General features: G+C 50.6%; 55 protein-coding genes and 15 tRNA genes (1 of these 70 running past the window's edge). 18 read left to right on the top strand and 52 right to left on the bottom strand.

Going from position 1 to position 56333, the window contains the following annotated elements; all coding sequences use genetic code 11:
• Nucleotides 1–780, bottom strand: partial view of an ABC transporter ATP-binding protein gene (locus EIZ37_RS19520; protein WP_134686452.1) — the 5' portion only. It extends 162 nt beyond the left edge of the window; only the first 780 of its 942 coding nucleotides appear in the window; the start codon lies at nt 778–780; its stop codon lies off the left edge, out of view.
• 166 nt (nt 781–946) lie between these two features.
• Here EIZ37_RS19520 and EIZ37_RS19515 point away from each other — a divergent pair, with 166 nt between their 5' ends.
• The gene (locus EIZ37_RS19515; RefSeq protein WP_134686451.1) at nt 947–1747 is read left to right on the top strand and encodes a GDSL-type esterase/lipase family protein; all 801 of its coding nucleotides are present in this window, start codon (nt 947–949) and stop codon (nt 1745–1747) included.
• A 1-nt stretch (nt 1748) separates the two neighbouring features.
• Here the strand turns inward: EIZ37_RS19515 and EIZ37_RS19510 are convergent, their stop codons facing one another.
• The gene (locus EIZ37_RS19510) at nt 1749–2978 is read right to left on the bottom strand and encodes an MDR family MFS transporter (protein WP_134686450.1); all 1230 of its coding nucleotides are present in this window, start codon (nt 2976–2978) and stop codon (nt 1749–1751) included.
• 190 nt (nt 2979–3168) lie between these two features.
• On the opposite strand from EIZ37_RS19510, the gene EIZ37_RS19505 reads away from it, so the two are divergent.
• Nucleotides 3169–4158, top strand: coding sequence for a beta-ketoacyl-ACP synthase III (locus tag EIZ37_RS19505; RefSeq protein ID WP_134686449.1), 990 nt, complete (start codon nt 3169–3171; stop codon nt 4156–4158).
• Between the two features lie 28 nt (nt 4159–4186).
• On the opposite strand, the gene EIZ37_RS19500 is transcribed toward EIZ37_RS19505, so the two are convergent.
• Both EIZ37_RS19500 and EIZ37_RS19495 read right to left on the bottom strand, forming a co-directional pair.
• Nucleotides 4187–5038: a YtnP family quorum-quenching lactonase gene (locus EIZ37_RS19500; RefSeq protein WP_134686448.1), complete on the bottom strand. Its 852-nt coding sequence runs from the start codon at nt 5036–5038 to the stop codon at nt 4187–4189.
• 49 nt (nt 5039–5087) lie between these two features.
• Nucleotides 5088–5384 carry a hypothetical protein gene (locus EIZ37_RS19495; protein ID WP_134686447.1) on the bottom strand — a complete coding sequence of 99 codons (297 nt, stop codon included), beginning with the start codon at nt 5382–5384 and terminating at the stop codon, nt 5088–5090.
• 258 nt (nt 5385–5642) lie between these two features.
• Here EIZ37_RS19495 and EIZ37_RS19490 point away from each other — a divergent pair, with 258 nt between their 5' ends.
• Genes EIZ37_RS19490 through EIZ37_RS19485 form a run of 3 tightly spaced genes read left to right on the top strand, consistent with a single transcriptional unit; the run spans nt 5643 to nt 10302 of the window.
• The gene (locus tag EIZ37_RS19490) at nt 5643–9935 is read left to right on the top strand and encodes a GGDEF domain-containing protein (RefSeq protein WP_134686446.1); all 4293 of its coding nucleotides are present in this window, start codon (nt 5643–5645) and stop codon (nt 9933–9935) included.
• A complete protein-coding gene (locus EIZ37_RS26085) occupies nt 9932–10105 on the top strand; it encodes a GNAT family protein (RefSeq protein WP_167569028.1) in 174 nt (57 codons plus the stop codon). The genes EIZ37_RS19490 and EIZ37_RS26085 overlap by 4 nt, the downstream gene beginning before the upstream one ends.
• A complete protein-coding gene (locus EIZ37_RS19485) occupies nt 10102–10302 on the top strand; it encodes a GNAT family protein (RefSeq protein WP_167569026.1) in 201 nt (66 codons plus the stop codon). Before EIZ37_RS26085 ends, EIZ37_RS19485 begins: the two co-directional genes overlap by 4 nt.
• A 63-nt stretch (nt 10303–10365) precedes the next feature.
• On the opposite strand, the gene EIZ37_RS19480 is transcribed toward EIZ37_RS19485, so the two are convergent.
• Nucleotides 10366–12366: an oxidoreductase gene (locus tag EIZ37_RS19480; protein ID WP_134686444.1), complete on the bottom strand. Its 2001-nt coding sequence runs from the start codon at nt 12364–12366 to the stop codon at nt 10366–10368.
• A gap of 198 nt (nt 12367–12564) precedes the next feature.
• Between EIZ37_RS19480 and EIZ37_RS19475 the strand changes: the two genes are divergently transcribed.
• Nucleotides 12565–13461, top strand: coding sequence for an NAD(P)-dependent oxidoreductase (locus EIZ37_RS19475; RefSeq protein ID WP_134686443.1), 897 nt, complete (start codon nt 12565–12567; stop codon nt 13459–13461).
• On the opposite strand, the gene EIZ37_RS19470 is transcribed toward EIZ37_RS19475, so the two are convergent.
• The 4 genes from EIZ37_RS19470 to EIZ37_RS26080 all read right to left on the bottom strand — a co-directional run bounded on the left by EIZ37_RS19470 (nt 13458) and on the right by EIZ37_RS26080 (nt 16491).
• A complete protein-coding gene (locus tag EIZ37_RS19470; RefSeq protein WP_134686442.1) occupies nt 13458–13922 on the bottom strand; it encodes a hypothetical protein in 465 nt (154 codons plus the stop codon). The genes EIZ37_RS19475 and EIZ37_RS19470 overlap by 4 nt on opposite strands.
• Before the next feature lie 80 nt (nt 13923–14002).
• A complete protein-coding gene (locus EIZ37_RS19465) occupies nt 14003–14311 on the bottom strand; it encodes a hypothetical protein (protein ID WP_134686441.1) in 309 nt (102 codons plus the stop codon).
• Nucleotides 14312–14578: 267 nt separating this feature from the next.
• Nucleotides 14579–16075: an LCP family protein gene (locus EIZ37_RS19460; protein WP_134686440.1), complete on the bottom strand. Its 1497-nt coding sequence runs from the start codon at nt 16073–16075 to the stop codon at nt 14579–14581.
• A 278-nt stretch (nt 16076–16353) separates the two neighbouring features.
• Nucleotides 16354–16491 (bottom strand): hypothetical protein, encoded by a 138-nt coding sequence (locus EIZ37_RS26080; protein ID WP_167569024.1) that lies wholly within the window; start codon nt 16489–16491, stop codon nt 16354–16356.
• 169 nt (nt 16492–16660) lie between these two features.
• Between EIZ37_RS26080 and EIZ37_RS19455 the strand changes: the two genes are divergently transcribed.
• A complete protein-coding gene (locus tag EIZ37_RS19455; RefSeq protein ID WP_134686439.1) occupies nt 16661–17878 on the top strand; it encodes an MFS transporter in 1218 nt (405 codons plus the stop codon).
• A gap of 19 nt (nt 17879–17897) precedes the next feature.
• Here the strand turns inward: EIZ37_RS19455 and EIZ37_RS19450 are convergent, their stop codons facing one another.
• The 8 genes from EIZ37_RS19450 to EIZ37_RS19415 all read right to left on the bottom strand — a co-directional run bounded on the left by EIZ37_RS19450 (nt 17898) and on the right by EIZ37_RS19415 (nt 25764).
• Nucleotides 17898–19937, bottom strand: a complete 2040-nt coding sequence (locus EIZ37_RS19450; RefSeq protein WP_134686438.1) for an SEC-C metal-binding domain-containing protein — start codon at nt 19935–19937, stop codon at nt 17898–17900.
• Nucleotides 19938–20043: 106 nt separating this feature from the next.
• Complete coding sequence (locus EIZ37_RS19445) at nt 20044–20304, bottom strand: hypothetical protein (protein WP_134686437.1); 261 nt, start codon at nt 20302–20304, stop codon at nt 20044–20046.
• Complete coding sequence (locus EIZ37_RS19440; protein ID WP_134686436.1) at nt 20301–21356, bottom strand: hypothetical protein; 1056 nt, start codon at nt 21354–21356, stop codon at nt 20301–20303. The genes EIZ37_RS19445 and EIZ37_RS19440 overlap by 4 nt, the downstream gene beginning before the upstream one ends.
• Before the next feature lie 215 nt (nt 21357–21571).
• Entirely contained in the window at nt 21572–22774 is a 1203-nt protein-coding gene (locus EIZ37_RS19435) for an S-layer homology domain-containing protein (protein WP_167569022.1), read from the bottom strand.
• Nucleotides 22775–23063: 289 nt separating this feature from the next.
• Nucleotides 23064–23402 carry a hypothetical protein gene (locus EIZ37_RS19430; RefSeq protein WP_134686434.1) on the bottom strand — a complete coding sequence of 113 codons (339 nt, stop codon included), beginning with the start codon at nt 23400–23402 and terminating at the stop codon, nt 23064–23066.
• A 157-nt stretch (nt 23403–23559) separates the two neighbouring features.
• A complete protein-coding gene (locus EIZ37_RS19425) occupies nt 23560–24510 on the bottom strand; it encodes a 3'-5' exoribonuclease YhaM family protein (RefSeq protein ID WP_134686433.1) in 951 nt (316 codons plus the stop codon).
• Nucleotides 24511–24604: 94 nt separating this feature from the next.
• Entirely contained in the window at nt 24605–25141 is a 537-nt protein-coding gene (locus EIZ37_RS19420; RefSeq protein WP_134686432.1) for a YkvA family protein, read from the bottom strand.
• A complete protein-coding gene (locus EIZ37_RS19415; RefSeq protein WP_134686431.1) occupies nt 25138–25764 on the bottom strand; it encodes a DedA family protein in 627 nt (208 codons plus the stop codon). Before EIZ37_RS19415 ends, EIZ37_RS19420 begins: the two co-directional genes overlap by 4 nt.
• 234 nt (nt 25765–25998) lie before the next feature.
• Between EIZ37_RS19415 and EIZ37_RS19410 the strand changes: the two genes are divergently transcribed.
• Nucleotides 25999–26496 carry a DUF2062 domain-containing protein gene (locus tag EIZ37_RS19410; protein ID WP_134686430.1) on the top strand — a complete coding sequence of 166 codons (498 nt, stop codon included), beginning with the start codon at nt 25999–26001 and terminating at the stop codon, nt 26494–26496.
• Between the two features lie 181 nt (nt 26497–26677).
• On the opposite strand, the gene EIZ37_RS19405 is transcribed toward EIZ37_RS19410, so the two are convergent.
• On the bottom strand, nt 26678–26908 hold the full coding sequence (locus EIZ37_RS19405) for a hypothetical protein (RefSeq protein ID WP_134686429.1): 231 nt from the start codon (nt 26906–26908) through the stop codon (nt 26678–26680).
• A gap of 171 nt (nt 26909–27079) precedes the next feature.
• Between EIZ37_RS19405 and map the strand changes: the two genes are divergently transcribed.
• A complete protein-coding gene (gene map / locus EIZ37_RS19400) occupies nt 27080–27826 on the top strand; it encodes a type I methionyl aminopeptidase (RefSeq protein WP_134686428.1) in 747 nt (248 codons plus the stop codon).
• Nucleotides 27827–28413: 587 nt separating this feature from the next.
• Here the strand turns inward: map and EIZ37_RS26075 are convergent.
• Both EIZ37_RS26075 and EIZ37_RS19395 read right to left on the bottom strand, forming a co-directional pair.
• The gene (locus EIZ37_RS26075) at nt 28414–28584 is read right to left on the bottom strand and encodes a hypothetical protein (protein WP_167569020.1); all 171 of its coding nucleotides are present in this window, start codon (nt 28582–28584) and stop codon (nt 28414–28416) included.
• Between the two features lie 78 nt (nt 28585–28662).
• On the bottom strand, nt 28663–28989 hold the full coding sequence (locus EIZ37_RS19395; protein ID WP_134686427.1) for a PspC domain-containing protein: 327 nt from the start codon (nt 28987–28989) through the stop codon (nt 28663–28665).
• A gap of 177 nt (nt 28990–29166) precedes the next feature.
• On the opposite strand from EIZ37_RS19395, the gene EIZ37_RS19390 reads away from it, so the two are divergent.
• Entirely contained in the window at nt 29167–29412 is a 246-nt protein-coding gene (locus EIZ37_RS19390; protein ID WP_134686426.1) for a hypothetical protein, read from the top strand.
• A 56-nt stretch (nt 29413–29468) separates the two neighbouring features.
• Here the strand turns inward: EIZ37_RS19390 and EIZ37_RS19385 are convergent, their stop codons facing one another.
• From EIZ37_RS19385 to EIZ37_RS19350, 8 genes are all read right to left on the bottom strand, one after another.
• Complete coding sequence (locus EIZ37_RS19385; protein ID WP_134686425.1) at nt 29469–30086, bottom strand: flavin reductase family protein; 618 nt, start codon at nt 30084–30086, stop codon at nt 29469–29471.
• A gap of 9 nt (nt 30087–30095) precedes the next feature.
• Complete coding sequence (locus EIZ37_RS19380; protein ID WP_134686424.1) at nt 30096–31262, bottom strand: homogentisate 1,2-dioxygenase; 1167 nt, start codon at nt 31260–31262, stop codon at nt 30096–30098.
• A 28-nt stretch (nt 31263–31290) separates the two neighbouring features.
• Nucleotides 31291–32244 carry a fumarylacetoacetate hydrolase family protein gene (locus EIZ37_RS19375; RefSeq protein ID WP_134686423.1) on the bottom strand — a complete coding sequence of 318 codons (954 nt, stop codon included), beginning with the start codon at nt 32242–32244 and terminating at the stop codon, nt 31291–31293.
• A gap of 355 nt (nt 32245–32599) precedes the next feature.
• A complete protein-coding gene (locus tag EIZ37_RS19370; protein WP_134686422.1) occupies nt 32600–33493 on the bottom strand; it encodes an RluA family pseudouridine synthase in 894 nt (297 codons plus the stop codon).
• 20 nt (nt 33494–33513) lie between these two features.
• A complete protein-coding gene (locus EIZ37_RS19365; RefSeq protein WP_134686421.1) occupies nt 33514–34491 on the bottom strand; it encodes a S66 family peptidase in 978 nt (325 codons plus the stop codon).
• 134 nt (nt 34492–34625) lie between these two features.
• Nucleotides 34626–35144 (bottom strand): thiol peroxidase, encoded by a 519-nt coding sequence (tpx, locus tag EIZ37_RS19360; protein ID WP_134686420.1) that lies wholly within the window; start codon nt 35142–35144, stop codon nt 34626–34628.
• 97 nt (nt 35145–35241) lie between these two features.
• Nucleotides 35242–35775 (bottom strand): hypothetical protein, encoded by a 534-nt coding sequence (locus EIZ37_RS19355; protein WP_134686419.1) that lies wholly within the window; start codon nt 35773–35775, stop codon nt 35242–35244.
• 108 nt (nt 35776–35883) lie between these two features.
• On the bottom strand, nt 35884–36324 hold the full coding sequence (locus EIZ37_RS19350; protein WP_134686418.1) for a gamma-glutamylcyclotransferase family protein: 441 nt from the start codon (nt 36322–36324) through the stop codon (nt 35884–35886).
• A 159-nt stretch (nt 36325–36483) separates the two neighbouring features.
• On the opposite strand from EIZ37_RS19350, the gene pyc reads away from it, so the two are divergent.
• The 7 genes from pyc to cysC all read left to right on the top strand — a co-directional run bounded on the left by pyc (nt 36484) and on the right by cysC (nt 44839).
• Entirely contained in the window at nt 36484–39930 is a 3447-nt protein-coding gene (gene pyc / locus EIZ37_RS19345) for a pyruvate carboxylase (protein ID WP_134686417.1), read from the top strand.
• 18 nt (nt 39931–39948) lie between these two features.
• Entirely contained in the window at nt 39949–40623 is a 675-nt protein-coding gene (locus EIZ37_RS19340; RefSeq protein ID WP_134686416.1) for a hypothetical protein, read from the top strand.
• Nucleotides 40624–41030: 407 nt separating this feature from the next.
• Complete coding sequence (locus EIZ37_RS19335) at nt 41031–41234, top strand: DUF3906 family protein (RefSeq protein ID WP_134686415.1); 204 nt, start codon at nt 41031–41033, stop codon at nt 41232–41234.
• A complete protein-coding gene (locus EIZ37_RS19330) occupies nt 41231–42313 on the top strand; it encodes an inorganic phosphate transporter (protein ID WP_134686414.1) in 1083 nt (360 codons plus the stop codon). The genes EIZ37_RS19335 and EIZ37_RS19330 overlap by 4 nt, the downstream gene beginning before the upstream one ends.
• A complete protein-coding gene (locus EIZ37_RS19325) occupies nt 42313–43035 on the top strand; it encodes a phosphoadenylyl-sulfate reductase (protein ID WP_328591370.1) in 723 nt (240 codons plus the stop codon). The genes EIZ37_RS19330 and EIZ37_RS19325 overlap by 1 nt, the downstream gene beginning before the upstream one ends.
• 32 nt (nt 43036–43067) lie before the next feature.
• Entirely contained in the window at nt 43068–44210 is a 1143-nt protein-coding gene (gene sat / locus EIZ37_RS19320; RefSeq protein WP_134686412.1) for a sulfate adenylyltransferase, read from the top strand.
• 23 nt (nt 44211–44233) lie between these two features.
• The gene (cysC, locus tag EIZ37_RS19315) at nt 44234–44839 is read left to right on the top strand and encodes an adenylyl-sulfate kinase (protein WP_134686411.1); all 606 of its coding nucleotides are present in this window, start codon (nt 44234–44236) and stop codon (nt 44837–44839) included.
• Between the two features lie 140 nt (nt 44840–44979).
• Here cysC and ytfJ read toward each other — a convergent pair whose 3' ends face one another.
• The 9 genes from ytfJ to EIZ37_RS19270 all read right to left on the bottom strand — a co-directional run bounded on the left by ytfJ (nt 44980) and on the right by EIZ37_RS19270 (nt 52926).
• On the bottom strand, nt 44980–45441 hold the full coding sequence (gene ytfJ / locus EIZ37_RS19310; RefSeq protein WP_134686410.1) for a GerW family sporulation protein: 462 nt from the start codon (nt 45439–45441) through the stop codon (nt 44980–44982).
• An 88-nt stretch (nt 45442–45529) separates the two neighbouring features.
• Nucleotides 45530–46054: a hypothetical protein gene (locus EIZ37_RS19305; protein WP_134686409.1), complete on the bottom strand. Its 525-nt coding sequence runs from the start codon at nt 46052–46054 to the stop codon at nt 45530–45532.
• Between the two features lie 389 nt (nt 46055–46443).
• Nucleotides 46444–47106, bottom strand: coding sequence for a DUF2953 domain-containing protein (locus EIZ37_RS19300; protein WP_134686408.1), 663 nt, complete (start codon nt 47104–47106; stop codon nt 46444–46446).
• Between the two features lie 54 nt (nt 47107–47160).
• A complete protein-coding gene (locus EIZ37_RS19295; RefSeq protein ID WP_134686407.1) occupies nt 47161–48165 on the bottom strand; it encodes an S-layer homology domain-containing protein in 1005 nt (334 codons plus the stop codon).
• 283 nt (nt 48166–48448) lie between these two features.
• Nucleotides 48449–48649, bottom strand: coding sequence for an alpha/beta-type small acid-soluble spore protein (locus EIZ37_RS19290; RefSeq protein ID WP_134686406.1), 201 nt, complete (start codon nt 48647–48649; stop codon nt 48449–48451).
• An 88-nt stretch (nt 48650–48737) separates the two neighbouring features.
• Nucleotides 48738–49805, bottom strand: coding sequence for an MGDG synthase family glycosyltransferase (locus tag EIZ37_RS19285; protein WP_167569019.1), 1068 nt, complete (start codon nt 49803–49805; stop codon nt 48738–48740).
• A 53-nt stretch (nt 49806–49858) separates the two neighbouring features.
• Nucleotides 49859–50443 (bottom strand): YkoP family protein, encoded by a 585-nt coding sequence (locus tag EIZ37_RS19280; protein WP_134686404.1) that lies wholly within the window; start codon nt 50441–50443, stop codon nt 49859–49861.
• Between the two features lie 104 nt (nt 50444–50547).
• Nucleotides 50548–51201: a TerC family protein gene (locus EIZ37_RS19275; protein ID WP_134686403.1), complete on the bottom strand. Its 654-nt coding sequence runs from the start codon at nt 51199–51201 to the stop codon at nt 50548–50550.
• 69 nt (nt 51202–51270) lie between these two features.
• Nucleotides 51271–52926, bottom strand: a complete 1656-nt coding sequence (locus tag EIZ37_RS19270) for a M20/M25/M40 family metallo-hydrolase (RefSeq protein WP_134686402.1) — start codon at nt 52924–52926, stop codon at nt 51271–51273.
• Nucleotides 52927–53136: 210 nt separating this feature from the next.
• Here EIZ37_RS19270 and EIZ37_RS19265 point away from each other — a divergent pair, with 210 nt between their 5' ends.
• Complete coding sequence (locus EIZ37_RS19265; protein WP_134686401.1) at nt 53137–54270, top strand: sensor histidine kinase; 1134 nt, start codon at nt 53137–53139, stop codon at nt 54268–54270.
• Between the two features lie 237 nt (nt 54271–54507).
• Here the strand turns inward: EIZ37_RS19265 and EIZ37_RS19260 are convergent.
• The 15 genes from EIZ37_RS19260 to EIZ37_RS19190 form a co-directional block, all read right to left on the bottom strand.
• A tRNA-Gly gene (locus EIZ37_RS19260) sits at nt 54508–54581 on the bottom strand.
• A 4-nt stretch (nt 54582–54585) separates the two neighbouring features.
• Nucleotides 54586–54673, bottom strand: a tRNA-Leu gene (locus tag EIZ37_RS19255).
• Between the two features lie 15 nt (nt 54674–54688).
• Nucleotides 54689–54765, bottom strand: a tRNA-Pro gene (locus EIZ37_RS19250).
• Between the two features lie 68 nt (nt 54766–54833).
• Nucleotides 54834–54910, bottom strand: a tRNA-Arg gene (locus EIZ37_RS19245).
• A 39-nt stretch (nt 54911–54949) separates the two neighbouring features.
• Nucleotides 54950–55025, bottom strand: a tRNA-Gly gene (locus EIZ37_RS19240).
• 70 nt (nt 55026–55095) lie between these two features.
• Nucleotides 55096–55182: transfer RNA gene (locus tag EIZ37_RS19235), tRNA-Leu, on the bottom strand.
• 59 nt (nt 55183–55241) lie between these two features.
• Nucleotides 55242–55317 (bottom strand) — tRNA-Lys (locus tag EIZ37_RS19230).
• Between the two features lie 36 nt (nt 55318–55353).
• A tRNA-Tyr gene (locus EIZ37_RS19225) sits at nt 55354–55438 on the bottom strand.
• Nucleotides 55439–55451: 13 nt separating this feature from the next.
• Nucleotides 55452–55527 (bottom strand) — tRNA-Thr (locus tag EIZ37_RS19220).
• A gap of 65 nt (nt 55528–55592) precedes the next feature.
• A tRNA-Asp gene (locus EIZ37_RS19215) sits at nt 55593–55669 on the bottom strand.
• Between the two features lie 5 nt (nt 55670–55674).
• Nucleotides 55675–55751, bottom strand: a tRNA-Met gene (locus EIZ37_RS19210).
• Nucleotides 55752–55834: 83 nt separating this feature from the next.
• Nucleotides 55835–55910 (bottom strand) — tRNA-Val (locus tag EIZ37_RS19205).
• A 78-nt stretch (nt 55911–55988) separates the two neighbouring features.
• Nucleotides 55989–56062: transfer RNA gene (locus EIZ37_RS19200), tRNA-Glu, on the bottom strand.
• A 6-nt stretch (nt 56063–56068) separates the two neighbouring features.
• A tRNA-Thr gene (locus EIZ37_RS19195) sits at nt 56069–56144 on the bottom strand.
• A 3-nt stretch (nt 56145–56147) separates the two neighbouring features.
• Nucleotides 56148–56223, bottom strand: a tRNA-Asn gene (locus EIZ37_RS19190).
• Nucleotides 56224–56333: the final 110 nt, after the last annotated feature.

The following is a 56333-nucleotide window of genomic DNA, read 5'->3' as shown; positions in this document are numbered from 1 at the left end:
TTTTTCCGCTTCCGTCCATACTTCCGAGACATACGACAGGCTTCTCAGCAGCACGACCGCTCGCTCCATGTCTGCTGAAGAAAACGTCCATTCCACACGGTCGGCGAACTGCTCCATCAAGGCATCCACAGCCCCGACCGAGATGACCCTGCCTTTATTGATAATCGCGACACGATCGCACATCATTTCAATCTCATTCAGCAAATGGCTGGAGATAAAGACCGCCAGCCCCTCTTCTTCTGCAAGCTTGCGGATAAACTGACGCAGCTCGCGAATGCCCGCCGGATCAAGGCCATTGGTCGGCTCGTCCAAAATCAGCAGGCGCGGTCGGTGCAGCAATGCCTGCGCGATCCCCAGCCGCTGCCGCATACCCAGGGAATACGTCTTCACCTTATCATCAATGGCTTCTGTAAGCTCGACAAAGTCGACGACCTCCTGAATCCGTTCCGGTGAGACATCCCCGCTCATCCGGGCAAAATGCTCCAGATTTTCACGACCAGTCATGAATTTATACAGCTCCGGATTCTCTACGATACAGCCGATCTGACGAATGGCATCCGGGAAACGATCCTGGAGCGAGATTCCGCCTACCTTGATTTCGCCCCCATCCACGGAGGCGAGTCCGACAAGCATGCGGATGGTTGTCGTTTTGCCTGCGCCATTCGGTCCCAGAAAGCCGAACACTTCGCCGCTGTATACTTCAAATGTGATATCATGAATGATTGGCCGCCGCCCGATCGCTTTTTTCAGACCGGTGACGGAGAGCACCACTTCCGCCAAAACGCCCTCACCTTTCCTTCTCGCACTTCAATCCTGCGAAATCTCGTCCAGATGTGATACACTACCATCGTATGGAAAACAATTTCATTATATCATTGCCTGAACAAAAACCCACCCACTTGAACAATCACGGTGCATTTCAGACAGAGAAAAGGAGGCTTTGACCATGCGGCTTTTTGCTGGCCAGCCGCTCTGGCGATTCACATTTGCCCTATCGCTCTTCTCCTTGCTTTTGTTTGCCGTCGGATTCGTTTTCGCACTTGATCCGTCGCCCTTGCGTACGGCCCCATTGGGCACCCCCGTCACCGAACAACCGAACGATCAAGCCTCTACTCCGCTGCCTGCGAAAGGACAGCTAAAAGTCGTCACGCTCGGCGATTCGCTCACACGCGGCGCCGGGGATGCCAATGGCACAGGCTATGTCGGTCTGATAAAGGATGCCTTGGAAAAACGGCGCGGAGCCTCTCCCATCTTGACCAATCTGGCCATTAACGGGTTGGAATCATCCGGTCTGCTGGAACAATTGCAGCAGTCACAGGTGAAGGAATTGCTGAGCGAAGCGGACCTGATTCTCTTTACAATCGGCGGTAACGACCTGTTTCGCCAGAGCGGCGATATCGCGGAATTAGACGAAAAAAAATTGGCCGCAGCGATGGACAGCTTGGCGACCAATTATGAACAAATTTTGGACCAGATCCGGAGCTTGAACCAAAAAGCCCCGATCATTTATACCTCTTTGTACAATCCATTCGGCGATACGGAAGCGAGCGCGGACACGACTCCATACGTGCTGGCCTGGAACAGCAAGGCAGCTGATCTCGCCGCCCGCCGTCCGAATGTCATCGTGGTTCCGACCTATGATCTCTTTTTCCGTAAAGAAAAGGCGTATCTGTACTCCGACCACTTCCATCCCAATCACGCGGGGTACGAACGGATGGCCCAGAGAATCATGCAAGCATTGGAATAGGTTACTGGACCGGCTGGCGACTGATCGTCTCTCCGGTCTTTTTGGTATACACACGGCCACCTGCCCAATAAAACACACTGCCGAGCATCGAGATGGCTGCCACTGTGGCAAACAACGTCTGCCCACCATACTGTGACAGGAGAAAGCCCCCCATCCACGGACCGATAAACTGCCCCAGGTTGCTGAAGCTTTTTGCTCCGTAGTACGCTCCACGCATCTCCTCGGGAGCCAGACGATCGATCATCACATCCGATGCCGTAAAGGTCAAAATCTCCCCAAACGTGAAGACCGTCATGGCGATGATAAACATCGTCCAGCTATTCGCAAAGGCATAGCCTAAATCTCCAAGCGCATAACAGGCATTTCCGACCAGGATGCTGGTCATCGCAGTCCGCTTTTCCGCCCAGCGTGCAAACGGGATCTGCATGACGACGACTACGATGGCATTGACACTCATCAAGATCGCAAACAGCTTGATCCCATCCGGCATCGTCATCTCGGTGAATTTGGACAGCGTGCTGGACATTTGCGAATAGCCGATTGCACCCAGAATAGCGCCTGTCACATAAAAACGGAAAGCCGCATCGTGGATGACCACGTCCCATGCTTTGCGGAGAGTGACATGCTCTTTCTTTTGTCCTTCGATCTGCTTGATGCCAAACCGGTTCAGCAGATATTGCAAGCTGATCACATAAAGCAAATAAATACAGCCTGTCAGGATAAAGGGCATCGGGGAGCCCTGCACCGCAAAGAGAGCACCGATGATCGGCCCCACCGCCACGCCTATATTGATCGCGGTATACCGCAGCGCAAATACGCGATATCGTTTTTCCGGCGGAGTCAGATCAGCCATCAAGGCTTGCGATACGGGTTCATAGAACGATCGGCACAGTCCGCTGAGCAGATTCAGCAGCAAGAAAAACCACGGACTCTCCCCATAGGCAAAGCCCCAAAAGACAAAGATCCATACATAGAGGGCAAACAGCATGATGCGCCTGCGCCCGATCATATCTGATAGAGCCCCCCCGACGAATCCTCCCAAGGTACCCGCCAGCGCCCCCGCTCCAATCGTCAAACCGATGGTAGCTGCGTCCATATCCGTATGCTTGGACAAGTATAAAAATAAAAACGGCATGCTCATGGATCCGGCAGCACGCACAAAGATTGTCCCCACGACGAGCGAGTGTACGATGGGATGGTACTCCTGCAAAAAAGCACGCAGCCTGTTCATGTCAGATTTCCCCCACTCCATATGCGTAGTGATTCGGCGCATTTTTTCTACTATTTTAATTAGTTTCCTCATTTTACATAATTCTGATGGATTCGTCTTGCCTTTTCAAAAAAATTTTTTTCATATTTTAGTACCAGGTGCTAATAGTTAGTGTTATAATCAGATCACAAATACAAAAGAGGTGATGATGATGTTTAAAGCAGTGATTCGGGGAATCGGATCGTATGTACCCGATCAAGTTCTTACCAATGCCGATCTGGAGCAAATGGTGGATACTTCGGATGAATGGATCGTGTCACGCACAGGCATCCGCGAGCGGCGTATCGCCCCTCCTGACATGGCAACATCCGATCTGGGTTATTTTGCAGCAAAAGAAGCGATCGCAAACGCTGGACTTACCCCAGCGGATATCGACATGCTGATCGTGGCGACGTCCACACCGGATCACCAGTTTCCCCCGGTAGCGTGCTTGCTGCAGGAACGCCTCGGCTGTCGGACCATCCCTGCCTATGATCTTAGCGCCACCTGCATCGGCTTTCTCTCTGCCCTGGAGACCGCTGAGCAATTTATTCAGACAGGAAAGCTTCAGCATATACTTATCGTAGGAGCAGACACGCTCTCACGAATCACGGATTACACCGATCGCACGACTTGCATTCTTTTTTCCGATGGAGCAGGCGCATTCGTCCTCTCCCGCGATGATTCTGCCACTCCACAAGCAGAAACTGGTATCCGCTATACCGCTACTCATGCAGATGGCACCTACTTCCCTTCTCTTTACGTACCTGCAGGAGGAAGCCGTCATCCTCAACCGAATGATCAAGCGGAAAAAGCAAAGATCGTGATGGAAGGACGCAAGATTTTTCGTCTGGCTGTCACCTCCATGACGGAAGCGGCCAAGCAAGCGCTGCACGCGACCCGGATGAGCCTGGACGAGATTGACTGGGTTATCCCGCATCAAGCCAACCAGAGAATCATCGATGCGGTCGCGGAGCATCTGGAGGTACCAGCGGAAAAAATGATCAGCACGGTAGCCGACTTCGGCAATAACTCTGCTGCAACTATACCGCTGGCTATGCACACTGCGATCAAAGAGGGGCGGATCAAGCGGGGAGATACCTTGATGCTGCTGGCTTTTGGCGGCGGTCTGGTATGGGGATGCGTGGTCCTCACTTATTAATGGAAAGATGGGAAAGGCACCTGTCGGTTTACAGGTGCCTTCTTTGTATCTCCAGCTTTTCGATGATTTCATTTGCATCATTCCACTTCAACGCGCGGTACACGTTATCATGGTAAAACGTGAACCATGCCCCGCTGCCGATCCCTTCCGACAGCCATTTTTCCTTGGCAAAAATCGAAGTCATCGGATAATCATCATAAGCCATTACCCAAAGCGGGTTTTGATGGGCATGGGTCGGCATCAGATCCGCCATATGCAGGAGAAGCTCTCCCTTGCTTTCCATACGGACGATTGCGTGTCCGTCGCTATGCCCGCCTGTATGGATCATTGTAATTCCCGGGACTACCTCCAGCTCTGCTGAAAACGTCTGGACTTGCCCTTCGATGGGGCGCCAATTCTCCTCCCAGTACGTATTGCGCGAGCGAATATTGGGATTTCTCATCTCATTCCATTCCGTCTCCGATACGTAGATCACCGCATTCGGGAACGTGGAGGTCAGCCGATCCCCCTCTTTCGATACGAGGCCATTGGCATGGTCATAATGCATGTGCGTCATCATGACGATATCAATGTCGTTTACCGTAAGCCCCAGCTGTGCTAGCGACTCATGGATCTGCGATTCCGACTGCAGCCCGAAATTGCGCTTTTGTTTTTCGGACAAACGGTTCACGCCCATCCCCGACTCGATCAATAGACGCTTTCCGCCTGCTTCTACCAGGATCGGGTCCGCCCGCAGCGGAATTTGATTTAATTCATTATTCGGATAACGTTTGCTCCACAACGGCTTTGGAACCACGCCGAACATCGCCCCCCCATCCAACTGGGTAAGGCCGCCCAGCAGCCAATGCAATGCGAAATCCCCAAGCAAAAGCTTGTCCATGTTTGCTTCCTCCTTTTTCTCTGAAAAAAAACACCCTGCTATGGGGTGCTTAGCCTTTAAGTGTGACTTGAACCATACGTGACTGTGGCATAATTTCCAATAAGATTTCACTGGAGACCGCTTGTACGGTTAGGTCTGATTCCACACGTCGGTGAGTCAGGAGCAATTGTGCCACTTTTTCTGACTCCCGGTAGATGCTGATCAGCGTCTGAATCGGATTGGCACTCCCACCCGCAATTGTCTTGAAATCAGGGGCTAATGAGAACGTCCATCCTTCCACTTTTACGGTTTGCTCTGTGAAGTACAGGAATTGGCGCTTTCCTAATAGTATGCCGTTATCGCCCATGGCGATGCCCCCTAACATGATCTTACAAAATCGTTTATTGTGTTTTTATTTTGCTATGAATACATAAGAAAAGGAAGACTTTCGACAAAACCTCTCATAAGCCGACATTCCTGTACCGATCATACCAAAGACCTAGCTTGTCTGACCAGCAAAATCACTCAATCTTCTTACCATTCAGAGTGATTTTTCTTTTCCAAATGTGAAGTTTCGTTTACAATTATGATTACGATTTTGTGAACGGAACAGGGAGGAAGCGGCATGGACCACACCTTGCACATCGTCAACCATACGCAGCGCCTAGCTACTTTTCTTCATCATGAAGAAGGCTCGGCCATTCGCTTTCACCACCATACATGGGACCATTTCCCCAGGAGCGTGATCAAGGAACGTTTGCGGCATTGGCAATATGCGGCCAATGGCCCATGGTATCGCCGTCCGCTCACCTGGTTTGAAGAATCAGATGGTTTGACGGTCCCGCTGCCACCATTGCCAGCCGGTTTCTCCCCCCTTGTCGAGATCGCCTCCAGGCTGGATGAAACAGACTGGATCAACCTGCTGTCCTCGCTGTCGAGGGCAATCGATCAGCTTCATCAGCATGGCTTTGTCATGGGGATTCTCAGTCCAGAACGGATTTATTTTCATACGAAAACAGGAGAGGTGCTGCTGGATGTCCAGCCTTTTCCTCATGCTTATCCCTTTGTCGACAAGGCACTGCCTGATTATCCCTTCGCATTTTTGTCACCTTATGCACGTCACCATGTGATGCCGCGCATTGCTGATTATTACGGGATCGGTCTTTTGATCAAGTGGCTGGCGTTGGAATCTTTTCCTGACGATCTTGATGGGATGCCCGATGCATTGCCTGAACCGCTGTTGGAATTGAGCACACAGCTTATTCAAACACCAGAGCAATTTCATTCGGCTTCTGAAATCGTTGAACGAGCATTCTTCAGACATCCTTCGGAAATGACCAAGCTCAGTGCTGACGTCCATACCGGCTTGGAATACTTGCATCCGATCACACCGCCGATCTTGCCGGAAGATAAAAAAGTCTTGTCCTCCTTTTTGCAAAAGAAAGAAGCTTGCCTATTCAGCTTAATCAGCACAGACGAAGCAGCCCGGTATGATGTCTATAACGAGCATCTGAATGCATCTCTTGAAAAACATGTTTTTTTCCCGATCAATTGTCTGAATCTCCCTTATTCATGCCTGCGTGAACTGATAGAGCGGACAGTCGCTTACGCCAACGCCCGGATGCCGTTTGCCCGCAGCCCGTTGAACCGTTTGCTGCGGCAATTTGAACGAATTATCGGTGAACATAATACAGGCGGAGAAATCGTCGAGCTATTGGCCGAATGGTTATTCAAAATGTATCACGAAATTTCTCCTCTCATTGAACAGCAAAGCTTCTTCTACACCTTGGAAGACTGCGAAAATCTGGACGAGGACTCGCAGCGGGTCTTCATTTATTTTTGGAAGACATACGGGGAGCGGTTGAATGGCGTGTATCTGGTCTTCAGCGGCAGGGAAAAGCCTTCTCTCTTTTTGGAGGAAGCGATCCGTAATGTTCCCATCGTCCAAAAAAGCAAAGAAATGTACAGACATCTCCTGTCTTCCCGGCTAGGCAAAGTAGACCCGCTTTTGCTAGAGCGGCTCACCCAGCAGGTTTACGACGCCCAAGCAGACTATATTCATGTCAGGTTACTGGTGGAGGACTGGGTGCAGCGGGGGATTTTGACCTTTTCCACAGCCGGATGGCGGCAGCAGGAAATGTTCCCTGCCGAAGACTTGCGCGCATCGATTCGTGAAATCATCGTACGGCGTCTGTCCGCCTTGTCTCCAAATGAGCTCGACATCCTGCGCATCCTCATTTGCTTGCCTCGGCCGGTTCGCGCCAAATCCATTTTTCAGGCAAATGGATTGAATGTGGAAGAGCTTTATAAGGCACTGGACCGCTTCCAACGGCTCGGTCTTGCGCATGTCTACAGCGTAAACCGGATTTTTGTGCCTGTTGATGTTGCTTCATTGGCGTTGTATCAATTGCCGCAGCATGAGCAGCAGCACTATTACCGGCATGCATTGACCTATCAGCACCGCTTCCGTCCCTCTCTGTTGCCGCAGCTGATCGAACTAAGCATGCTGGCGGGTGACAAACGTCGGGAATACTATTTTCTTATCCGCTACTATCGGAAAATTCGAAGCCTGCTGAGCCTCGAACGCCGTAAAGGGCTGCTGGAAAGCCTCAAGGAGCTGCAGCAGGCGCTGCAGCGAGACCGCCTTATCTGCTGGGATCGACTGTTATATCAAGCATATGTAAAGCTGTATCGATATGAACAAGCTGCCCAGACTGCCCGTGCGCTTCTGCAAAAGACTGGCGAAGCATTTGACCGCTTTTCGCTCCTGCGTGTTTTGCTCTATACCAATCAATTGGACGTGCCCCAAACGAAACAGGAGCTGTTTACCTTGCTGGAGGATCGCCGGCAACCGTTGAACGATCGGTCTCGCGCTGCCGATCTGATTGCCCATCTCAACTTATTTTCGCCGTTGCTGCGAGAAGGCGCGGAAGTGTTGGATCGATTTTACCGGGAGGAATTTTACCCGCAGCGCGCTTCTCTTTCCAAGCATTTGTTTGCTGAGTTTACCCTGTCTTATGTAGTCCTTGTGTTTGATTATTTTCCGGAGCACAAGGAATGGGCAGCCATTCTTCGTCAAAAACTGGAGTCCATGCTTTCACATTCAACCTATCACGACCTGCTGATCGAGCTGTACAACTCCTATTTGTTTCATCAAAACATCAAGATCGCCCATACCTACAATCAACGGCAACTGGCCTTGGCTCGGCGCTTCGGCTTTATCATGAAAGAGGAAATTAGCTATATTAACGGCATGGAAATGGCCCTTTACTTGGGTGATACGATCGATTACCGTCACTACCTGGCACACGCCCGGCAGATTAAGGAGTGGAAACGGACCGATCTGCGGGATCAGTTTTTGAATCATCAACTGTTGTATGCTTGCGAATGGAAAGATTGGTCGCTGTTTGAAACCATTGAAAAGCAGCTGCTGCAATTGGATGTGAGCGACTACGCCTTCTTTTATTGGGAAATCATCAGTCGCTATGCTGCCTTTCGCCGCAGCGAACCGCTCCCTCCGCCAACCGTCTGGGCTGAAGAAAATGATGCAACCTTATTCATTGATGCGCTGTATCAGATTGAGAGCGGGAATAGTGAGGATGCCATTCGTTTGTTCAAGCAAGCGATCGCTGCGAACGGATCCCGCATCTTTTCCGGCTGGGCCCTGCGGGAGATGATTGCTTTGCTTCTCCAGCAGCATTCGGAAGAAACGCCTTACTGGCTGGATCAGCTCAAAAAGTTTTTGCATACCTTCGCCTATGATATATTCTGGCCGGATTATTTCCGCTTTTCCGCCGAATGGAACATGCAAACAGGAGACAAGCAGCGAGCCCTTCTCGCCATGCGTCGTGCATCCAATATTTATCAGCTGATCGAAAAAAGCGATTATGCGGAAGAAATGAAGCGCTCATTGGCGGATGCCATGCTGCCGGAGTACGTACCGGCGAACGCCCCACTGGCCATGGAACCCGAAGTGCAGCAGCTCTTGGCGGAACGAAAGCAGCTGCTCCAATATTCGCTTGATTTGCAAATCATCATGCAGCTAAGCGAACAAGTAACGGAAGAGCTGGAGCTGGGCAAAACCTTGCAGCGGCTAAGCCATGCCTTATTTGAATATTTCCCGATCACGCTGATCGCAATTGACTTTCAGCTGCTGTTTCGCCGGGAGAAGGTGTTCTATCGCGCTTCTGGCACGGTAAAAGATGTGTCGCAGCTGCGGTCTCATATCAATCAACTCACCGCAAAGCCTTATCGGATCAGCTTGTATCAGCATGGGAAACAAACAATTACGCTTGAAGTGTATTCATCCGTACTCGCTGAAACGAATCGGATACACATGGAGCATTTTCTGTCTTTTATCAAGCCGCACGTGGCGAACGCTCTTTTATATATGGAGATGATGATTGATGGCCTGACCGGATTCTATCAGCGCCGCTTTTTCATGGAGCGTTTGTCCAAGGAACTCCTCCTGGCAAAGCAATACGATCTGGATCTATCCGTCATTATGCTGGATATCGATAACTTCCGGTTGATCAACCTGCACGGCCATCAGGAAGGAGACCGCGTCTTGAGCGAGGTTGCGGAGATTGTGCGGGGAGTGCTACGGCCAAATGACATTCCGGGCCGCTACGGCGGAGAGGAACTGCTGCTCATCCTGCCCAAAACGAGCGGTGCGGACGCACTTCGGCTCGCCCGTGAGATACGCCGGCAGATCGAGGAAGCTTTTGACAGCCGTGCAGCATACAAAGTCACTGTCAGCGTAGGCGTTTCTACCCTGGCCCATGCATCCGCAGATACGGTGGATGATCTCGTCCGGTTAGCCGATGATGCGGAAATCGTGGCGAAAAAGTCAGGGAAAAATCGGGTTGTGGCCGCTTGGGAGATGGAGCAAGGACGAGAAAGGAGCAATGGCTCATGATTTTTCGAGAGGATCGTTTAACCGTGAGACTGTTGACAGAAGACGATAAGCCATTACTGGTTCAATGGCTCTCCAAACCAACCGTGCTAGCGTATTATGAAGGAAGAGACAACCTGCATGACACCGAAACGTCAATCAAAACTTTTATATGGATGAAGACGAGGAAGTGACACGCGGCATCATTGAATTTGAACATGTCCCCATCGGGTATGTCCAGTATTACCCCGTAGATTGCCAAAGCAAGATCGACTACGGGGATGATGCAGATGAAATCATCTATGGAACAGACCAGTTTATCGGTGAGATTTCGTATTGGAATCGAGGAAACGGCAAGCTCCTGGTAAGATCCATGGTTGAATCGTCGTAAAGCTTGTCCTTTCCGATACAGAAAAAAAGTCTTGGTCACGTCACCAAGACTTTTTTTCTGCTCTCATATTTTCCGTCCAATTAGCGTTCCTTCCAAAATTGCTCGCTTTGCATCCAGCTCTCCCGCTTCCTTCGCCCCGCCAATCAGATGGACGGGAAGCTTTCCGAGCAGCTCTTCATACAGGCCCTTATCCGGCATCGCCCCCGCAGCGATGATGACCGTGTCTGCCGGGATGAACCGCTCTTCCCCTTTTTCCCATACCGTGACACCCTCGGGCGTGATCTCCTTGTACTCGATCTCCGTCTTCATCTCCACACCTTGACGCTTGAGTGTGGCTAGCACTGCCCATCTTGTCGTTTTGCCAAGCCCTGTTCCGACATGCTTTCCTCGGCGCAGCATGGTCACTTTTCGACCGCTGTGGTTCAACCTTGCCATGCTCTTGGCATCCAGCAAGGACTGCTCAAGCAGGTAGCGGTTGGTCTGTGCCGGCATCGCGTGGTTGTGTACCAGCAGGTGAGACAGATCGCAAGCGATACCTCCTGCCCCAATCAGGACGACACGTTCACCTACCTTGGCCTCCTTGCGAAAGACCTGTGTATAGCTGACCACATGCGGCAGATTGATGCCCGGGATCTCTGGCCGACGCGGGATCACCCCGGTCGCGATGACGACTTCCGAAAAGCCTTCCCCGATCAGCTCCTCCGCCCTCGCTTCCAAGCCTAAGCGGATTTCTACGCCTAATCGACGCAATTCCGTTTGATAATAGCGGATGGTTTCGTCAAATTCACTCTTTCCGGGTACTTTTCTGGCAAAATTGAGCTGGCCGCCGATGCTGGACTGCTTTTCGTACATCGTGACCTGATGCCCGCGCTCGGCCAGTACACGTGCCGCTTCCATACCAGCCGGACCGGCGCCGATCACCGCGACACGTTTTTTCACCTCAGCAGGCACAAGCGCAAGCTCCGTCTCCCTCCCAGCCATTGGGTTGACCAGACAGGAAGCGGGCACCCCGGCAAAAATATGGTCCAGACATGCTTGGTTGCATGCGATACAAGTGTTTACCCGATCAAATTCACCCTGCCTGCTTTTCTGTACCAAATAGGCATCCGCAAGAAACGGTCGGGCCATCGAGACCAGATCGCATTGTCCCTCATGCAGGATCTCCTCCGCCAGACGCAAATCGTTGATCCGGTTACTCGCAATGACTGGGATCCGCACCGCTTGCTTCACCTGTCTGGCTACCCAGACGTAAGAACCCCGCGGAACCATCATGGAAATCGTCGGGACTTGCGACTCATGCCAGCCAATGCCGATGTTCAGTGCGTCCACGCCTGCCTGCTCCAGTAACTGGGCGAAACGAAGCGTTTCTTCCGGTGTAGTGCTATCCGGAATAATATCAAGACCGGACATCCGGAAAATAACGGGATAGTCTTCTCCGACAGCTTGCCGCACCTGCTTGGCGACTTCCACCCCAAAACGGGCCCTGCGCTCAAAGTCTCCTCCCCATTCGTCCGTACGGATATTGGTGACGGGCGAAAGGAATTGATTGATCAGATAGCCTTCCGAACCCATGATTTCTACACCGTCGAAGCCTGCCGCCTTGGCCCGCAGCGCTCCCTGCACAAACGCCTGGATCGTCTGCTCAATCTCTTCGGCACTGAGCTCTCGCGGCGCTGTGCGATTGATCGGCGCTTGCAGGGGAGAAGGCGCGACTGGCGTCAAGCCCGTTGCCTCTTTATAAGCATACCTGCCTGCATGAAACAGCTGCAGGGCGATTCGGCCTCCTGCCTGGTGTACGGCTTCCGGGATCGGCCGCAGCCTCTCGGCATCTTCATCCCGGTAGATATTGCAGTACGCTTCCCCCATGCCGCCCTCTGGACATACCGCAATCCCTCCGGTAACAATCAAGCCCGCTTCCCCCCGTGCGCGCTCTGCATAGAAGGACGCGAGTCGGTTGACCCCTCCCTCCAGCTTCTCGAGACCTACGTGCATCGAGCCCATCATGATCCGATTCGGAAGTGTAAGCGCTCCCAATCGAATCGGTGTAAACACGTTTGCAAGCATATCCTTCTCCCACCTTTTTGGATCGATTGAATATTGGCATTTTTTACGAATGAATGCTCATTCATTTTCCTTCCCATAATCATTCTGGTTTCACTGGAAAAATTCCTGCTTTGCCGATAATTTTCCCGTTGACCCTTGTCCGCTCCTCTATACAACGCTAGACTATGCTTGTAGCTATAAAAAGGAGGTCTCGTAATCATGCAAACAATCGGTTTTATCGGACTTGGCACGATGGGGCTGCCGATGGTTCGCAATCTGCTGAAGGCTGGTTTTCCTGTCCATGTCGTTTCACGCAGCCGCGGGCCGATCGATACTGCCATCTCACTCGGCGCCTTCGAAGCGGCGAATCCGCGTGAATTAGCAGAACGTGTAGATATCCTGCTCACTTGTCTGCCGCTCCCTGCTACCATCGACGAAGTGTATTTTGGAGCAAACGGGATCTTGGAAGCTGACCTCCGCAATAAGCTGGTGGTTGACCACAGCACGGTGAGTCCGCTGACCAATCAGCGTTGTCTGGAAGCCATCTCAGAGAAGGGCGGTTCCTTCATGGACGCACCGCTGAGCGGCGGACCTATGGGCGCAGAAGCAGGCACGCTGGCGATCATGTGCGGAGGCAAGAAATCCGATTACGATCGTGCCTTGCCTGTCCTCCAGGCGATGGGTAAGCACCTCTTCCATATCGGGGAGGTCGGCAGCGGCAGCTTTGTGAAACTGATGAATAATTACTTGATCGGGGTGCATACCGCTGCTCTGGCTGAGACTTTTACACTGGCGACCAAAGCAGGGGTAGATACGCGTCTGATGCAAGAAGTGATTGCGGTAAGCACAGGGGATAGCAAGATGCTGCATCGGATCGTGCCACTGGTGCACCAGCGTGATTTTGCACCGCGCTTCAGCAATGAGCTCTTGCATAAGGATATGAAGATTGCGACAGACCTTGCAGCCACCTATGGCATCGAAATGCCGATCAACCAGTTGGCCGAGCAGATGTACGCACTCGCGAAGGAAAAGTATCCGAAGGAAGATATGGCGGCACTCTTTAAAATATACGAAGAGAAAAACGGCGTCGTGGTCCAGGCTCCGCTGAACGTTTAAAGCCGGACCAATTTTCCGAGATCAGTCGCAAAGCGAGCCAGGGTATCCACAAAAGCGGATCTGTCCTGCTCGTTTTGCGGCATGGTTACGACAAAATGATAGTCCAGGATGAGCAGATGCTCTGCGATCTGTTCGGCGGACAGATACCGCTTCTTTTCCGTCATGGAGATTTCTGCCACAATGCTTTGTGCTTGCTGCCAGAGCATAGCGGCCTCTCGTAGCTGCCGCGTCTGTTGATCAAAGCTGATTTCCACTTCGATTTCACAAGTCTCCTCATCGATGGGGAAGAGATGAATGGTTGCCAGGGGAAGATCTTCATCATCACTCGCAGCAAAATAAAGCTCCATTTGCAGCTGCTCTTCTTCCTCCAGCAAAGACCGTTCGCTTTTCAAAAGCACATTTGTCATGATGCCATGCTGGGAAAGCAGCGCGTCGAGCTGCTCGTACAATTGTTCAAACATGTATGAAATGACCTCCGTACTGTATACTCTACGATTTCCTCCCAACAGTATACCATGTTTATCAACACAAAACCCCTTCACTAGGAAGGGGTTGACGTATTTAGTTCTTTATTGGTCATAAATTCGCTGAGCCAAGCGCGGCGCACCTCTTTGTTCGGGCAATATCCCAATACATAGCTTTCGCCCCGCATATACTTTTCCTTGATCCACTCTTTGTGCTTACGAAAAAATGCTTGTTGAAAATCAATCGGCATCTGATGGTACTCATCCAGCGCAGAAGGGTTTTGCAGGAAATATTCTTCGTCGTAAATGATCTCATCGTGCTGTTGGCGGCTGAACAAATACAGAAACAAGATCACTAAAAACACGTTGACTAAAAAGAGCGTCATCCCTATCCCTCCCCGCAGTATTGGAACGATTGAATGGGTGTTTGGAATTATCAGAAGTATCTGTCTTATTTATATATACTATCATACCACGGTTTTCGTGTCTGCAAACATTTCTTTTCCGGAAGTTAGAAAAAACTTGGCTACGCCAAGTCTTTGGCGGAGCTTCGTTGCTCTTATGTCGATGAGAATTTTATAAATTCTTATCGACATAAGAAAAAGAATGCCGTCTGCTTGCCAGCAGCGGCATTCTCTACTTACATTCCTATTTTATGTCTGCTCGCCGTCTTCCCCTTGCTCCTCCGTGCTGGCTGGAGGGGTTTGCTCTCCTGTATCAGCAGGCGGGGTTGTTGACGGGTCGGCTGCAGGAGGCTGCTCGGTTTGCTCCGGAACCGGAATGTCCGGTGGCGGCATCGTCCCTTGATTCACCTGATCGATTACGCCTGGATCAGTGGAACCGGCTGGCGGGGTTGTCTGATTCTCGGTTTGCTCACCATTCTGCCCTTTCACTTGACCCGCTGGAGGTGCTGTCGGATCGGTTGCCGGCGCATCTGTTGCAGGTGTTTCCGTTGCGGGCTTCGTTTGCTGCACCGGTTTTGCAATTACTTCGGTCGATTGTTTCTTCTTTTTCGGCTTATCACTGCTGCTGGAGGCGGATTCGGTCGCCGAATTGCGAGTCACGGATTCTTTGTTCAATTCCGCGATCATATCCGGAGAAAGCTCCATTTGCGCTTGCAAGGTGGCGCGGATTTCCTCCAGTTTTTCTTTAGGCAAGTAGGTATAGCTTGTGCCCGCATTCCAATAGGCACCGTTTTCCAGAGTCGTAATGGAGGATGTATCCATTTTCATGAAATCGGTCGCCAACCCCTTGATTTGCTCTGGGGAAAGGTCTGTTTTTACGTGCTGGGCACCTACATCAATCAGTTTGAAGATCTTGGTGATCCCGTCAAAGGACGTGACTTTGCTGACCATCGCGCGTATCACTTCCTGCTGGCGGCGGTTGCGGTCATAGTCGCTGGAATAATATTTGGTTCCCCGGTTGTCATGGCGGTGGCGCACATAACCGAGGGCTTGGCTTCCGTTCAGCAGCTGCTGGCCTGGTTCCAGGTTAATGTGGGTATCGTCTGTCGGGTCATCATACACAAGCTTGCGGTCGACATTGACTTCTACCCCCCCTAGCTCATCCACGATCGCTTTGAAGCCTTCAAAATCAACTTCCACGTAGTGTTGAATCGGAATCCCTACAAGCTCCTGCAGCGTCTTCTTCGTCAGTGACGGCCCGTCTTCCTCAGGGGTTCGTCCATTCACTTCTGCCTGGCGGCGCTCCGCATCCCCATTGGCAAAGACGGAATTGACTTTGTGGTAGCCGCTGTAACCCGGGATTTTTACCCGTGTGTCACGCGGAATCGAGAGCATCGTCACCTGTTTGGTCTTCGGATTCAGTACCGATACGATCATAACGTCCGTCAGCATCGTACCCGTCTCCGGACGGGTATCACGTCCGAGAATGACCAACGATAACGGTTTATCCTGATGATAAGTCGGATCGACGGGAACCGCTGACGGAACACTGCTCGGCTGGCTGATCACATTAATGGCATCATCCACTTTCCAGAAGAACGCTCCTGCCACTCCGCCAATCAACAATAAAAAGCAGAGACTGAACAAAAGAAAAAGTCGGCGTCTGTTTTTGCGCCGAACCGGCTTTTTCTGTTTTTGTCTTCGTGTATGAGAACTTTCCTGAACGGTCGCACTGATATCTGGCATAACCATCAAACTCCTTACTTTGTATTGGTCATGTCGTTTCACTACTTTATGTAAGGAATCAAAACATCTTGTCTCTTTTTCTTTTTCTGATGTTTCATTGTTTGCCGAATCGACAAACCCTTCCATTTTGCGTAAAAACGCCAAAAACTCTGCTCAATATTGTAACACACTGCTGTCCTGATTTGTAGAAAAATGTATGGAAACGACGAAAATCCTTCGCCGGGACTATTTCGACGAAGGATTTGCCTCCTGCACCATATAAAACCATGTTTACGGCGTTATTGTAATCCTTTTGGCGCTTGACTAAAGCCTTGTACAGGGCCTTCTGGCGGTTTGTTCGTCGAACGGTGGGCATCTCCTCCGTGGCGAACATGCTCTTCACGCGATTGACTGCCATTATTTGCTTTCCGGCTCATCTTTGGACCTCCTTTTCGATAACTCCGTTTTAGTGTTTTTCAAACGGAAGGTCCTCATGCACTCCGCCAGGCTGCAAGAAGAGGAAATCAAGAAATGGATGACGAAGGCATACTTCAGTGATACATTTATGAATAACTTTTCTGAAATCGAAACGGAGATGACCTTTTCATGAGCGCTTCTAATGCTACGATATACCGCGTCTTATTTTCCATCAGCATTGTGCATTTGCTGAACGACAGTCTGCAAGCGGTGATTCCCGCTGTGCTGCCGATCTTGCAGGATAATCTCGCCCTCAGCTATTTTCATCTGGGTATCATACTGTTGGTCATGAATATTACCGCATCGGTGCTTCAGCCGGTCGTCGGTTATTTCGCGGACAAGACACCGCGTCCGTACCTGCTCCCCATCGCGATGGCGGTATCGGGGCTTGGCATGCTAGGGATCTCTTTCGCGCAAAATCTTTACACCGTGCTTGTCAGTGTATCCCTTGTCGGGGTCGGTTCCGCCGTATTTCATCCGGAAGCATCCCGTGTCGCCCACATGGCTTCGGGACCGCGCAGAGGTCTGGGGCAATCGATTTTCCAGGTCGGAGGGAATGCGGGCCAAGCGCTGGCTCCGCTGATGACTGCCATTATTTTTGTGCCGTTTGGCCAAGGGGGCGCCTTTTGGTTTATAATTCCGGCCGCGCTTGCGATGAGCGTCCTCATCTATGTGGCTTACTGGTATTTGGGTCAGGAACGCATGCGCAAAGCTGTGCCCGTACTTCCGATCACGCTCTACAGGCAGGAACGAATGACGGCGATGCTCCTGCTCGTCCTCATCGTCAGCGTCCGCTCTTGGATTTCCGCGGCTTACCAGAGCTTTTACCCGCTCTATCTGATTGATGTGCAGGGAATCTCGATTTCCCATGCCCAAGTCTACATCTTTTTGTTTTTGGTGGCGGGTGCCATCGGTACATTCTTCGGCGGCCCCCTTTCCGACCGTTTCGGCAAACGCAACCTGCTGATATTATCCCTGCTCGGCTCCTTGCCCTTTGCCTTGGCCATTCCCTTTGTGTCGGGCTATGCCGCGTATCCGCTGCTGTTCATCGACGGGCTCTTATTGCTGTGCAGCTTTTCTGTGACCGTCGTCTATGCTCAGGAGATCATGCCCGGGAAGATTGGCACGGTCTCCGGTCTGATGATCGGCTTGGCTTTTGGGATGGGAGGAATCGGTGCCTCCGTGCTGGGTCATTTGGCTGACGTGTATGGCTTGGCTTTTATCATGCAATTATGCACATTGTTTCATGTTGTCGGGATTCTCGGGTTTCTTTTGCCCAAGGACGCAACCGTCGTCCGCTGGGAGCAAGAATCGCGTGCTCAATCCGAAAAAAGCGTCCCCGTATAAACGGAGACGCTTTTTTTCTTTATACCAGCACGGAGCTGCGAATGCCAAGCAGCTCGCTGATGACTGGCGGATACAATCCCTGTACCCCATACAGATACCATTTGCCATCGACGGTTTTCCCCATCAAACCTGAAAGGATCCAATCTGGTGACAAGGCGTCGAGGGTTTCCTCCGGCAAATTCAGCAAAAATGTTTCCCCGTCGGTTCCTTTGCCTAACCAACCGGTTTTTTGCTGCTCCAGCAAGGAAAAATGGATCTCCTGCGCTTCGGTAGGAGCCAAGCTGGAGTCGATCAGCTGATGATTCGCTGCCTTTTGCAGGACGTTGCGGAGACGGTAGCCTTCCGCTAGGTCATCCTTCACCTCTGCGAATAGTGGCAAGATGCTGTCAGCCAGAGCGGTTCCTTCCCGTTTATCCAGCCATTTGAAAAACGCTGTGAGAACCGACAATGTATTCGTCGCGAGAGTCTTTGTCAGGGAGTCCGTTTGACGTGGAATATCTTCCACGAGGAAATACGCTACTTCTTCCCGGCGCAAGTCCTTCCATGTAAAGGAAGGGCCGAATGCACCGCGAATAAAGGTACGGAACTGATTCATGACTTCGTCGTACTTTTTCACGGTTGCCTCCGACTTGCCTTCTGTCATCTCGCTGACAAAAGACGTAATCTCGGCAAAGCGTTCAGGCTTTACTGTATAAGAGGCGTCCGGATTCCCTTCCAGGACTGGACGATGCAGCAGATTGTCGATATGGACCTGGCTGTTTGCGAGCGAGAGACGTGGACGCAGCGTATCGATGCGCATAAAACGCGCAACTCCGTGGCCCATCTTGCCTTCTTCCTCGATCGTCTCAACCAGATTTTGCAAGTCTTTCTGCACGCTTTCTTCCGTAGAAGCAGCGGCCAAAAGCGGCGGCAGCTGGTTCAAGAACGCATTTGGGGTCGACAGCCATTTTTCCATAAAGTACGTCTGAACCGCCCATTGCAGCACCTTGGAAGGCAGTATTGGCTCGCTTGTAATAAACAAGGTTCCCGCCAAAAGCTTCGTACCAGTAGAGGTCAGCCGCTCAATTGTCATGCGCTGATCAGCGTCGGATATGCCAATGGCGCGTGCAATCTCGTCGAGGCGAGTTTCCGGTGCTTCAATTGCCACGCGGCCTGCTTCAATCAGGATTTCTCCGCCAACCTCATGCAGTTCAAGCAGGGCGTTGTTCAGATTCGGGAAAAGATGTGCTTCTTTGCGTCGGGAATAAATCCAAACATCCTGGGATGCCGTATGCTTTTTTAATTCAAAGGCAGCATGAGCACGAATGCGTTCCCGAATCCCTTCGACATCTCCATTTTCAAAAACCAACCGCATCAATCTTTCTGAAGCAGCCTTTTCCGTTGGCTGATTGTTTCCGGACTGGATCACGACTTTATACAGATCGATGCTCTGCTCGGATGGCTGCTTGTCACCTGACAAGCTGGCAAGAACGGCCTGTTTCAGACTTGGCTGCAGGATGATGCTGCCAGCCAATGCGAGGTCTCTGTGCCCGAGCGGCAGCAGACGACCCAGGATAATTTGTCCAGGCTGTAAGGAAGTGCGCGGAATCGGCAGGATTTTGCGTGCTTCTCCTGTCGCCAGATCCTGCACAGTCAATTCTTCCTCGGTTACCCCTTCTACTTCATAGACACCGAGTCTTACCTGGGATAGTGCGCGGTGCACTTCTGGTTCGATTCTGCGGCTGTATTGCTGCAAAAACCGTTCAAGCAGGTTAGGGCCTTCCCATTTCGCATCAAAAAGATACCAATTGTAAAAGTGCAGTACCCACTCTGTTGAAACGACCTCTTCGTGGCTCAAGCCGATCAAATCTGCAAAATGCTTGCGTGCTTCCTGCAGCTTTTCCGGCGATTGCTGCGAAGCCACGAATTTATTCAAGCGCTCCAGTGCCGCATGAATGCTGTTTTTCATTTTTTGTTCACGAATGCCGCGTGCCTCCTCGATCGAGGTGACCACTCCACAGCACTTCTTATATTTCTTTCCGCTTCCACACGGGCAGCTTTCATTTCTTCCGACTGACATGAGGGAAAAAATCTCCTTTCGGCCCAATACAGCATCTCCCGGGTTCATACCGTATCTTTATCGTTATACTGCATGGCCGTATCATATTCACGTTTCCTTAGACATCTTACCCACGTTTATGTTCGTGGTCAATGCCTGTAAGCTCAACAGATTCCCAATAAGCGACAAACTTCTCCAGTTTCTCCACCAGATCGGTAATCCGTTGTTTTTCCTGTATCCGTTCCGATATGGCGGATAAATGATTGCCAGCAAAAAGCTCAACAACCTCGGCCTCCATCCTCGCTAGCTGCATCCGATAGTCTCGGATGATCTCATGCAGGATGTCAAACCGATCTTCCAGACGGATAGAGGATACGGTCTGATTCATTGTTCTTCAGCGAGCGCCAGCAGTTGCTGCAGGCCGAGAGCAAGTTGTTCGTTCTTATGTTTCTCTTTCATCAGCACTTCTATTGCTTGCATATTGCTTTGTTGAAAAAATCCTACTACATCCACAGACATTTGCTTGTTTCGTTCCTCCAAACGTCCCAGAGCATGTCTAAGCAACTGGCTTACTTCTGCTGTTACCGGTTGACTCCCAGCTGTATTCATAAAGGTTTCCTCCTCAATACGTAATGGTTCGGGTACCGCAGGACTTGCTGCAGCCACTTCATCCATAGCCAAAAACGATTCTTGTATGTACGCCATGTCGGTTGGATCCTCCTCCATGGGCGGCTCCTGACTCGGGCGATCCTCATCCTGTTCGGCCACGTGAACCTCTGCCTCTTGTACGTCCATTGGATCTGTGGACGAATCTCTGGTGTCTTCCACATCATCCGCATGGTCAGCTAGCACCGAGATGATATCACCATTCACTTGAAAGCGCTCGTCCGCATCCGGAATGAAAACGTCGTCCTTCAAGGAAAGGCCCACTTCATTCTCCAAAAAGAAGGAAAGCGTGCGGAGCGACATTTGCTTCAGACCATTTTCCAGCGCATATTGATAGACGCGGTCATTGACTACTTTCCATTCTGCCAAATACCAACGTTTGTCGCCTTGGTATTGGACAAAACGAAGATCACGTTCCAGCTCAAGCATTCGTCTCACTTGATTCCAGGAAAACTGGGTTTGCCGACGTAATTCGGGTACGATCTGCTCGACAGTCTTAGGCATATGGGTATCCCGCAAAAAGCGGTAAGCTAGATCATACAACTGATGCGGTTGGTAGGTCAATTCAATGATGGCATCGGTATGCCCGACACATACGGGCGAGTGCTCCAGCGATAATACGTGTGTAAGCACTTCTTCGCTATCCATCTCATAACCATTGGCACGCAAGCACTCCATCAGCCGTTGGTTGATTTCACTTCGCGGCAGAGAACGCTCTCCGGGCCGGAATACCTTTTTGATCAGACTGGTCAGCGTATAGGTTGGCCGTTTCATGAACCTTCTCCTCACCTGATTAGATAGATATTCCATGGGTGGAATACCCATAGTTATTCTACATAGGGGCTCGAAAATCCTACTTTTGCTTACAAAAAAAGCGACGAATCGAAGGAAAATCGCCACTTTTTCTAATCGCAACAAAAACCCGCCTCTGCCAAATGGAGGAGGCGGGTTATACAGTATCATAGCCAATGCTGTTGCTTGGGGATTGCTTATGGAAATAGCTCTCCAGATCCATCGGGGGCAGTTCCCATGCCACCTGGAATAGGATCACCCAGTCCGTCTGAGCCATCTGTTCCAGTGTCCGGTTCGTTTGTTATGTCACCCGGTTGGTCCGTTGCGTCACCTGGCTCGTTCGTTACTTCACCTGGCACATCCGTTACTTCGCCTGGTTCGTTCGTTACTTCGCCTGGCTCGTTCGTTACTTCGCCTGGTTCGTCCGTTACTTCGCCTGGTTCGTCCGTTACTTCGCCTGGTTCGTCCGTTACTTCGCCTGGCTCAGGATCTGTTTCAATCGGAGGGAGTGATACTACCGGTGGAACCGTAACCACAGGCGGCTCGATTACTACAGGCGGTTCTATCACAACTGGTGGTTCAATCACTACCGGTGGTTCAATCACTACAGGCGGTTCAATCACAACCGGCGGCTCAGGTACCGCCGGAGGTATTACCACCGGGGGAAGTTCAGGTTTCGGAAAAACAATCTCCCTATCGATGCGATTCTCCCTCAACGGTCCCATATGTGGTTGCGGTTTGAAAGTTACTTCTTGGGTCAACTTGTTCTGCTTGTCTAAGAAGTTACTCACCACTTGCGCGACATCTGCTCGATTCGCACCACCATTTGGGTTAAACTGATTGCCTACTCCGTTTATCAAGCCTACATCGACTGCATACGCGACGCTGTCCTTCGCCCAAGCTGCGATGTTAGCACTATCTGAAAACGTTAATTTCGCACCCATGCCGGTAACATTTTGGCCGATCGCACGGACCATGAGAGTCGCCAATTGTTCCCTCGTTAAGTTCGTTCCCAGACCAAACTTTCCTTCTCCCGTCCCTGCCATTAGACCTGCTTTTGCGAGCGCCTCGACGTAGGGGTACGCATAATGCGTTGGAGGAACATCAGAAAAAGTCGGCTGTGCAGGTGTATTGGATATATCCAGCCCTAAGGTTTTCACCAGAATGACGGCGTATTGTTCGCGACTGATATTGGCGGTTGGATTGAATTGATCCTTATTTCCTGTAAGAATGCCTTTTTCCACCAATTCGTTGATAGCCTCTTTTGCATATGAATTGCTGATGTCAGTAAAATCTGTTGATGCATTCGTTGGCGAACTCGTCCCCAATGCGAACAGTATAGCCAAACCACTTAATGCTAGACCACTTTTCACATGCGACCGCCCTTTACTGCGAGCCATAGGTAACCCCCTGATATCGTAAATAAAAATGACTAGCATTCATTGTAGCAGTCAGAATGAAATTATCAATCGATATTTTTAATATTATTTAAAAATTTGAGCGGAAGAATCGATTTTACCTTGCCGCGGTTTTTCTTTCCCCATAGACTCGTGCTTGGCTCCCAGCTCGATTGAACTTTACCAACCAGCAATGAACAACTTGCTGTGCGCACGCATAAATAAAGCCCGCCTCTACATGTCACATGGCGGGGCCTTTTATAAAAGGTAATTGGACCAACATTTGCTGTAACTACTTTTCCCCCCCAAATATGCCGCTTGGTATACCCTCCAGCACACCTGCTTGTCTTGCCGCTTCCACGTAATTGCTTGTGGAGTAGTCAACATCCGTAAAGCTGCTTGGGGTAACCGTGCTGCTGGTATCGATACCCAACTTTCGTGCCAGGACCTTAGAAAGTTCAGCACGGATTATCGAATCAGCTGTGTCAAGCTGATCAATGACTTCCACGATTGCCGCAGCTTGATCCGCATCAACGGTCTCCCCTGTGGACTCACTTGCAGATGCGTATCCGGCTGAACCGAAAACAGCCAAAGCAACAACACTGCATAGACCGAGTTTTTTAAGCTTCATACATCACACCTCCTTATTCACATTATTTATATAAAGAAGACTCTTCCATTTTATTCAACCGTGTCTCAGTGGACAAGAAATATTTCCATGTATCCATAAAACTGGAAATAAAAGAAGATCCCAGCCGAACGGGCCGAGATCTTCCTTGTTCTCTTTTCTACAGATTCAGCCTGAACACGCGTCCGCCGTCAATCGCACGAATGCCAGTGACGCATTCCTCCTTGGAACCCTCCAATGCGTCTTCCACCGCCTGCAGCTTTGCGTCCAGATTATCAATGTAATGGAGAGCTACTGCTTCCGGCAATTGCGGCAAGACTGGCGAGCCGTACTCCAGCTTGCCGTGATGGGAAAGCACCATATGCTGCAGCGCCATCACCACTGCTCCCTGGGTGTCTATGCCATAGTGTTGGGCTGCTTCATACACCCATGTGTTGATCATCGAGATGTGCCCAAGCAATTGTCCGGCAAGCGTATAATTGGTGCAAATGCCATGCTCTCCGCCTTCAAACTCCAGCACCTTGCCCAGGTCATGGAGCAGGATCCCCGCACGGAGCAGGTCGGCTTGCAAAAATGGGCGTTGGCGAATGATGAATTCCCCGATCTCCAGCATTCTGACCATATGGTAGGCCAAGCCGGAATAATACGAATGGTGCATCGATTTGGCCGCCGGAAACGACCACAGCTGCTGTTTGACCCGATTCACACAAAAACCGACGATGCTGCGGATGTGCTCATTTTGCATTTGCTCGATCGTTTGCTCGATGACATGAATGAGATCTGCCGCCGGCACTGGCGCACTTTTGACAAAGTCAGAAATCTGGTAGCCATCTTCCTCCGTCGCGAGCCGGATTTTCAATACCTTTGCCTGCAGTTTTTCCCGATACGTCGAGACAATCCCCTTCAGCTTTACGATCGAGCCGGTTACATAGGTCTCCTTATCCAGGTCACTGATATCCCAAAACTTTAACGGCATTTCGCCAGTGGCATCCCCGATTACCATATCAAAATAGCTTTTATTATCATTGGTCTGCTTCACCATGGCGCTTTTCAGCAGGTAAAAACCTGTAAACTCCATGCCGGTTGCCAATTCATTAATTTTCACAAGCATCCGATTTCCCCACTTTGTATCATTTTTCTGGCGAACGAAAAAAGAAGAGAAATACCGTAAAGCCGGTATTTCTTCTCCACGTTGGCATCTTTTATTATGATTTGCGAAAGAGTGTTTGTTCAAGCTTTTTCAAGATTTTTTGTCCAACCAATTCATCGGCTGCCTTTACCACACGGGTAATGACCTGCAGCAAATCGTCTGCCCCGCTCCAATGCTCCTTGACTACCTTGGCATCGACATCCACCAATATTTTGCGCAGAGCGAACACCGCAAGGACCACATCATCGAGGAGCCCAAACGCCCCAGTCACGATCTCCGGAATGAAATCGAGCGGTGCGATAAAATAGGCGACCGCTGCTCCTGCAATGGCTTTTGATTGGATCGGCACCCGCTTGTCCAGCATCAGTCTGGCCAATACCACGAAAAGATCGGGTGCAAGCAGCACGTACTGAGCAATCCGCGAGCTCATTCCTTTTTCTTTGATAAAGGCTTCGATTTTATCACGCAGCTTATCATAAAATCGGCGATGTTCTTCCGGAAGTTCGATCACGATCAGGTCCCGTTTTTCTTGAGCCACTGGCAAGAGCGCTTCCGTATCATCTTCCAGCCGTTTGTCTTGCTCGGTATTCATCTCGATCCCTCCTGTTTCGGTTTTGCCAGCCATTTTCGCCGTTGGTAGTACGAAAACGCGAGGATGACGCCAAACAATAGGATAAAGAAGATCGCCAAATTACGTGAAATCACATCGAACAACTGCTCCCAACGCTCTCCCAGGATCTTGCCCAGCGTGACAAACAGTATGCTCCAAAACAAGCCGCCGACATAGGAATAGAGCATAAAGGAAGGAAATGGAAGCTTCGTGATCCCTGCAAAATACGCGGTAAACTGCCGGACGCCCGGGATGAAATACCCGAGAGGCAGCGCCCATTTTCCCACACGATTGAACCAGTCCTCCGTGCGCTTATATAAAGTATAACCCAATCCGAACCGCTTGCCATATCGTTCAATAAATGCATACCCGAACGTCCGGCCGATCCAGTATGCACAGGTCATCGCACTGATCGAACCGAAGAAGCAGACCAGAAAGGTGGGAATATAACTCAGCTGTCCGGTTGAGACTAAAAACCCGGAAAAAACCAGCAGCGTTTCCTCCGGCAGAGGGAACCCGATAATCCCTAAGAAAAACAGGCTGAATAAGGCAACATATCCGTAATCGGCAATGTATCCGCTGAACATCTGGACGATTTCCTGCAACGAAAAGCCCTCCTTTTGGGAAAGACAAGAACACCATTCATTATGCCAAATGCAGGCATGAAAGAAAACGCCTGTACCACCGTGCCTAGTAATACGCAGGAATGACGGGAATGTTTCATTCACAAATAATGTAGAAATTTGCCGAACTATCCGGCACTTTACGTGGCTTTCCTTTTATGTATCCGTTATAATGAAAATTAGAATTTTCTTAGAGAGAATGAGGGACAAGCCGATATGTGGAGAAAATTGATACGCAAAGCGAAATATGAGTATTATAAGCTGATCCGGATGAAAGGTGCTCCATCTTTCATCGCCCGTGGTTTTTCTGTTGGGATGTTCGTAGAATTTATTACGCTCCCCACGTTCGGCCTTGCTTTTTTATTGCTGTACCCGCTCAATCTGCTGTTTCGTTCCAGTTTTTCCGCTTCCCTCATTGCCTTCGTCATCGGTAAGATGATATTGCCCGTGTTTATGTTCTTGAATTTGAAGCTGGGCAACAAAATTATTGGCGATCCGTTTCAACAACCTTTGCAGCATCATATGAAGCATAATAACGAATCCTGGGCCAGCTGGCTTGCTTGGATGAAGCAAAATGGCATTGCCTATTTTACAGGCAGCGCGGTGATGGGATTGATCGTTGCCATCGGGAGCTACTTTCTCGTCTATGCTGCATTGCAATTGTATCGGAAAAAGCGCTCCCGTCGCCGTCGTTTGGTACAGGAGAATTCATAGTCAGTTTCGACTCAAAAAACGTTTCCCTTTACAAAGGGGGACGTTTTTTTGGTGGATAAGAATTTATATCCACTTAAGTGCAACCAAGGTATCGCCAAAGGCTTGGCGAAGCCACGTTTTCCAACTGCGCTCAGCCGAGTGGAGATCGAAAGAAAAGAGACCGGCGTTCACCGGTCCCTTCTTACTTCTGATTATCAAATACACCTTTTTGGCGAAGCATTTCCATGATTTCACTTACTGTATGCTGTCCAGTAAGCAGGGGCATTACAAAATCCGCATCTTCATGGCTCATTCCGCTTGCCCACAAGCTTTCACGGATCAATACGTGGTTGGAACGACGGAAGTAAGTTTGCAACGTGCGCAGCACACGCCCTTCCAGATTCGTTTTCAGCTTCAATTCAGTTGTAGACATAATGAACCACCTCTTCAAACTTGTTCAATCCAATACCCTTTATTATGGCTTATTTCACCAGAAGAATCAATCTTTCAACTTGCAAAAAATACGTGTGACAATCATCCGGTCCTTTGCTTATACTTTGTAGTACGATTAGGGTAAGACATAAAAGTGAGGAGAACGTATACAATGATTTCGCTTAAAACACCCGAACAGATCAATGCCATGCATGAAGCAGGCAAGATTTTGGCTGCATGTCATCGAGAGATTGCCCAGCGAATTCGCCCGGGGGTAACCCCTCGTGAAATCGATCAATTCGTAGAAACATTTCTGGCCAAACACGGTGCTACTCCTGAGCAAAAGGGTTATATGGGCTATCCCTTCGCCACTTGCGCTTCCGTAAATGATGTCATCTGCCACGGGTTTCCTGGTGACAAGCCGCTCAAAGACGGCGACATTGTCACAATCGATATGGTAGTTAACAAAAATGGCTGGCTGGCTGACTCTGCCTGGTCCTATGCTGTCGGCACGATTTCTCCGGAAGCAGAACGTTTGCTGCGCGTCACGGAAGAAGCGCTCTATCTCGGTATTGAACAGGCGATTGCCGGTAATCGCATTGGCGACATTTCCCATGCGATTCAAGTGTTTGCCGAAAAGCAAGGCTACTCGGTAGTCCGTGATTTCACAGGGCATGGCATCGGCAGTCAAATGCACGAAGAGCCTTATGTCCCCCACTTCGGTCCTGCGGGGAAAGGCCCTCGCCTGAAAGAAGGCATGGTCATTACCATTGAACCGATGCTGAATATCGGCACCTACCACGCCCGTGTAGATGAAGATGGCTGGACAGCTCGGACTCGCGACGGCAGTCTGTCTGCGCAGTATGAACATACCATTGCGATTACTGCCGATGGTCCGCTGATTTTGACGAAGCAATAAGTGCTTTGGTTTGTGCAATCATAGTGGTGGGGGAAGGGAAAACCGGGCGTGGCTGCGTTCTTGCCACACCCCCTTGGAAGCTGGAACTGTCCGGCTCCGCTCGCAAAAACGGTCCGTCGGCAAAAGGGTTCACGGAAGCCCATTCATGTGACGGGGTCGCGCGACAAGCGTGTCCCGTTTTCGCAAGCTCTACCACGGTCGGTGTGACAAAGACTCCGCCCCGTCCCGGCCTTCCCTTCCTCACGCGACTGTTGCTTATGTAAAACAAGGAAGCCCCGATTGTTCGGGGCTTTTGTCCATTTCCAGCTTCCTGTCCTGCTACCAGCATTTATCAATCAAAAAAGCTTCTGCTACGCGGGTGAGCATGTTCCGCGACGGAGCGCCTGCGAAGCCCTCCCCAGCGGAGCAGTGAATCGCGGGAAACAGGAGTGCAAACTTGGCTATGCTACGAAGCGATCCCACTTTTTGCACACCCCCGCGATTTGCTGCGGAGCGGCCAGTCCCCTCCCTCAGCGGGGCGTAGAATGAAGCGGAGTCGTGGAACATGCTCGCCCACCCCACCGCAGCAGCGGAAGCACCCACCCCTACTAGCTAGTCACTTTCGCACTACAGTGAACGATCATTTCCTCGATTGCCTGGACATCTTTCTCCAGTTGGCGAATGTCTTCTTCGATGAGCTGCTTCAAATGCTGTTTTTCGCGCAACATTTTCCGCGTTTTTTCCAGGCGCTCATTCATGTCAAAAATGCCGACGTACACAAACTTTCCCTCCCTATGTAAGTTCCTCACCTTACATTGTATGCAGGAGCGATTGATTGTTGAATCAATTTTGCCTTTTTATTGCTGATACTTTGCCAGCTCTGCTCGCAAGCGATGTACCTCTTGCTGCAGGGCCCGCTTCTCCAGACGTTCGATCTCCTCATCAAGATCATGCAAGCGATGGTACTGTTCTTCCAAGCCATGCCCGTAGGCAGTAAACAGCGGTTCTTTGGGCATGATGAACGCTAACAGGAAGTAAATCAGGCCAGGAATGCCAAAAAAGATCGTCAGCAATACGACTCCAATCCGCACAAAGGTAGGATCAATACCGAGGTATTGTCCAAACCCTCCACAAACACCGAACAATTTACGATCATGTCTCGAACGATATAAACGCTGTCTCATCTATCAACCAATCCTTTCTCCATCAACTAACGAATGTCTTTGTATCTATACGATAGCCGAAAATCGCCATTGGCCAAAACTGACCGCAGTGGGATTTTTTCTCCGCCCTGGGACGGATCGGACAACCGGTATGAGATGCGCGGCCTCAGCAAACGCTATATGATGAGGTGATTCGCTTTGCCCATCATTTTGCTGTTGCTGCTTCTTGGCTTCCTGGCTGGATGTGGTCCGAACACTCCGCCATCCGTAAACAATCTCAGCACCCAAAGCGACCCAAACGCATATGTCCTGCAAAGCGTCGTGCATCCGCTTGGCTGGGAGCCTAATTTTACGCCTTACGGAACACCCGTCAATGCCGGGACAAGCGGTGAGTACGACCGCTCCATTCGCCCAGACGCCATTTCCGATTATGGGCAAAAATAACAGCAAGCAGCCTCCGCACCTGCACGGTGGGGGCTGCTTGCATTTGCATGCTGCCGCTATTTCGGGTTCAAGATTGGCCGCGGGATATCGAAAATGTCTCCGATCGTCCCATACGAATGACCAGCCAGCCTGCTGACGGCACCGAATTTGCGCGTATCGATTTTCCCTTCATAATACAGCTCATCGGCAACATGTACATGCACCACTTCGCCAATGATGAGATCCGCTGCTGCAGGAGCCCCCAGGGTGACGATCTGATGCAGGCGGCATTCAAAATGGATCCGTGATTCGCCCAATCGCGGCGCTTTCACCTGCAAGGCTGGCAGTGCGGTCAAGCCCAGCTCCGCCACTTCACTGACGTCAGATGGATAGTCAGCAGATGTTTGATTGACCGCCTCGACATTTTGCAGATCGACCATATTTACTACAAATTCGCCTGTGTCCTGAATGTTGCGTGCCGTATCCTTCATGATTGCTCCCGGTCTGCGAACAACGGAGATGGAGATCATCATCGGATCAATACAGGCGACATTAAAGTAGCTAAACGGAGCGGCATTCACCACTCCCTCCTTGCTGATCGAGGTTACCCACGCGATCGGACGCGGGATAATCCCGCCGATAAGCAGCTTGTATTTCTCCTGGCGTTCTAATTGTGCAATCGACAGCTCAGCCATAGTCCCTCCTTACTCGCTGGATGGCAGCCAGCTGCTCATATACCCCGCATCTTCTACCGCAGCAGCCTGTTTGGTCACCAGCAGAGGATGAAACGTATCCAGCATGACAGCCAGCTCTTTCGTCTCTTTTTTGCCGATGCTGGCCTCAATCTTGCCCGGATGCGGTCCATGCGGGATGCCCATCGGATGAAGCGTGAGCGAGCCCTCATAGATGCCGCGCCTGCTCATAAAATTGCCGTCCACATAGTAGAGCACCTCATCGCTTTCCACATTGCTGTGAAAATACGGAGCGGGAATCGCCTGCGGATGATAATCATACAGCCGCGGCACGAAAGAGCAGATGACAAAATTCTGCCCCGCAAAGGTCTGATGCACAGGCGGCGGCTGATGGACCCGGCCGGTGATCGGCTCGAAATCGTGGATGCTCAGCGCATAGGGATACAGATAGCCATCCCAGCCCACTACGTCAAACGGATGGAAATCAAAGAAATAGCTGTATATAGAGTCTCCCTTTTTGACTCGCACCTCATGCGTTCCTGTCTCCACATGGGTTTCCAGCCGTTCGGGCAAGCGCATATCCCGTTCACAAAATGGCGAATGCTCCAGCAGCTGGCCATGTTCGTTGCGGTAGCGCTTGGGCGGGACGATCTCATTTTGCGATTCTATGACCAAAAACCGGCTATCGACCCCATCCTTTGGCACAACCCGGTAGGTGGTCCCGATCGGAATGACCAGATAGTCTCCTGGCCGGTAGGAAATCGTGCCGTAGACCGTCTGCAGCTCGCCTTCCCCGTAATGGACAAAGATCACCTCATCGCCGTCCGCATTGCGATAAAAGTAATCCATCGGCTCTGTCGGTACGCATACGGCCATGACGACATCCTGATTGCCCAGCAAATATTGTCTGCCAGAAATCGGATCGCCGCCGGCCGGAAGATCAAAGCTCAGAAAATGGCGATGCTTCAAGTCCTCCTGGGGAAGATACTCGAGCTTTCGGTCCGCGTACTTTCTTGTCTCTCTCACCTGGGTAGGCGGATGATGATGGTACAGGATCGACTGAATGCCGGAGAAGCCTTTGGTTCCCATCAGCTGCTCCCGATACAGTTCTCCATTGGGTTTATAAAAAGTCGTATGTCGTTTATGCGGGATTTCTCCCATGCGATGATAAAATGGCACACGTACTCCCCTCGCTTTTTCGCAGTTTTTATCCAGCTTCAACAATGCGGCTGCGTAAAACACCTAATCCATCGACCTGCAGCTCAACGACATCACCAGGCTGCAGCCACGGGTATTGCTCGGACCCAAGCTCCAGGATACAGCCGGTTCCCACGGTTCCCGAGCCGATCACATCCCCTGGATAAAGGGGGCAATCGGCAGAGGCGCGGGCAATCATTTCCGCAAACGTGTAATAGAGGTCACCCAAATTGCCACGGGAGTATTCCACGCCGTTTACGCGGGCCACCATGCTCAAGTCATATCGGGCGCCCTTTTCCGAAGGCAGCAGCCGATCGGCCAATTCATCCGGCGTGACCAGCCACGGCCCCATAGAGGTGGCAAAATCTTTTCCTTTTGCCGGCCCGAGTCCGACCTTCACTTCCTCCCGTTGAACATCGCGAGCGCTCCAATCATTCAAGATGCAAAAGCCTGCGATATGCTGATCAGCCGCCTGCACCGGGATATCGACGCCCCCCTTGCCAATGACACAGGCCACCTCTAATTCATAGTCCAGCCAGCTTGTCGCTTTTGGCCGACGCACAGGCTCGTCGGGGCCCAGGAAGGCATTGGCATTAGAAAAGTAAAAAACCGGAAAATGATACCATTCCGGTACCATGGACAGCCCTCTTTTTTCCCGCGCTGTTTTGACATGCGCCTCAAACGCGTAAAAGTCGCGAAAGCTGTTTGGGCGCGGAAGCGGAGATCCCAAAACCACGTCCTCTAGCGGCTTGAACTGCTTCCAAGCTGTTGTCTGCATCCCATCTGGCTGTTGCAGAGCCTGAAGCCGCTCATACCAATGCTTCCAGTCGGCCAGCAGCCCCATCATCGTGGCAGGCGCATCCGCGAGCGCTTCCTGCACATCGATTATCCCTTGCTCCAACCATATGCCGGCGCGCCAGCTTTGCTCAGGTGCCGCTTTACGCGTATACGAAACAAGCTTCACTCGCTCACCCCCCTTCCTCAGAATTTAGAAAAAACTTAGCTAAGCCAAGTCTTTGGCGGAGCGTGGTTGCTCTTATGTCGATGAGAATTTGATAAATTCATATCAACCAACAAGAAAAACCCAGTCTCGTCCGCCCCTCCTGTATCCCTGCAAACAAACCACGCTTGCGGCAATGTTCAAGAAGAGCGAAAAACGATGACTGGGTCTTGTCTACTCCTAGTGACGAAAAACCTTGTGGGTTCTCCCCCATAGACAGCCAGCTGGCTTTTCACCAACTTACCTATGATGTTTCAAGTATGCTCTTATTATCATATCGAAAACGCTTGCAAAGCGCCAGAGAAAACAAAATATTTCATCAGGAGCACTGCCCTGCCAGCTTGGCCATGTCGGGCGGAAGCGGTTCTGTAAAGGTAAGCGGCTTGCCCGTACGCGGATGGTGCAAGGACAACTGCACGGCATGCAAAGCTTGCCGGCCGATCCTTTCCCGACTCCCTCCGTACAGATCGTCACCCAGCAGCGGATGCCCCAGCGAAGCCAAATGCACGCGTATCTGATGGGTCCTCCCCGTTTCGAGCTGCAGCTCCAGCCACGACCAGTCGTCCCCTTCTGCGAGAACGCGAAAAAAGGTCCGGGCCGGCTGTCCATCGTGGCGCACCATCCGTTCGATAATCGATCCGTCGCGAAGACCGATGGGAGCATCAATCACGCCCTGTTTCTCCCGGAGGTTGCCATGGACGATCGCTTGGTAGGTACGCTTTAATGTCCGATCCTTCTGCATGCGTGCACACTGTTCATGCGCCCACTGATTTTTCGCCACGATCATCAAGCCTGACGTATCCTTGTCCAGCCGGTTCACGGGTCGAAAGCTGTGCGTTTCTCCTTTGGCCAAATAGTACGCGATCACACCGTTGGCCAACGTGCCGCATGGATGAGTCCTTGTAGGATGGACGACCAATCCATGCGGTTTTGCGATGATCAGCAAATCCTCGTCTTCATAGCGGATGACAAGCGGCATTTCCTCCGGCTCGATGTGATCCACCACATCCATCGGCAGCCGGACAATCACCTGATCGCCCACTGCCAGCCTTACGGTCACATAGACGGGCTGTCCATTAAGCAAAATTTCTCCGCTGTGCTTCGCCTTGGTCAACAAGCGCCGTGACACGCCGTACCCGCTTTGCAGCACGTCGCGAATCGTCTGCCCGGCCTCCTGCTCATCCGCTACAAATCGCAACAATTCTTCCAGCATGTCTGTCTCCTTTTTGCGCGTTAATGCTTGTGAATCATCAGGCTGCTCCCCGATTTTTTAACGGAAAGCGAGGCGCTTCCCCCGATCGGAAACGTAAACATCGGGGTGGTATGCCCAAAATCGGCCTGTGCCAAGACCGGGATGCCGCGCAGCTCTTGCTTGGTCGCGATGATCTGCAGCAGCTTTTCCTGGGTCATGTTGCTTTCCTGTTGAAAACGGCCGATGACGATCCCTTTCACCTCGGAAAAACCCGGCTGATGGAGCAGTGACTGGAGGTCCCGGTCAAACGTCGGCGCGTCCACCACATAATCATCCTCCAGAAAGAGAATGGCTCCTGCCAGAGAAGGCATGTATTCAGTCCCTTGCAGCAGGTTGAGCGTACAAAGATTGCCGCCGATGATGGTTCCTTCTCCCTCTCCCTCTTGAATGGCGAGATAGCCCTCATTTGGAATAAATGTACGATTTTCCTGATCAAAATACCACGCATCATCACTCCATGCGGAAGAAGTGGCCAGTTCAATAGGTTCTTCGGACATCAAGCAGCGCTGGAAGTAGTCGAGGATATAATCGAATCCCTTTTCCATGCCAAAGGTGGAAAAATGGGGTCCCGAGTAGGTAATCATCCCGGTTTTTGCATAAATGGCATTGGCCAAGGCTGTAATGTCGGAGTAACCACAGAGAATTTTGGGATTCTGCCGGATGAGCTCATAATCCAGATACCGCAGCAATTGGTTGCTGTTAAAACCGCCGATGACGGTCAGGATCGCCTTCACCTTGGGATCGGAAAACGCGTCGTGCAAATCGGCTACCCGGTGTTCAATCGAACTGGAATCAAACAGGTCCCGCTCCTGCACATGGCGCCCAAAGCTTACGTGAAAACCAAGTGCTTCCAGCCGCCGGGTGGCCCGTTCCCGTTCTTTTGCGCCGATGATATCCAAGCTGCGGCTTGGGGCAACTATCCGGATTTCGTCACCCTTTTGTAGTTTTGCAGGAATCATCCGTCCGACTCCTCTCTTTCATTTTTTTCGCGATACGATGTTGGTATCCACGATCATATCGTTTTTTGCCCAAAAGAAAAACCTCTCCGCGGGAAAAAAGCGAAGAGGTTGCGTTTTAAAACAGATCAGGCAGCTTATTTTGCAGCTTTTGCCGCTTCGATTGCTGCTTCATAGTTAGGATGTTCGCCAGCAGCTGGTACGTACTCAGCGTACACCACTGTGTCGTTCGCATCCACAACGAATACAGCACGGCTCAGCAAGCGCCATTCTTTGATCGCTACGCCATACGCTTGACCGAAGGAAAGGTCGCGGTAGTCGGAAACGGTTTGCACTTTATCGATGCCAGCCGCTCCGCACCAACGTTTTTGCGCGAAAGGCAAGTCTACGGATACAGTCAGGATGGTTACGCCATCGAGTTTTGCTGCTTCTTCGTTAAAACGGCGAGTTTGCGCATCGCACACACCGGTGTCAAGAGATGGAACAACGGAGATAATGCGAACGGTTCCTTTCGAATCATCCAATGTTACTGGAGTCAGATCGTTAGCCAATACGGTGAAGTTTGGAGCTTTGTCGCCTGCTTTCAGTTCTGGGCCAAGCAGAGTAACGTCTCCTTTAAATTGAAATGCGCCTTGACGCTCTACAGCTGTTGTCATGGTTAATTCCTCCCATCAAATGGTAAACGTTATGTAATACAAGTCTCATCATACCTTATTTTTTTGAGATTTTCATCATTCTCACGGTGTAAAAGTTTTATGAATGCAAATGAAAATGCTTGGCCTCATACTGTCCTGCCCGCTTGATGCTCTTGATCTCATGCTCGAATTCCCAGTCGCATTTCCGGTTCAGCTCGTGGCAGCGCAGCAGTCCGTGATACAAGGCAAAGGTAAAGCATACGCCGGGCAGCTCATAGCGGGTCACCATTTTCTCCGGGGCGAGTGTGTTGACGATTTCCACCAGATGATCCGCCCGCTCGCGGCGGCTCCCCGTAGGGACCAAGTATCCCATGCGCAGCAGGACAGAAGCATAGTCAAATTCACCGCTGTCGTCATAATCGTAGCTGCAGTCAGAGGTCGCCAAATGATCGAGCAACTCCCCCAAATCCATCAGCTCAAAAGCGGCAGGCTTGGGCAGCGAGATCACGGAACCGTCGTTGTTCACAAAATAGATCTGATCACGATAATGAAAAATCAACTCATCTTCCGGCACTTCATCACGATACAGCCAATGGGATGAGGGGATTAATAACCGCCAGATGTCAGCTGGCGCTGCAGAAAACAACTCCACGCAAGTCCCTCCTTGCTTCCTCACACAGTCCAGTTGCCTTCGCCGCATTCTAGCAGGAAGACTCTCTCTACCATTGTGGTCAAAAGCAGGAGGTCGTATTCCTGATCATCACTTGCGTTGCATGAACGTACGCCAATCTCCATCGGTAACGCGAATCCCGGTCCGGGTGATGGCTTTTTCCAGCTGAGGAGCCGCGATATAGAGAAAAGCTTCGGTTTGTTTCTCCGTCTCAAGGAAAGTGACGGTCGCCTTTTGTCTTTCATATTCGTTACGCTCATCCGCAGGGCCATGATAATCTTCCAGCTCGTCCAGACCCTTCAGCGCTTTTTCATAGAAAACCGGGGCAAAATAGAGCAATTCACCGTACACCCATGCATGCGGTTCATCCGCGGAAACAAGCGCTGGATAGCCGCGATCGCTCAAATGATACAGCTTTCCCCTGGTCTTTGCCCGCACCCGATGATGGGGGTACGGCTCTACAAAATGACGATGGTTCGCAAACCCGGCAAGCAAGCTTCCATACACAAACACGGGCAGTTTTGTCCCCATTTTTCCCACCCTTTCTCTATAACCAAGAAAAAACATCGGAATATCCAACAAAATGTATCGGAAAAACATTTTTTTCGTGTATCTACTGGGTAAATTTTGTATATTAACAGTAGAAATACATTCACATTCAAATGGAGCAAACGCCAAGGGGGAGAAGCCATGCATAAGAGAAAGATCAATCGTCTGCTCGTCGCCAACCGCGGAGAGATCGCCATCCGCATTTTTCGTGCCGCGACTGAGCTGGGTATTCGTACGATCGCGATTTATTCCGAGCAGGATAATGTCGCGCAGCATCGTTTCAAAGCAGATGAATCGTATCTGGTCGGTGCCGGCAAAGGGCCGATCGAGGCTTATCTCGATATTGAGAGCATCATTGAAATCGCCAAGCGCAATGATGTCGACGCCATTCATCCCGGCTATGGTTTTCTTTCAGAAAATGCAGAATTTGCCCGCCGTTGCGCCGAAGTCGGCATCACCTTTATCGGACCATCCTCTGACTTGATCGACAAGTTTGGTGACAAGGTGGAAGCGCGGAAAATCGCGATCGAAGCAGGCATCCCTGTGATTCCGGGCACCGCTGAGCCGATCGAAACCTTGCAGGAAGCCATGCTGTTCGCTCGTGAGCATGGTTACCCGATCATTATCAAAGGCGTCTCGGGTGGCGGCGGCCGCGGCATGCGGATTGTCCGTTCGCAGGATGAACTGCCGGAAGCGCTCGATCGCGCACGGTCGGAAGCACGCTCCGCCTTTGGCAATGCCCATGTCTATCTGGAGAAATATCTCGAGCAGCCGAAGCATATCGAAGTCCAAATCATAGGGGACCAGCATGGAAATATCGTCCATCTGTTTGAGCGCGATTGCTCCATCCAGCGCCGCCATCAAAAAGTGGTGGAAGTGGCGCCTAGCCTGGCTCTCGATGAAGAATTGCGCGAAAAGATTTGCGGGGCAGCGCTCAGCCTGATGAAGCAGGCAGGCTACACGAATGCCGGTACCGTCGAATTTTTGCTGACACCTGACAAGAAGTTTTACTTCATTGAGGTAAACCCGCGCATTCAAGTTGAGCATACCATTACCGAGCTGATTACGGGAATCGATATCGTGCAGACGCAAATCAAAATCGCCGAGGGACATGCCCTGCATGATGCGGAAATCGCCATCCCTGAGCAAAAGCATATTCAACGCAACGGCTATGCGATTCAATGCCGGGTGACGACCGAGGACCCCGAAAACGGCTTCTTCCCCGATGCGGGCAGATTGCTTGCCTGGAGATCAGGCGGTGGCTTCGGCGTCCGGCTCGATAGCGGCAACGGCTATCCTGGAGCCATCATCACGCCTTTTTACGATTCGCTCCTGGTGAAGATCTCCACCTATGGCCCTACGTTTGAGCAAGCATCCCGCAAAATGTACCGCACCTTGCGGGAATTCCGGATTCGCGGGGTCAAAACCAACCTGCCGTTCCTGGAAAATGTGGTGACCCATCCAGATTTTTTGAACGGAAATTATGACACTTCTTTCATTGATGCCAAGCCGGAGCTGTTCAACTTCCCGGGACGCCAAGACCGTGGAACCAAGCTGCTCAACTATATCGGCAACACCATCGTCAACGGCTACCCGGGTCTGGCCAAGACAGAGAAAAAACCGTTTTTCGAATCGCCACGGATTCCGAAAACGCCTTATTCCCAGCCCTACCCGGACGGAACGAAACAGATACTGGATCGCGAGGGTGCAGATGGACTGGTGCGCTGGATCAAAGAGCAGAAAAAAGTGCTCGTGACCGACACGACCTTCCGTGACGCCCATCAATCTTTGTTTGCTACACGCGTGCGCACTTACGACATGGCCGCTATCGCGGAAGCAACCGGAAAGCTGGGAGCCGATCTGTTCTCCCTGGAAATGTGGGGCGGCGCCACGTTTGACACGTCTATGCGCTTCCTGTCCGAATCGCCGTGGGACCGCCTGCAAATCTTGCGCCAGCGCATCCCGAACATCCTCTTCCAGATGCTCCTGCGCGGGGCAAATGCAGTCGGCTACACCAACTATCCGGACAATGTCATTCAAGCATTCGTCAAGACAGCTGCCGAGCAAGGCATCGACGTCTTCCGCATCTTTGACAGCTTGAACTGGCTGCCGGGCATGCAGACCGCCATCGATGCTGTCAGACAAACCGGAAAGATCGCCGAGGCTGCCATCTGCTATACCGGTGATATTCTCGATCCGAGCAAGACCAAATATACCCTGAAATATTACGTAGACTTGGCCAAGGAGCTGGAAAAAGCAGGTGCGCAGATCCTCGCGATCAAGGACATGGCCGGCCTGTTGAAACCTTATGCCGCCTATGAGCTGATCCATGCGTTAAAACAGGAAATCGGCATCCCGATCCATCTCCATACCCACGATACATCGGGCAATGGCGGTGCGATGCTGCTCAAAGCGGTGGAAGCCGGCGTTGACATCGTCGATACCTGCCTCAGCTCCGTATCCGGCCTTACTTCACAGCCCAGCCTGAACGCGCTGGTGGCCGCGCTGGAAAGAACCGAACGCGACACCGGCCTTGACCTGGACCATTTCAACAAGCTCTCGGACTACTGGCAGGATATTCGCCCGCTTTACCAAGGCTTCGAAAGTGACATGAAAGCAAGCAACGCTGAAGTATACGTCCATGAGATGCCAGGAGGTCAATACACCAACCTGGAGCAGCAGGCCAAGGCTGTCGGTCTGGAAGGCCGTTGGGATGAGGTCAAAGCGATGTATACGACCGTCAACCGGATGTTCGGGGACATCGTCAAGGTCACACCATCCTCCAAGGTTGTCGGCGATATGGCTCTGTTCATGGTGCAAAACGGATTGACCGAGGAAAACATCTACGAAAAAGGGGCGCGTCTCGACTTCCCCGATTCGGTGATTCAATTTTTCCAAGGCTATATCGGTCAGCCGCCGGGAGGATTCCCGAAAGAGCTGCAAGCCGTCGTGCTGAAAGGCCGCGACTATTTCACCACCCGTCCAGGCGAGCTGCTTGCCCCTGTGAATTTCACCAAGGTCAAGGAAGAGCTTGAAGAAAAAATTGGCCGTGAAGCCAGCGAATTGGACGTATTGTCCTATATCATGTACCCGCAGGTATTCCTCCAGTACGATCAAAACCTGAAGGAATACGGCGATCTCTCCTTCCTGAATACGTCCACCTTCTTCTATGGCTTGCGTCCTGGAGAAGAGACGGCTGTCAGCATCGAAAAAGGAAAAACCTTGATCATCAAGCTGATCGCTGTGGGCAATCTGCAGCCGGATGGCAACCGGGTGATCTACTTTGAATTGAACGGCCAGGCGCGTGAAATCAAGGTTCGCGATAAATCCGCTGTCATTTCCGAGCAGATCCGTCCGAAAGCCAATCCGCAAAATCCGAGCCATCTCGGCGCTTCCATGCCTGGAAAAGTGCTGAAGGTGCTGATCGAGGTTGGCGACAAGGTGAAAAAAGGCGAGCATTTATTAATCAGTGAAGCGATGAAAATGGAGACCACGATCCAAGCGCCATTGGACGGAAAGGTTAAAGCCGTGCATGTAAAAGCAGGCGATGCCATTGAAGCAGGTGACTTGCTGCTGGAAATCGACTAATTGGGGAGGTGCAGGCAAATGGTTGCCTCTGTTCCGAAAGTATTGCGGGGTGAACGGATCAAGCCCTATTCTTGGCATATGGCTCAGGTCCAGCTTCGCGGGACAGTGAACCCTATCCAATCATACACACAGCAGCAGCTCTATCGAAAAGAGCAAGAGTGGCTGACGGCCAGCGCCAACGCCCTCTCTTTCCGTTATGAATCCATACGCAGTCTGGATAAGACGGCAGCCGAGCTGGAGAAATCCTTTCAGGGACTGGCAGATGGGGAAGCTAGCGAGGAAGGGATCGAACAGCTAGTCCAGTTGACCAGTCAGCTCGTTTCCCAGCTTTCCGGAAGTGCAGACCAGCTGCGGGACCAGGAGGATCCGACCGCTTCCCTTTCAGCGTCCCTCTCGTCCATAGCTAATCTCGGTGTTCGAAAAAATGAGGACGGGAGCTATCAGCTCGATGCTGACCGATTTCGCTTCATGCTTGATGTCGACTTTGCCTATGTGCGCCAAGCATTCACAGGAAGGGAAAGTCTTGTGAAGCAAATCAAGGAATCCCGGCAGCTGATGGAGCAGCAGCCATTTGAGCTCAGCCTGACGGGGCGCACCAGCGAAAAGCGCAATCCTTATCTCGCTTATGGGCTTCCCCAGCTGTTTCTTCAGCACGCTGCGTCTCAGGGGATGTTTTTCAATCAATATTTTTAAAGCTTTATGGAGTGTAAAGAAGCTTTTGTTTCTTTACACTCCCTTTTTATTAAGGCCATCGATCCAAAAACCCAAGAGACCTAGTTGGATTTTTCATGCTGTTACCGCTTGCACTTGCCATGCGTTTTTCAGAATCCGGCGAGAGTGTTCCGAAGCCATTTTCTACAAGAGCGACAAGCAAAAAACCGCTCTTTTTTTTGTGCACTTTTTTCCAACTAGGCTCTTGCATACCTGCCCGATTCGTTATATGATCAAAACAACCTAAATTCCGATTAGTTTAGTGTGATTTAATGTGAAGGAGGTTGAAATGCTAATATACCAGAAAGCAAGCCTTCCCGATCGCACAGCTGGCATAAGGATAGCGGTTTAACGTGGGGACGCCCTATAGAAAAGAGGTGGATGCAACAATGTTTTTATCCCATATCGAAGCAGCATACGTGGATCACTCACGTTCAGAAGTGATCGTGCTGCACGGGTCGGAGGAAACAGCGTTTATATGCGCTGGCAATCAGCCGAAACATCACAACCTCCCTCTCCAAGAGGTGGCAGAGCTCGTGATCTTTGAAAAAAAACCTGCATCCGCAGGGCGTGGATCCGTGGTTGATCTATGATCCTTTATTACGTAACGATTGCGATCTCCCTCTTTTTCGCCATGAACATTGGAGCTAGCGGCACCGCAGCTTCGATGGGAGCTGCCTATGGCTCCGGTGCCGTCGCGACCAAGCGATTGGCAGCTGGCCTTGCCGCAATCGCCGCATTTCTGGGAGCCATCCTCGGCGGCGGGGAAGTAGTTAAGACGATCAGCGGCGGCATTATTCCCGCTTCTCTTCTACAGATCGAAGTCGTCACGATTATTCTGGTGTCCGCTACCTTGACCCTGTTCCTCGCCAATCTGCTGGGGATCCCGCTTTCCACCAGTGAAGTGACGGTGGGAGCCATCGTCGGCGTCGGCCTCGCTTATCAGTCGCTGTTTGCAGGAAAATTGCTGGAGATCATCTTATTTTGGCTGCTTGTCCCCCTTTTCGCTTTCACGATTGCCCTGGTGCTAGGTTGGATCATTCGCTATGCGGAGCAAAAGTGGCCGGGATTATCCTCTCGCGGAGCTCGCTGGTGGTGGTTGAAATGGTTGCTTATTTTTGCAGGTATGCTCGAAGCTTTCTCCGCCGGGATGAACAACGTGGCTAACTCTGTCGGACCTGTGATCGGAGCGAATTTGTTGGAATCTTCCGAGGGTTTATGGCTGGGAGCCATTTTCATGGCCATGGGTGCATTTCTCCTGGGCGGCCGCGTCCTGGAGACCAACGGCAAGAAAATCACCCAGCTCTCGCTTTTGCAAGGAAGCGCCGTTTCCCTGACTTCCGGTGGCTTGGTCATCATCGCCTCCATTTATGGCATCCCGGTACCGTTGACGCAAGCGACGACCTGCGCCATTCTCGGAATCGGCACGGCGGAAAATGGATTTCGCCTGTGGCAGCAGCAGGTCATTAAGCAAATTATCATGGTTTGGATCGTCTCGCCCGTATCTTCCCTTGTCGTTTCGTTTTTGTTGATCAATTCCTTGATGACCGTCAATTTCTATGTGGTCGTAGCCGTCGCCAGCGCCTTTGTCGCCACATTGGGCTTGGGACGCTTGAGCCGGGCGATTCGGCGCGAAAAGCAAGCCATCCATGATCAAGGAGGAGGAATATGATGAATGACAGTAAGCAAGCCTTCAGATACGAATCCATGCAGCCTGAAGATTATGACCTGTTGAATCAACAGCTGAGCGGCAAGGATGCACTGGACGTCATCCGCTGGGCTTTTCAACAATATGAGGATGACTTGGCTTACGCCTGCAGCTTTGGCGCGGAAGCAATGGTCCTTTTGGATTTGATTTCCCAGATTCGGCCCGATGCCTCCATCATTTTTTTGGACACCGGTGTTCATTTTCCCGAAACCTATCAATTAATCGAGCAAGTGAAAAAGCGCTATCCCCGCCTGCGCATCAACATGGTTGAGCCTGAGCTGACATTGGCCGAGCAAGCGGCAGCACATGGTGATGCCTTGTGGGAACGTGATCCCGATTTATGCTGTCAAATCCGCAAAATTGATCCGTTGAAAAATGCGATGGCCGGGAGAGTAGCCTGGCTCTCAGGGCTGCGCCGAGAGCAGTCGCCTACACGCGCTCACCTTCGCTACGTGAACCCCGATCATAAATTTGCCAATGTCAAAGTATGCCCGTTGATTGATTGGAAGCAGGAAGAGATCTGGATGTATATCAAGCTGCACCAGCTGCCTTACAACCCTTTGCATGATCTGATGTATCCCAGCATCGGCTGTCAGCCTTGTACGCGCCCGGTTCAGCCGGGTGAAGATGAGCGCGCGGGCCGCTGGGCTGGCAGTGGCAAAACCGAGTGCGGATTGCATAAATAATCTACCCCTACGGAAAAAGGAGAGAACCAAAGATGGCTGTAAGCATTCCTCATGGAGGTACGTTAATTCGCCGGATCGCGGACAATCAGGAGCCTCCTGCATCCCTCCCCCCCATTGAAATCGATGCCGTTGCACTGTCCGATCTGGAATTGATCGCGATTGGCGTATATAGTCCATTAACCGGATTTCTTGGCAGCAACGATTACAAAAGCGTCGTCGAGCGCATGCGACTCGCGGACGGCACGGTCTGGAGCATCCCGATTACACTGCCGGTTACCGAGGAGCAAGCAGCTGGCTTACAAATCGGAGAGCGTTTCTTGCTCACCCATCAAGGGATCGTCTATGGCGCGTTGGACCTGACCGAAATCTATCGCCCCGATAAAGGACAGGAAGCCAGCCATGTGTATCGGACGACGGAACTCGCCCATCCGGGTGTCGCAAAGCTGATGAGTCGGGGTGACGTGTATCTGGCAGGCGACATTACGTTGTACCGCCGCTCTGCCAAAAGTTACCCTGCTTATGAGCTCGATCCGGCGGAAACTCGCCGCCTCTTTGCGGAAAAGGGCTGGAACAGCATCGTCGGCTTCCAGACACGCAATCCGGTCCATCGCGCACACGAATACATCCAAAAGTCGGCTCTGGAAATTGTCGATGGCTTGCTGCTCCACCCTCTCGTCGGGGAGACAAAGTCTGATGACATCCCTGCAGCCATTCGGATGGAAAGCTATGAAGTGCTGCTGAATGAATACTATCCAAAGGACCGTGTGCAATTGGCTGTTTTCCCTGCTGCCATGCGCTATGCCGGGCCGCGCGAAGCCATCTTCCATGCGATCGCCCGCAAAAATTACGGCTGCACCCACTTCATTGTGGGCAGGGATCACGCAGGCGTGGGCAATTACTACGGCACGTATGACGCGCAGCTGATTTTCCGTGAATTTACGCCAGAAGAGCTGGGCATTACTCCTCTCTTCTTCGAGCACAGCTTTTATTGCAAAAAATGCGGGAATATGGCCTCGACCAAAACGTGCCCGCATGACGCTTCCGAGCACTTGATTCTCTCCGGTACAAAGGTACGGCAAATGCTCAGCGAGGGAATCGCGCCGCCACCGGAGTTCAGTCGTCCAGAGGTCGTGGAAGTATTGATTCGCGGCGTTCGAGCGACCGTGCAAAACTAGACTGATCAAACAGGAGGCAGTGTATGAGTACATCCAATATTGTCTGGCATGAGGCAACCGTCAGCAAGGCGGATCGCCAGCAAAAGCTCGGGCATAAAAGCGCCATTCTCTGGTTTACCGGTCTGTCGGGCGCAGGCAAATCGACCATCGCCAATGCGCTGGAGCATCGACTCCATGGTGCTGGCATCCATACCTATCTGCTGGATGGGGATAACATTCGTCATGGCCTCAATCGTGATCTCGGTTTTTCGCCAGAGGATCGGAGCGAAAACATCCGACGGATCGCTGAGGTTGCCAAGCTATTTGTGGATGCCGGGACAATCGTGTTGACCGCCTTTATCTCTCCCTATCGTGCCGATCGGGAACTGGCACGGAGCTTGGTCAACCAAGGTGAATTCATTGAGGTGTTTGTAGATTGCGCACTGGAAACATGTGAACAACGTGATCCAAAAGGACTCTATCAAAAAGCACGCGCAGGACAAATTTCTGAATTTACGGGGATATCCGCTCCCTATGAAGCACCGGAAGCGCCTGAAATCACCGTTGCCAGCGATCGTGGGAGCATTTCAGACTGTGTCGAACAGATCTATGATTACCTGGTGACAAATGGATACATCCGTCATCCTTGATACAAAAAGGAGGTAATGCCAGTCTGGGCATACCTCCTTTTTTACTACTCATCCTGATACAGCATGAAAAACTCCCGCAAAAGAAAGACTCGACGGCTTCTTCGAGAGAGCTTCTTTTGAAGTTTTTCATACTTTTCCCGTCAACTGCGATCCATTAATTCATCAAGATCCTGGTCGTTCGTATCCGTAATGATCGTAGTGGTAGGTACCATCGGGCTTTTGTCTTTTTTGCCTAGCATATCCTGAACCTTCTCCACCATTTGCGGCACGGAATCCAAGATCCGATCATAAAGATGCGTCGAATTTTCCAAGGGGATGGAGCGAATTCCGTTTTTCCCGACGACGAGAAAAGCTACTGGCGTAATAGAAACGCCGCCCCCGCTCCCGCCGCCAAACGGATGACTGATGGATGCGGTATTGCTATTGCTGTATTCAAACTCACTTCCCCCGGCCGCAAAACCAAAACCAACGCGGGAAACGGGCAAGATGACACTGCCGTCCGGCGTTTCGACTGGCTCGCCAATGATGGTATTCACATCAACCATTTGCTTTAAATTTTCTAGTGTAGTTCGCATTAATCCTTGAATCGGATGATCAGCCACCAAAACCCCTCCTCATCATCAAATGCTGGAATATCAAGCTTGCTTTATAATTCCCTAAACCATACGCTCTAATGTATATCCGCCACGATTATTCGTGTCCTGTAACCACTCGCTTGTGCAACCATTCGGTCAGGTTCACATTAATCGTCAGGACAAACATGTAAAAAAAGTAGCTATACATCAGATTCCAGCCCTTGTACGTAAATAACGAGAAAAAATGCATGGTTATCCATTCCAAGATGAGAAGCAAGGCTGCTCCCAGAAGGACGATATGCCGCTTTTTCAGACTCCACGCAAGGAAAACATGCATAAAAATATACATCGTAACGGGATAGGTGACCATCTCCAGCGGAAGGTCAAACAATTCGCCATAGTTTCGATCAATGGTATCGTATAGATCAACAGGCTTTGTCGCCAGTATAAACTCGAGCAACGAGGTAAAGTAGACATTAAATAAGATCAGAGCTAACCCTTCGGCTGTTCTCATGACTCGATGCTTTGTATGAAGATAGGTGGCCGTCCCCTCGGTCAGGAAAAAGATAACGATGACAGCCCACTCGTTTTTATCGAAGACCACAGGCGTTAACGGGTCATAAAACTTGTGATCAGCCAACCATATCTGACTGCGAATGATTTTTTCGTACGAAACAGGGCTACTACCCATAAAAATGTCAATGGATACATGATGACAAAATGGACTGTGACGATAGCGAACGGCAAGTATTTTTCCGTTAATCCAAGCGAAGGGTATCCGGCTAAATAAAAATTAAATAACCAGGTATTCATGCCAAGGAAACAAAACGTAACCAGAAGGTACTCCAGCCAGTGAAAGTAAACTGCCAGCGAAAATGCCCTTTTGATGAAAGTCGCCGTGAGCACTATGCTGATGAGAAGAACGATTCCCCACATTTCGGAACCTCAAAAAAAGACCCTCGATGAAATGAAGACCTTAGTTGTCCCCACCCATCCTTGGTTTCTATATTATCCACCGACTCATTTTCATCAAACTTCGGATGGGGTGGTCTGCCATTTTTGCTCCCGCCCTTTCAAGTATTTCACGAAAATGCGTACCGCTGCTATCATAGCGTGTCCGACCATAAATCGGAGTATGCAGCGGAAATGCGTGTGCAGCAATTGATTGTTCCATTCTGGCTGGATGCTGACACGAGGAGTCGTCCGCATGGTTACGTAGTGGGCGATCATGGCCACAATCAGGTTTTTCAGGCCCCAGGCAATACCCGTGATTGCGCCAGTTCCCATCGCTTCTCCTAATCCAAGCCTGGTTTCCCATTCGAGCTTTTCACAGCGCACGTGTTTAAGCATGCGCTTGAGAATGTCCTGGAAATCATGAACATTTGCCAGCAGTTCCTGATATCGGCGATGCCAGCGTTTCGCCTGAGGCGCATCGACGCTGTGTTTTTTCTGATCCGAAGCTACCGGATTGCTTTGTTCCAGCTTTGCCTCCACTTCTGGACTGCCGTTTTCCGCTTTCAGCTTTACCATCGGCAGCTCGTACCGAAGACGAATCAGCCGAAACCAGCAGGTCACTTCAATATTGGCCTGATCATTTTCTTTCTTGCGTTCATAAAGGATATGGATGCGCAATGGCGTGATAAAGAGGAGAAACAATAGCGCTGCGATCGCCAACAGAATCCATAGCAACAAAAAAATCCCCGCCTTTCCACCCTTAGTATGGATGGATAAGTCAGGGAATATGTTTTAATCCAGTATATATACCTTGGTGTCCTTTTGTCTTCCATAAGCGAGAGCAGCTTGAAGCGAAGGCAAAAATACATCAATATGTTGATTCTTTACTGCACCGCCGATATCGGCAGCAACTGCATATCCATAGCCTTCAATGTACAGGTGTGTCCCCAGTGGAATCACATTTGGATCCACTGCTACGATTCCTTCGCGCAGCGGCCAGCCCAGATAGGCTTTTACATTACTTTCAGCATAAGCAGTGGTCTCTACAGACAACGTTTTTTTGTACGGGGTCGTGAGCTGTGCTAAACGCGGCAACGTGCCTTTCTGCTCATCCAGCAATTGGTGGTACGCATAAACCGCTGCCTCAGCACGTGTCATCAGCTTGGTCGGCTGCAGGGTTCCATCGCTGTAAGGACTGGCGATGTTATTTTGCAATGCGTAAACGATTCCGCGCTGACCCCATTGCGCCACCTCTTGTCCATCCGCATACGGCTGCAAAGCTTTGATCGTGGTTGACCACAGCATTTGATTTACTTTGCCGCTGTCCCCTTTGGCCTGCAGCAGAATGGAAATCAGTTCTTGTCGCTGAACCGGCTCATCTGGTTTAAAATAAAGTTGTCCATTCAACTCGGTACCGTGAAAATACCCGAGTCGATATGCGGTTTTTACATAGGGCGCCAGCCAGCTATCATTTGGCACATCCGCAAATTGTGCAGAATCATCTGGCATCGGTTGAATGCCCTTGGCAGCCAAAAACATGGTGATTAATTCTGCGCGCGTAACGGTATCATCCGGCCGGAAAAACCCTGTTTCATTGGGCTGAATCGCACCATTGGCATACAGCTGCTCGATCTCTTTCTGTGCCCAATGTCCTTGAATGTCCGTAAAAGAGGATGGTGTGCTTACTTCCTTTTGTTCTGTTTGTTGTGGTGTGCTTCCCTCTTCTGCCTGTACGACTGGCATACCCATTAACAGCATGGCCGTCATAGAGGCTAGTATCAGCTTCTTTATTCTCATCACCCTCCGATTTTTGAGAACAGACGGCATACCGCCTGTTTCTCTACTTTGATCTCCAGAAGATTCGTGATTTTTTGTATATCCTCCAAAAATCGACGTTATCTTTCCAGGATTGCCAACATTCGTTGGTAAGGGATGCCAAGGTATGTAGAAACCTATTTTCCATTTTACCGGACGAGCCTTTGATTGCAAGCCATAAATTTTTCCAACGAACAGGGAAGAAGCCCCTGGCATAAAGCCAAGGGCTTCCACATCCAACTATTTAGATGTCATCGGATGGATATTAGCCGCGGCCAGCAAGGTTTTGCTCAGCAAAGCTTACCAGACGCTTGGTGATTTCTCCACCGACAGAACCGTTTTGACGAGATGTAGTATCTGCTCCCAATTGAACACCAAACTCAGCTGCAATCTCATACTTCAACTGATCCAGAGCTTGGTTCGCTTGCGGTACCAGCAGGTTGTTACGGGATCCGTTGTTCGGCATATCTATCACCTCCTTGTCATTTGTACACTTAATATGTCTGAGTAAGGGGGGTTTCATTCATGTTTTTCACTCCTACTATCCTTCCATTTTATAGATGTAAAATCAAATCCGCTGCCCGATAAGCGGAATCCGGTCGTGAGAAGCGTTCCAAGCTTTGGGCTTGTACATTTTCTGGCTTGCTTTGCCAGCGTTCCAGTATTTGCACGATATCCTCCACATGTTTTGCCTCATAGGCAAGTTGATGCTCACAGAGGAATTGACTATTTTTCCGTTCCTGCCCAGGCAGCGGATCATACAGGATCAGGGGTGTCTGCATGGCCAATGCCTCCGAGCAGGTGATTCCTCCTGGTTTGGTGATCATGACGTCGGAAGCTCCAATATAAGCCCATATTTCCTTGATGTATCCCAAGACATGTACAGAGTGGGGAGACGTTATTCTCGCGATGATCTGCGATAATTGTTGGCGCAGCTCCCGGTTCTTTCCGGTTGCCACCAGGATTTGCAGCGGTCTGCCCATTTGGATGAGCCGCTCCAGCACCTCTCTGATTTTCCCATAGCCGCCTTCTCCCCCGCTAATCATAATGGTAAATTGATTTCCTCTTAGTCCCAGCTGCTCCCGCCACTCTTTTTTGTGCTTCCCGCTTTCTTTGGCAAACGATGTGCGCAACGGGATTCCCAATGGAAATATCGATTCAGGCCGTACGTCATGGGTCCGCTGCATGGCCTGTCCGATCTCTTGATTCGCTACCACATACGCATCGATCGATGGATGAATCCAAAAGTCATTCACATGAAAATCTGTACATACACTGACCAATGAAAAGGGGACCCTTGCATGTTTTTTTGCTTCCGCCAATGCAGATAAGCAATAGGCGTGTGTAGCCACCACAATGTCCGGCCGGTACGGGTCGATGACTCTTTTCACCATCCGCTTGCCTAACATGACCCCAAGTGGCTTTTTGAGGGTGGCACTCCATAAGCGATTGCGTGCATAGGCCCGATCCCATGCTTTTGGAAAATAACGAAGGCTCCCCAAATAGGAGGCTTGTGATATTTTGCGTAATAAGGGACTTATCGTATGAAGACCGTCGAGAACTTCCACCTTGCTCTGCGCGGATTTCTCCAGCAAAGCTTCTTGTAGTGCTAAAGCAGCCATTCGGTGCCCGCTTCCAGCCCAACCCTCTGTCACAATGCATACACGCTTAGTAGTCATCGACTGCTTTCCCCGATCTCTTCGACAGGCAGATAACGGCGGAACAGCTCTTCCTTTGACATATACACTCGTTTTAATGGCATATGTTCGTTCCAGTTCATGACTCTCTCTTTCCCTTGGGGATGAATGATGCGCAGCATTAGCCGCAGATACCACCTTTTGTAACGAAAAAACCAGCTCATGGGAACATCAGAAACAGTGAATCCAAGCGGTTCAACCCCTTTGTGCAGCATGGTTGTCCCTACAATTCCCTTGATCTGGTCTCTCTCTGGCAGCATCCGCAGATAATCAGCGAGCTGCGGCAGTGAATGGACGATATGCCTGCGCAGCATGAGGACTAGCCGCACTTCATCTTTTACATCCCGGCAAAGGCGGGCAAACAAATAATTGTGAATATGCAGCTTGATGATCATATCCCCGCGGTTGATCTGCCTTTGGTCAGATGTGATCAAGCTCTCCCCTCGGTAAGGCAACAGGACGATGCGAAAAATGTTTTTTCCTTTCTCGATATAGCGTAGCCTGGTGCAGCGCTGATACAAGGCGTCCCATATGCCCCACAGAAGCAAAATGCCCGTATTCATCTGCAATCCTACTCCTTCTCGTGGTGTGATCTTCCTTTTCATTATTCCCATCAAGAAAAAAAAGCTACAGTTCCGACGAAATTTGCGTCTCCTGCAGCTTTTTTTCAGTGAACTCGTTTCCACCGACCGATCAAGACAAGTAAGAATGCGACCATGACAGGCGTCCAAGCATGGTTGAGCAAAAAACGATTGGCGATTTGCCACACATATGGATCCTGCAAACACATCTCTGCCGCCGTATAGGCAAGAATCGCTCCTCCCACATAAATCAGCGCCGTGTATTTTTCCATTAGCCGTGAGATCCACGCGCTCCCCCACATGAGCAGCGGCACACTGAATGCTAAGCCAAACACAACCAGCATGATATCCCCATCCGCTACCCCGCCTACCGCCAGCACATTGTCCAGACTCATGATAAAATCCGCGAGTATGATCGTCTTAACGGCCTGACCAAGCGTGGTGCTGTATGCTACTTCACTTTCCTCCTCTTCCATTCCGACGATTAGCTTATAGGCAATCCACAGAAGCATAAGTCCACCCAGTGCCTTTATTAAAGGGATGTCGAGCATCCATGTTGTCATCCCTGTCAATCCTATGCGAATCAGGATCGCTCCAGAGGTCCCGTAAATGATTGCCCGTCGCCGTTCACTAGGCGGCAGCCCTCTGCATGCCATGCCGATGACTACTGCGTTATCCCCGCTTAGCATCAGGTCAATCATCATGATTTGCAAAAAATGAACCCAAAATTGGCCGTCCATCCCTCTCCCCCGCTTGTGCTTTGTCCTTTTACTCTTATGCGCGGAAAGGGCAACTCATGAAGAACTTTTCTACTTATTCCTCCACAAATGAGCTATGGTCTGCTTCATCAGCTCGGGTACGATATCCAGCGAATACGTAATCTCGACACGCTCCCATTTCTTATGGGCATCAAAACCATACGGACCGATATTGACGATCGGCACATTCAGCTTGCGGATCTCATCAAACGGAACGTGATGGCGATTCCCCCATGCCGGCATATTCGCTGTAAAGCCTTCGATCCCCGACTGGTCATCGCTCAACGAGACAAAGCTCATATCGGATATATAGGGGAAAAATTGGCGGATCTCGATCGGATTGCCGTACTTGGGCTGAATCGCTTCCACGGCATGCTCTACCGCTTCCTTCAGTCGTCGATCACGCGGATTATCATCGGAAAGGGCTACCCGCGGTGAATAGAGCGAGGAGTAAAACAAGATGCAAACAGGGTCCTTATCGGGGTCCCAGCGATGCAGTTCTTCGACCATGCGGCAGCAGTGCCAGCGAATATCCAAGGACGTGTCTTGCATGAGTGTCTCAGCATGTCTGTTCAGTGCATATGCCAATGACTCCCCATGAATGCTCAGCAAGGCTTGCAAGTACTCTCCGTACGTGTATACACGCGGCTGCAGCTTGATTTCTGTCGGCTGCTGCCCGACTCGTTCGCAATACGTCTGGTATCTGGCTGTGTAGCTCTCTATGGCCCGCTGAAAGGCGGCAGTGGCCTTCTCCTTCAATTTATCGATCACTTGCTTGGGAGACCAGGAATGGACCAGAAAATTGTAATAAGCAAAGCCTGCAAGAGGAGTCTGAACATCATAATACGGTTTGAGATCCGTCTGCTTGAGACTGACGGGCGGAGGCGTTATTTCTCCGGCAAGCTCATCGCACAGCTCAGGGTTGTAGTCGAGCTCCCTTGTCAGCTCGGACAAGATGAGATTGGGATCAAATCCGTCAAAGACTTGCCCCACATGAGTCTCTTTCCCGCTCACGTAAAAGCTGGGCAACAGTTTTCCCACTGTCCCCAAATAAATATAGCGGTGTGGATCTCCCGGATAACGTGCCATTACCGTATCACTGTTAATGGCCGCGGTGATCTCCAGGTTTTCCCGCTCAGCAAGTTTGTTGATAAAAGGTACGGCAGCCAAAATGCCATTAGAGCTGTCTTCCTCGTCGCATTCTGCGACCAGCAGCAGATTCCCCGTTCTTTCTTCCGGATGCTCGCAGAAATGATACAGTACGGCCAGATTTGCAGCGACTCCGCTTTTCATATCCACCGAGCCGCGGCCAAACATCCAATCCGGGTCATGCAGATGGGCTTTTACTTCCTCCGGCACTTGCTCCAGCTGTTTCATGGATTCGCGCAGTGCCTCAGGCTGTGTCGCGAGGGCTTTAAGCTGGCCATAGTCGTCAACCCCAACCGTGTCCAGATGTCCTACCAGCATGGTCGTTTCTTTCGTGGGCGCCTCGGCGCGGACTAGGGCCACGACATTATAACGCGTAATCGCAGCTTCCCCGGTCGGATGCAGCCACAAATACTCCGGGTGCTCTTGAAAATAGGGCCACTCCTTGAGCGCTTGGTACAGTTGTTCCGCGATATGAGCCTCTCCCGGAGTATTGACGACACTTTCCATTTGCACCAACCATTGTGTCCAATATCGTGGATCCTGCCAATTTTTTTGCATGAATGAGTCCCCTTTCGCCCCATACTTACATCATTTTCCATATTGATATTCCTTTTTCCATTGTCTGCCACCTGCTTGCCAAATACGATAAAAACCGCAAAATTCTCCAAGGCTTTGTCGGAAAAAAGTCTGGTTTTTTGTAAATTTTAGGAATTTGTTACCTTGTAAAAATGGCCCTCTATCCTTTACGATAATGTGGGGGGGAGGTCTATGCTCAAGACTGTTGCGATGAATATTGAGGAAATTACGAAAAAGATATTAATGATGTCGCCTGCGATTACTGCCGAATGGCTTCGAGAAGTTGAAAAACATGCTATTTTCCCCATGTCGATCCCTCGGGATTATGCAGAAAAGCGCACGATATTGATTGCACGCTCCTTGGTAGAGAATGTCGATGCACCTCTGCAGGCATGGGCTTTGGAAATGAGTGAGTGGATGCGTTCCCAACGCTATCCGTTTTCTGCGATCCTGCGGGTGTACCAACTGTACCGCAGTGTTTTTTGGAATGTGCTGCGCTCTTCTCTCACAGCTTGGAATCTGACCCAGGACGATATTCTCTTCTTGGAAAAGCGAATTGGACATGCCATGGATGAAAGTGTGTATTGGGCAACCTATCATTATGAGCAGTTAATCAACCGAGAATTGACCCAAAAAGAAGAGACCATTTCCTTTCTACACAATGACAAGCTGACCATCCTCGGGAAGGTTGCCGCCAATATGGCTCATGAGCTTCGCAATCCGCTCTGCGCGATTGAGGGATTTTTAAAACTGATCGGTGAATCCACCAAAGATCAACCGAAGCTGCAAAGTTATATTGACGTGATCATGCATGAATTTGAAAATCTTCATCGGCAAATCACCGGCTTCCTCAGTTTCTCCAAAAAACCGATTTTAGACGAAGTATATAAAGAAACCTCTTTGATCAAATTGCTGAATGATGTAGAACTCCTCATTACGCCTAGGCTTGTCGGAGAAAATGTGTTGCTGCAAAAGGAGATTTCCGTTACGTGTACGCTCTATTGCTATGAAGAGGGATTAAAGCAAGTGCTGCTGAACTTGCTTCATAATGCGATTGATGCCGTCTCCAAACAAACAGACAAACAAATTCACATTTATGCAACGACCGATCAAGAAAAACTCTCCCTGATCGTGGAAAATAATGGCGAAGCAGTCCCAAAAGAAATTTTGGATGAACTCTTCCAACCCTTCTTCACCACAAAACGTAATGGGACAGGCATCGGGTTATCCATCTGCAAAAACATTATTGAAAAACATAACGGTGAAATTCGCTGTGAGTCGAATGCTGAGAAAACACGATTTATTATTACGCTTCCACTGATATAATCTAGCCACTCTGACCCAGTTGATTCATAAAAAGGCCTCCTGCAATTATGCGGGAGGCTAGGTAAGAGAGATCCGCTACCTTAGGTAAACGATCTAGAATTACTGTACATGAAAACATATGTTTCTACTAGCATTAATTTTCACCAAATTTCGACATTTGTGCGCGAAGCCTCGTTATCTGTTTGTAAAATGCAAAAAGGGTAATGCATTTTCTGCATTACCCTTACGTGTTCATTATGGAGCGGGTGATGGGAATCGAACCCACGCGACCAGCTTGGAAGGCTGGAGTTCTACCATTGAACTACACCCGCATTTTGGTGCCGAGGACCGGACTTGAACCGGTACGGGAGAAACTCCCGACAGATTTTAAGTCTGTTGCGTCTGCCTATTCCGCCACCCCGGCAGCAAATGTTGAAAGTGGTCGGGAAGACAGGATTCGAACCTGCGACCCCTTGGTCCCAAGCCAAGTACTCTACCAAGCTGAGCTACTTCCCGACGACGGACATGGATGTCCTGGTGTCGACATTGCCACATGACGTGACCCTTTTAGTCGACTTACAATATGGCGTGCCCTGAGAGATTCGAACTCCCGACCTTTTGATTCGTAGTCAAACGCTCTATCCAGCTGAGCTAAGGGCACAAAAACGTTTAATGATGAAAAACGTCTAGACGTTTTTCATGGAGCGGACGACGGGTCTCGAACCCGCGACCTTCGCCTTGGCAAGGCGACGCTCTACCAATTGAGCTACGTCCGCATAACAACTGGGTTCCCGAAAAGTACTCGGAATATCCTCCGAAGCTTTGCTTCACTTTTTGGGGTGTAAATGGTGCGGTCAAGAGGACTTGAACCTCCACGGTGTTGCCACCACTAGAACCTGAATCTAGCGCGTCTGCCAATTCCGCCATGACCGCATTTTTTAAATATGGGCTCCCCGAAAAGTAATCGGAAACTTTTTGGGCCAGTATAAAACTGGTGAGCCATGAAGGACTCGAACCTTCGACCCTCTGATTAAAAGTCAGATGCTCTACCAACTGAGCTAATGGCTCTCAAAACCGTTCCTGCATCTACAGGTATACGTAAAGTGGTGGGGAGAGACGGATTCGAACCGCCGAACCCGGAGGGAACAGATTTACAGTCTGCCGCGTTTAGCCACTTCGCTATCTCCCCATTAGGCAAAAAATGGTGCCGGCGATAGGACTTGAACCCACAACCCCCTGATTACAAGTCAGGTGCTCTACCAATTGAGCTACACCGGCAAGGTGACTTATCTATTATAGCATCATTTCGTCAGATTTTAAATGATTTTTTCATTTGTAAAATCTGGCGGAGCTGACGGGACTCGAACCCGCGACCTCCGGTGTGACAGACCGGCGTGAACTCCAACTTCACCACAGCTCCATATTTGGTTGCGGGAGCAGGATTTGAACCTGCGACCTTCGGGTTATGAGCCCGACGAGCTACCGGGCTGCTCCATCCCGCGACGACATGGGTGTCGGAGTGTCAGCGTTTGCGACAGGACGTCGCAGTTTTTAGCTGACCTTCCATTTTCCATCCTGAAAGATATGGTGGAGGCTGACGGGATCGAACCGCCGACCCTCTGCTTGTAAGGCAGATGCTCTCCCAGCTGAGCTAAGCCTCCATATCAATTGTTTTGGGGTCCCCACAAAGTATTCGGAATCAGCTTCAAAGCTTCCCGTCACTTTGTGGGGGCTCTAGGTGACCCGTAGGGGATTCGAACCCCTGTATGACAGCGTGAAAGGCTGCTGTGTTAAACCGCTTCACCAACGGGCCAGATCATGGTGCTCCCGACAGGAATCGAACCTGCGACCTCTTCCTTACCATGGAAACGCTCTACCGACTGAGCTACAGGAGCATATGGCTCCTTGGGAGGGACTCGAACCCCCGACCGATCGGTTAACAGCCGATTGCTCTACCAACTGAGCTACCAAGGAACAATAAAATATACGTGGTACATACACAACATGTGGTTTGCACCTTCAAAACTGGATACGCAGCAATGTTGCATAAGGATGTGTGTGGATAAGTCCTCGACCGATTAGTA

It is taken from the genome of Brevibacillus migulae (assembly GCF_004521915.1).
GTDB lineage: Bacteria > Bacillota > Bacilli > Brevibacillales > Brevibacillaceae > Brevibacillus_F > Brevibacillus_F migulae.
Note: the sequence above shows the minus strand (reverse complement) of the source record. Positions and strands in the feature narration are given on the sequence as shown.

Bases quoted from the DNA above. Each gene is read 5' to 3' on its own strand.
- EIZ37_RS19455 (WP_134686439.1), top strand. From the start codon at position 16,661: ATGAGCGCTTCTAATGCTACGATATACCGCGTCTTATTTTCCATCAGC.
- EIZ37_RS26085 (WP_167569028.1), top strand. From the start codon at position 9,932: ATGATTTTTCGAGAGGATCGTTTAACCGTGAGACTGTTGACAGAAGAC.
- tpx (WP_134686420.1), bottom strand. From the start codon at position 35,144: ATGACAACAGCTGTAGAGCGTCAAGGCGCATTTCAATTTAAAGGAGAC.
- EIZ37_RS26080 (WP_167569024.1), bottom strand. From the start codon at position 16,491: ATGAGCCGGAAAGCAAATAATGGCAGTCAATCGCGTGAAGAGCATGTT.
- EIZ37_RS19505 (WP_134686449.1), top strand. From the start codon at position 3,169: ATGTTTAAAGCAGTGATTCGGGGAATCGGATCGTATGTACCCGATCAA.
- EIZ37_RS19335 (WP_134686415.1), top strand. From the start codon at position 41,031: ATGTTTTTATCCCATATCGAAGCAGCATACGTGGATCACTCACGTTCA.
- EIZ37_RS19295 (WP_134686407.1), bottom strand. From the start codon at position 48,165: ATGAGAATAAAGAAGCTGATACTAGCCTCTATGACGGCCATGCTGTTA.
- EIZ37_RS19270 (WP_134686402.1), bottom strand. From the start codon at position 52,926: ATGCAAAAAAATTGGCAGGATCCACGATATTGGACACAATGGTTGGTG.
- EIZ37_RS19290 (WP_134686406.1), bottom strand. From the start codon at position 48,649: ATGCCGAACAACGGATCCCGTAACAACCTGCTGGTACCGCAAGCGAAC.
- EIZ37_RS19480 (WP_134686444.1), bottom strand. From the start codon at position 12,366: ATGCTTGCAAACGTGTTTACACCGATTCGATTGGGAGCGCTTACACTT.
- EIZ37_RS19500 (WP_134686448.1), bottom strand. From the start codon at position 5,038: ATGGACAAGCTTTTGCTTGGGGATTTCGCATTGCATTGGCTGCTGGGC.
- EIZ37_RS19405 (WP_134686429.1), bottom strand. From the start codon at position 26,908: ATGTCTACAACTGAATTGAAGCTGAAAACGAATCTGGAAGGGCGTGTG.
- EIZ37_RS19490 (WP_134686446.1), top strand. From the start codon at position 5,643: ATGGACCACACCTTGCACATCGTCAACCATACGCAGCGCCTAGCTACT.
- EIZ37_RS19350 (WP_134686418.1), bottom strand. From the start codon at position 36,324: ATGGGGACAAAACTGCCCGTGTTTGTGTATGGAAGCTTGCTTGCCGGG.
- EIZ37_RS19420 (WP_134686432.1), bottom strand. From the start codon at position 25,141: ATGAATACCGAGCAAGACAAACGGCTGGAAGATGATACGGAAGCGCTC.
- EIZ37_RS19330 (WP_134686414.1), top strand. From the start codon at position 41,231: ATGATCCTTTATTACGTAACGATTGCGATCTCCCTCTTTTTCGCCATG.
- EIZ37_RS19435 (WP_167569022.1), bottom strand. From the start codon at position 22,774: ATGGCTCGCAGTAAAGGGCGGTCGCATGTGAAAAGTGGTCTAGCATTA.
- EIZ37_RS19465 (WP_134686441.1), bottom strand. From the start codon at position 14,311: ATGACGCTCTTTTTAGTCAACGTGTTTTTAGTGATCTTGTTTCTGTAT.
- EIZ37_RS19515 (WP_134686451.1), top strand. From the start codon at position 947: ATGCGGCTTTTTGCTGGCCAGCCGCTCTGGCGATTCACATTTGCCCTA.
- map (WP_134686428.1), top strand. From the start codon at position 27,080: ATGATTTCGCTTAAAACACCCGAACAGATCAATGCCATGCATGAAGCA.
- EIZ37_RS19265 (WP_134686401.1), top strand. From the start codon at position 53,137: ATGCTCAAGACTGTTGCGATGAATATTGAGGAAATTACGAAAAAGATA.
- EIZ37_RS19430 (WP_134686434.1), bottom strand. From the start codon at position 23,402: ATGAAGCTTAAAAAACTCGGTCTATGCAGTGTTGTTGCTTTGGCTGTT.
- sat (WP_134686412.1), top strand. From the start codon at position 43,068: ATGGCTGTAAGCATTCCTCATGGAGGTACGTTAATTCGCCGGATCGCG.
- EIZ37_RS19370 (WP_134686422.1), bottom strand. From the start codon at position 33,493: ATGCTGGAAGAATTGTTGCGATTTGTAGCGGATGAGCAGGAGGCCGGG.
- EIZ37_RS19340 (WP_134686416.1), top strand. From the start codon at position 39,949: ATGGTTGCCTCTGTTCCGAAAGTATTGCGGGGTGAACGGATCAAGCCC.
- EIZ37_RS19385 (WP_134686425.1), bottom strand. From the start codon at position 30,086: ATGGCTGAGCTGTCGATTGCACAATTAGAACGCCAGGAGAAATACAAG.
- EIZ37_RS19470 (WP_134686442.1), bottom strand. From the start codon at position 13,922: ATGTTTGAACAATTGTACGAGCAGCTCGACGCGCTGCTTTCCCAGCAT.
- EIZ37_RS19440 (WP_134686436.1), bottom strand. From the start codon at position 21,356: ATGAAACGGCCAACCTATACGCTGACCAGTCTGATCAAAAAGGTATTC.
- EIZ37_RS19510 (WP_134686450.1), bottom strand. From the start codon at position 2,978: ATGAACAGGCTGCGTGCTTTTTTGCAGGAGTACCATCCCATCGTACAC.
- EIZ37_RS19275 (WP_134686403.1), bottom strand. From the start codon at position 51,201: ATGGACGGCCAATTTTGGGTTCATTTTTTGCAAATCATGATGATTGAC.
- cysC (WP_134686411.1), top strand. From the start codon at position 44,234: ATGAGTACATCCAATATTGTCTGGCATGAGGCAACCGTCAGCAAGGCG.
- EIZ37_RS19325 (WP_328591370.1), top strand. From the start codon at position 42,313: ATGAATGACAGTAAGCAAGCCTTCAGATACGAATCCATGCAGCCTGAA.
- pyc (WP_134686417.1), top strand. From the start codon at position 36,484: ATGCATAAGAGAAAGATCAATCGTCTGCTCGTCGCCAACCGCGGAGAG.
- EIZ37_RS19410 (WP_134686430.1), top strand. From the start codon at position 25,999: ATGTGGAGAAAATTGATACGCAAAGCGAAATATGAGTATTATAAGCTG.
- EIZ37_RS19495 (WP_134686447.1), bottom strand. From the start codon at position 5,384: ATGGGCGATAACGGCATACTATTAGGAAAGCGCCAATTCCTGTACTTC.
- EIZ37_RS19425 (WP_134686433.1), bottom strand. From the start codon at position 24,510: ATGCTTGTGAAAATTAATGAATTGGCAACCGGCATGGAGTTTACAGGT.
- EIZ37_RS19460 (WP_134686440.1), bottom strand. From the start codon at position 16,075: ATGCCAGATATCAGTGCGACCGTTCAGGAAAGTTCTCATACACGAAGA.
- EIZ37_RS19450 (WP_134686438.1), bottom strand. From the start codon at position 19,937: ATGTCAGTCGGAAGAAATGAAAGCTGCCCGTGTGGAAGCGGAAAGAAA.
- EIZ37_RS19475 (WP_134686443.1), top strand. From the start codon at position 12,565: ATGCAAACAATCGGTTTTATCGGACTTGGCACGATGGGGCTGCCGATG.
- EIZ37_RS19285 (WP_167569019.1), bottom strand. From the start codon at position 49,805: ATGGCTGCTTTAGCACTACAAGAAGCTTTGCTGGAGAAATCCGCGCAG.
- EIZ37_RS19445 (WP_134686437.1), bottom strand. From the start codon at position 20,304: ATGAATCAGACCGTATCCTCTATCCGTCTGGAAGATCGGTTTGACATC.
- EIZ37_RS19395 (WP_134686427.1), bottom strand. From the start codon at position 28,989: ATGAGACAGCGTTTATATCGTTCGAGACATGATCGTAAATTGTTCGGT.
- EIZ37_RS19365 (WP_134686421.1), bottom strand. From the start codon at position 34,491: ATGATTCCTGCAAAACTACAAAAGGGTGACGAAATCCGGATAGTTGCC.
- EIZ37_RS19280 (WP_134686404.1), bottom strand. From the start codon at position 50,443: ATGAATACGGGCATTTTGCTTCTGTGGGGCATATGGGACGCCTTGTAT.